62 protein-coding genes and 2 pseudogenes (2 of these 64 running past the window's edge) are annotated in these 57,429 nt (G+C 35.0%); 41 read left to right on the top strand and 23 right to left on the bottom strand.

Annotated elements, in window-relative coordinates:
* From AC0IXC_RS06870 to AC0IXC_RS06860, 3 genes are all read right to left on the bottom strand, one after another.
* A protein-coding gene (locus AC0IXC_RS06870; protein ID WP_000217328.1) for a DUF456 domain-containing protein crosses the window boundary here: on the bottom strand, positions 1-266 show its 5' portion. Its footprint begins 217 nt before the window's first position; only the first 266 of its 483 coding nucleotides appear in the window; the start codon lies at positions 264-266; its stop codon lies beyond the left edge, outside the window.
* Between the two features lies 1 nt (position 267).
* The gene (locus tag AC0IXC_RS06865; protein ID WP_002086044.1) at positions 268-1,575 is read right to left on the bottom strand and encodes a hemolysin family protein; all 1,308 of its coding nucleotides are present in this window, start codon (positions 1,573-1,575) and stop codon (positions 268-270) included.
* 209 nt (positions 1,576-1,784) lie between these two features.
* Positions 1,785-2,672 (bottom strand): hypothetical protein, encoded by an 888-nt coding sequence (locus AC0IXC_RS06860; protein ID WP_002189374.1) that lies wholly within the window; start codon positions 2,670-2,672, stop codon positions 1,785-1,787.
* 388 nt (positions 2,673-3,060) lie between these two features.
* Between AC0IXC_RS06860 and cbpA the strand changes: the two genes are divergently transcribed.
* The 4 genes from cbpA (at position 3,061) to AC0IXC_RS06840 (ending at position 6,430) form a co-directional block, all read left to right on the top strand.
* Complete coding sequence (gene cbpA, locus AC0IXC_RS06855; protein ID WP_002086040.1) at positions 3,061-3,708, top strand: cyclic di-AMP binding protein CbpA; 648 nt, start codon at positions 3,061-3,063, stop codon at positions 3,706-3,708.
* A gap of 441 nt (positions 3,709-4,149) precedes the next feature.
* Positions 4,150-5,487, top strand: a complete 1,338-nt coding sequence (gene brnQ4, locus AC0IXC_RS06850) for a branched-chain amino acid transport system II carrier protein BrnQ4 (protein ID WP_394818273.1) — start codon at positions 4,150-4,152, stop codon at positions 5,485-5,487.
* Positions 5,488-5,553: 66 nt separating this feature from the next.
* Positions 5,554-5,883 carry a chaperone CsaA gene (csaA, locus tag AC0IXC_RS06845; RefSeq protein WP_001263027.1) on the top strand — a complete coding sequence of 110 codons (330 nt, stop codon included), beginning with the start codon at positions 5,554-5,556 and terminating at the stop codon, positions 5,881-5,883.
* Complete coding sequence (locus tag AC0IXC_RS06840) at positions 5,864-6,430, top strand: DUF1572 domain-containing protein (RefSeq protein WP_471652740.1); 567 nt, start codon at positions 5,864-5,866, stop codon at positions 6,428-6,430. Before csaA ends, AC0IXC_RS06840 begins: the two co-directional genes overlap by 20 nt.
* Here the strand turns inward: AC0IXC_RS06840 and AC0IXC_RS06835 are convergent.
* The gene (locus AC0IXC_RS06835; RefSeq protein ID WP_080019332.1) at positions 6,403-6,708 is read right to left on the bottom strand and encodes a permease; all 306 of its coding nucleotides are present in this window, start codon (positions 6,706-6,708) and stop codon (positions 6,403-6,405) included. The two genes, AC0IXC_RS06840 and AC0IXC_RS06835, sit on opposite strands and share 28 nt — an antisense overlap.
* Positions 6,709-6,712: 4 nt before the next feature.
* Entirely contained in the window at positions 6,713-7,009 is a 297-nt protein-coding gene (locus AC0IXC_RS06830) for a hypothetical protein (protein ID WP_061675470.1), read from the bottom strand.
* A gap of 89 nt (positions 7,010-7,098) precedes the next feature.
* Here AC0IXC_RS06830 and spoIIP (AC0IXC_RS06825) point away from each other — a divergent pair, with 89 nt between their 5' ends.
* The 5 genes from spoIIP (AC0IXC_RS06825) to AC0IXC_RS06805 all read left to right on the top strand — a co-directional run bounded on the left by spoIIP (AC0IXC_RS06825) (position 7,099) and on the right by AC0IXC_RS06805 (position 11,902).
* Positions 7,099-8,253, top strand: coding sequence for a stage II sporulation protein SpoIIP (gene spoIIP / locus AC0IXC_RS06825; protein WP_002141409.1), 1,155 nt, complete (start codon positions 7,099-7,101; stop codon positions 8,251-8,253).
* A gap of 266 nt (positions 8,254-8,519) precedes the next feature.
* On the top strand, positions 8,520-9,017 hold the full coding sequence (locus tag AC0IXC_RS06820) for a GNAT family N-acetyltransferase (protein WP_471652739.1): 498 nt from the start codon (positions 8,520-8,522) through the stop codon (positions 9,015-9,017).
* A gap of 11 nt (positions 9,018-9,028) precedes the next feature.
* Positions 9,029-9,769: a M15 family metallopeptidase gene (locus AC0IXC_RS06815; RefSeq protein WP_002031537.1), complete on the top strand. Its 741-nt coding sequence runs from the start codon at positions 9,029-9,031 to the stop codon at positions 9,767-9,769.
* Between the two features lie 23 nt (positions 9,770-9,792).
* Positions 9,793-10,239: an NUDIX hydrolase gene (locus tag AC0IXC_RS06810; protein WP_002141412.1), complete on the top strand. Its 447-nt coding sequence runs from the start codon at positions 9,793-9,795 to the stop codon at positions 10,237-10,239.
* Between the two features lie 187 nt (positions 10,240-10,426).
* Positions 10,427-11,902, top strand: a complete 1,476-nt coding sequence (locus AC0IXC_RS06805; RefSeq protein WP_471652738.1) for an amidase family protein — start codon at positions 10,427-10,429, stop codon at positions 11,900-11,902.
* A 224-nt stretch (positions 11,903-12,126) separates the two neighbouring features.
* Here the strand turns inward: AC0IXC_RS06805 and AC0IXC_RS06800 are convergent.
* Positions 12,127-12,252 (bottom strand): annotated as a pseudogene (locus tag AC0IXC_RS06800) (MFS transporter); the annotation flags it as partial.
* 351 nt (positions 12,253-12,603) lie between these two features.
* On the opposite strand from AC0IXC_RS06800, the gene AC0IXC_RS06795 reads away from it, so the two are divergent.
* The 5 genes from AC0IXC_RS06795 (at position 12,604) to AC0IXC_RS06775 (ending at position 16,693) form a co-directional block, all read left to right on the top strand.
* Positions 12,604-13,032 (top strand): NfeD family protein, encoded by a 429-nt coding sequence (locus tag AC0IXC_RS06795; RefSeq protein ID WP_113734614.1) that lies wholly within the window; start codon positions 12,604-12,606, stop codon positions 13,030-13,032.
* 2 nt (positions 13,033-13,034) lie between these two features.
* Positions 13,035-14,003 (top strand): SPFH domain-containing protein, encoded by a 969-nt coding sequence (locus AC0IXC_RS06790; protein WP_471652737.1) that lies wholly within the window; start codon positions 13,035-13,037, stop codon positions 14,001-14,003.
* 91 nt (positions 14,004-14,094) lie between these two features.
* Positions 14,095-15,228 (top strand): stage II sporulation protein P, encoded by a 1,134-nt coding sequence (gene spoIIP, locus AC0IXC_RS06785; protein WP_471652736.1) that lies wholly within the window; start codon positions 14,095-14,097, stop codon positions 15,226-15,228.
* Positions 15,229-15,319: 91 nt separating this feature from the next.
* Positions 15,320-15,910: a histidine phosphatase family protein gene (locus AC0IXC_RS06780; protein WP_471652735.1), complete on the top strand. Its 591-nt coding sequence runs from the start codon at positions 15,320-15,322 to the stop codon at positions 15,908-15,910.
* A 6-nt stretch (positions 15,911-15,916) separates the two neighbouring features.
* The gene (locus AC0IXC_RS06775) at positions 15,917-16,693 is read left to right on the top strand and encodes a Cof-type HAD-IIB family hydrolase (RefSeq protein WP_471652734.1); all 777 of its coding nucleotides are present in this window, start codon (positions 15,917-15,919) and stop codon (positions 16,691-16,693) included.
* 7 nt (positions 16,694-16,700) lie between these two features.
* Here AC0IXC_RS06775 and AC0IXC_RS06770 read toward each other — a convergent pair whose 3' ends face one another.
* Positions 16,701-17,162 (bottom strand): DinB family protein, encoded by a 462-nt coding sequence (locus tag AC0IXC_RS06770; RefSeq protein WP_002086021.1) that lies wholly within the window; start codon positions 17,160-17,162, stop codon positions 16,701-16,703.
* A 171-nt stretch (positions 17,163-17,333) separates the two neighbouring features.
* Between AC0IXC_RS06770 and alr the strand changes: the two genes are divergently transcribed.
* Positions 17,334-18,509: an alanine racemase gene (gene alr / locus AC0IXC_RS06765; protein ID WP_471652733.1), complete on the top strand. Its 1,176-nt coding sequence runs from the start codon at positions 17,334-17,336 to the stop codon at positions 18,507-18,509.
* Between the two features lie 31 nt (positions 18,510-18,540).
* On the opposite strand, the gene AC0IXC_RS06760 is transcribed toward alr, so the two are convergent.
* Genes AC0IXC_RS06760 through AC0IXC_RS06750 form a run of 3 tightly spaced genes read right to left on the bottom strand, consistent with a single transcriptional unit; the run spans position 18,541 to position 21,036 of the window.
* Positions 18,541-19,254, bottom strand: coding sequence for a class I SAM-dependent methyltransferase (locus AC0IXC_RS06760; protein ID WP_242247474.1), 714 nt, complete (start codon positions 19,252-19,254; stop codon positions 18,541-18,543).
* Positions 19,247-20,134 carry a GNAT family N-acetyltransferase gene (locus AC0IXC_RS06755; protein ID WP_242247473.1) on the bottom strand — a complete coding sequence of 296 codons (888 nt, stop codon included), beginning with the start codon at positions 20,132-20,134 and terminating at the stop codon, positions 19,247-19,249. The genes AC0IXC_RS06760 and AC0IXC_RS06755 overlap by 8 nt, the downstream gene beginning before the upstream one ends.
* A gap of 23 nt (positions 20,135-20,157) precedes the next feature.
* The gene (locus AC0IXC_RS06750) at positions 20,158-21,036 is read right to left on the bottom strand and encodes a phosphotransferase (RefSeq protein ID WP_471652732.1); all 879 of its coding nucleotides are present in this window, start codon (positions 21,034-21,036) and stop codon (positions 20,158-20,160) included.
* A 383-nt stretch (positions 21,037-21,419) separates the two neighbouring features.
* Here AC0IXC_RS06750 and AC0IXC_RS06745 point away from each other — a divergent pair, with 383 nt between their 5' ends.
* Positions 21,420-22,628, top strand: coding sequence for a macrolide family glycosyltransferase (locus AC0IXC_RS06745; protein WP_471652731.1), 1,209 nt, complete (start codon positions 21,420-21,422; stop codon positions 22,626-22,628).
* A 169-nt stretch (positions 22,629-22,797) separates the two neighbouring features.
* Positions 22,798-23,655, top strand: a complete 858-nt coding sequence (locus AC0IXC_RS06740; protein ID WP_002189389.1) for a YitT family protein — start codon at positions 22,798-22,800, stop codon at positions 23,653-23,655.
* Between the two features lie 46 nt (positions 23,656-23,701).
* On the opposite strand, the gene pdxR is transcribed toward AC0IXC_RS06740, so the two are convergent.
* Positions 23,702-25,102, bottom strand: a complete 1,401-nt coding sequence (pdxR, locus tag AC0IXC_RS06735; RefSeq protein ID WP_326996492.1) for a MocR-like pyridoxine biosynthesis transcription factor PdxR — start codon at positions 25,100-25,102, stop codon at positions 23,702-23,704.
* Positions 25,103-25,233: 131 nt separating this feature from the next.
* Between pdxR and AC0IXC_RS06730 the strand changes: the two genes are divergently transcribed.
* The 7 genes from AC0IXC_RS06730 (at position 25,234) to AC0IXC_RS06700 (ending at position 29,593) form a co-directional block, all read left to right on the top strand.
* On the top strand, positions 25,234-25,656 hold the full coding sequence (locus AC0IXC_RS06730) for a GNAT family N-acetyltransferase (protein ID WP_088032670.1): 423 nt from the start codon (positions 25,234-25,236) through the stop codon (positions 25,654-25,656).
* 150 nt (positions 25,657-25,806) lie between these two features.
* Positions 25,807-26,934, top strand: a complete 1,128-nt coding sequence (locus AC0IXC_RS06725; protein WP_471652730.1) for a metallophosphoesterase — start codon at positions 25,807-25,809, stop codon at positions 26,932-26,934.
* Positions 26,935-27,166: 232 nt separating this feature from the next.
* On the top strand, positions 27,167-27,733 hold the full coding sequence (locus AC0IXC_RS06720; RefSeq protein WP_471652729.1) for a GNAT family N-acetyltransferase: 567 nt from the start codon (positions 27,167-27,169) through the stop codon (positions 27,731-27,733).
* 6 nt (positions 27,734-27,739) lie between these two features.
* Positions 27,740-28,300: a 2'-5' RNA ligase family protein gene (locus AC0IXC_RS06715; protein ID WP_326996495.1), complete on the top strand. Its 561-nt coding sequence runs from the start codon at positions 27,740-27,742 to the stop codon at positions 28,298-28,300.
* Positions 28,297-28,782: a GNAT family N-acetyltransferase gene (locus AC0IXC_RS06710; protein ID WP_002127033.1), complete on the top strand. Its 486-nt coding sequence runs from the start codon at positions 28,297-28,299 to the stop codon at positions 28,780-28,782. Before AC0IXC_RS06715 ends, AC0IXC_RS06710 begins: the two co-directional genes overlap by 4 nt.
* Before the next feature lie 12 nt (positions 28,783-28,794).
* Entirely contained in the window at positions 28,795-29,151 is a 357-nt protein-coding gene (locus AC0IXC_RS06705) for a cupin domain-containing protein (protein WP_107887955.1), read from the top strand.
* Between the two features lie 13 nt (positions 29,152-29,164).
* Positions 29,165-29,593, top strand: coding sequence for a GNAT family N-acetyltransferase (locus AC0IXC_RS06700; protein WP_002031496.1), 429 nt, complete (start codon positions 29,165-29,167; stop codon positions 29,591-29,593).
* A 64-nt stretch (positions 29,594-29,657) separates the two neighbouring features.
* On the opposite strand, the gene AC0IXC_RS06695 is transcribed toward AC0IXC_RS06700, so the two are convergent.
* Entirely contained in the window at positions 29,658-30,443 is a 786-nt protein-coding gene (locus AC0IXC_RS06695) for a GNAT family N-acetyltransferase (protein WP_326996497.1), read from the bottom strand.
* A gap of 131 nt (positions 30,444-30,574) precedes the next feature.
* Between AC0IXC_RS06695 and ytfJ the strand changes: the two genes are divergently transcribed.
* The 4 genes from ytfJ (at position 30,575) to AC0IXC_RS06675 (ending at position 32,591) form a co-directional block, all read left to right on the top strand.
* Positions 30,575-31,000 (top strand): GerW family sporulation protein, encoded by a 426-nt coding sequence (gene ytfJ, locus AC0IXC_RS06690; protein WP_002127061.1) that lies wholly within the window; start codon positions 30,575-30,577, stop codon positions 30,998-31,000.
* A gap of 160 nt (positions 31,001-31,160) precedes the next feature.
* On the top strand, positions 31,161-31,937 hold the full coding sequence (locus AC0IXC_RS06685; RefSeq protein WP_002085994.1) for a hypothetical protein: 777 nt from the start codon (positions 31,161-31,163) through the stop codon (positions 31,935-31,937).
* A 51-nt stretch (positions 31,938-31,988) separates the two neighbouring features.
* Positions 31,989-32,309 carry a hypothetical protein gene (locus AC0IXC_RS06680; RefSeq protein ID WP_002118741.1) on the top strand — a complete coding sequence of 107 codons (321 nt, stop codon included), beginning with the start codon at positions 31,989-31,991 and terminating at the stop codon, positions 32,307-32,309.
* A gap of 69 nt (positions 32,310-32,378) precedes the next feature.
* The gene (locus AC0IXC_RS06675) at positions 32,379-32,591 is read left to right on the top strand and encodes a hypothetical protein (protein WP_002012518.1); all 213 of its coding nucleotides are present in this window, start codon (positions 32,379-32,381) and stop codon (positions 32,589-32,591) included.
* 30 nt (positions 32,592-32,621) lie between these two features.
* On the opposite strand, the gene AC0IXC_RS06670 is transcribed toward AC0IXC_RS06675, so the two are convergent.
* Complete coding sequence (locus tag AC0IXC_RS06670; protein WP_001253195.1) at positions 32,622-32,960, bottom strand: hypothetical protein; 339 nt, start codon at positions 32,958-32,960, stop codon at positions 32,622-32,624.
* A 358-nt stretch (positions 32,961-33,318) separates the two neighbouring features.
* Here AC0IXC_RS06670 and AC0IXC_RS06665 point away from each other — a divergent pair, with 358 nt between their 5' ends.
* The 5 genes and pseudogenes from AC0IXC_RS06665 to AC0IXC_RS06645 form a co-directional block, all read left to right on the top strand.
* Positions 33,319-33,999: a class I SAM-dependent methyltransferase gene (locus tag AC0IXC_RS06665; protein ID WP_002085991.1), complete on the top strand. Its 681-nt coding sequence runs from the start codon at positions 33,319-33,321 to the stop codon at positions 33,997-33,999.
* 93 nt (positions 34,000-34,092) lie between these two features.
* Complete coding sequence (locus AC0IXC_RS06660; RefSeq protein WP_002031556.1) at positions 34,093-35,781, top strand: formate--tetrahydrofolate ligase; 1,689 nt, start codon at positions 34,093-34,095, stop codon at positions 35,779-35,781.
* A 90-nt stretch (positions 35,782-35,871) separates the two neighbouring features.
* Entirely contained in the window at positions 35,872-36,399 is a 528-nt protein-coding gene (locus tag AC0IXC_RS06655) for a hypothetical protein (protein WP_002065080.1), read from the top strand.
* A gap of 19 nt (positions 36,400-36,418) precedes the next feature.
* The gene (locus AC0IXC_RS06650; protein WP_002012513.1) at positions 36,419-37,588 is read left to right on the top strand and encodes a DEAD/DEAH box helicase; all 1,170 of its coding nucleotides are present in this window, start codon (positions 36,419-36,421) and stop codon (positions 37,586-37,588) included.
* An 8-nt stretch (positions 37,589-37,596) separates the two neighbouring features.
* Positions 37,597-37,683 (top strand): annotated as a pseudogene (locus AC0IXC_RS06645) (VOC family protein); the annotation flags it as partial.
* Between the two features lie 44 nt (positions 37,684-37,727).
* Here AC0IXC_RS06645 and AC0IXC_RS06640 read toward each other — a convergent pair.
* A complete protein-coding gene (locus AC0IXC_RS06640) occupies positions 37,728-38,366 on the bottom strand; it encodes a zinc dependent phospholipase C family protein (protein WP_002135913.1) in 639 nt (212 codons plus the stop codon).
* 29 nt (positions 38,367-38,395) lie between these two features.
* The gene (locus AC0IXC_RS06635; protein ID WP_471652728.1) at positions 38,396-39,382 is read right to left on the bottom strand and encodes a quinone oxidoreductase family protein; all 987 of its coding nucleotides are present in this window, start codon (positions 39,380-39,382) and stop codon (positions 38,396-38,398) included.
* Positions 39,383-39,588: 206 nt separating this feature from the next.
* On the opposite strand from AC0IXC_RS06635, the gene AC0IXC_RS06630 reads away from it, so the two are divergent.
* Together AC0IXC_RS06630 and AC0IXC_RS06625 are read left to right on the top strand one after the other, a co-directional pair.
* Positions 39,589-40,167, top strand: a complete 579-nt coding sequence (locus AC0IXC_RS06630; protein WP_002031567.1) for a sigma-70 family RNA polymerase sigma factor — start codon at positions 39,589-39,591, stop codon at positions 40,165-40,167.
* Entirely contained in the window at positions 40,164-40,853 is a 690-nt protein-coding gene (locus tag AC0IXC_RS06625) for a DUF3600 domain-containing protein (protein ID WP_002141441.1), read from the top strand. Before AC0IXC_RS06630 ends, AC0IXC_RS06625 begins: the two co-directional genes overlap by 4 nt.
* A 12-nt stretch (positions 40,854-40,865) precedes the next feature.
* Here the strand turns inward: AC0IXC_RS06625 and AC0IXC_RS06620 are convergent, their stop codons facing one another.
* From AC0IXC_RS06620 to AC0IXC_RS06605, 4 genes are all read right to left on the bottom strand, one after another.
* Positions 40,866-41,108 (bottom strand): hypothetical protein, encoded by a 243-nt coding sequence (locus AC0IXC_RS06620; protein ID WP_002135917.1) that lies wholly within the window; start codon positions 41,106-41,108, stop codon positions 40,866-40,868.
* 311 nt (positions 41,109-41,419) lie between these two features.
* Positions 41,420-41,854 (bottom strand): hypothetical protein, encoded by a 435-nt coding sequence (locus AC0IXC_RS06615; protein WP_002135918.1) that lies wholly within the window; start codon positions 41,852-41,854, stop codon positions 41,420-41,422.
* A gap of 85 nt (positions 41,855-41,939) precedes the next feature.
* Complete coding sequence (locus AC0IXC_RS06610) at positions 41,940-42,905, bottom strand: MBL fold metallo-hydrolase (RefSeq protein ID WP_002141446.1); 966 nt, start codon at positions 42,903-42,905, stop codon at positions 41,940-41,942.
* A 96-nt stretch (positions 42,906-43,001) separates the two neighbouring features.
* A complete protein-coding gene (locus tag AC0IXC_RS06605) occupies positions 43,002-43,211 on the bottom strand; it encodes a DUF3925 family protein (protein WP_002127081.1) in 210 nt (69 codons plus the stop codon).
* A gap of 225 nt (positions 43,212-43,436) precedes the next feature.
* Here AC0IXC_RS06605 and bsaA point away from each other — a divergent pair, with 225 nt between their 5' ends.
* Positions 43,437-43,919: a glutathione peroxidase gene (gene bsaA / locus AC0IXC_RS06600; protein WP_016102133.1), complete on the top strand. Its 483-nt coding sequence runs from the start codon at positions 43,437-43,439 to the stop codon at positions 43,917-43,919.
* 83 nt (positions 43,920-44,002) lie between these two features.
* On the opposite strand, the gene AC0IXC_RS06595 is transcribed toward bsaA, so the two are convergent.
* From AC0IXC_RS06595 to AC0IXC_RS06585, 3 genes are read right to left on the bottom strand one after another with little or no spacing between them, the layout of a single operon-like run.
* The gene (locus tag AC0IXC_RS06595; RefSeq protein WP_471652727.1) at positions 44,003-46,231 is read right to left on the bottom strand and encodes a transglutaminase TgpA family protein; all 2,229 of its coding nucleotides are present in this window, start codon (positions 46,229-46,231) and stop codon (positions 44,003-44,005) included.
* Entirely contained in the window at positions 46,228-47,442 is a 1,215-nt protein-coding gene (locus AC0IXC_RS06590) for a DUF58 domain-containing protein (RefSeq protein WP_471652726.1), read from the bottom strand. The genes AC0IXC_RS06595 and AC0IXC_RS06590 overlap by 4 nt, the downstream gene beginning before the upstream one ends.
* A complete protein-coding gene (locus tag AC0IXC_RS06585; RefSeq protein ID WP_471652725.1) occupies positions 47,442-48,404 on the bottom strand; it encodes an AAA family ATPase in 963 nt (320 codons plus the stop codon). The genes AC0IXC_RS06590 and AC0IXC_RS06585 overlap by 1 nt, the downstream gene beginning before the upstream one ends.
* A gap of 710 nt (positions 48,405-49,114) precedes the next feature.
* Between AC0IXC_RS06585 and AC0IXC_RS06580 the strand changes: the two genes are divergently transcribed.
* The 4 genes from AC0IXC_RS06580 to narI are packed head-to-tail and all read left to right on the top strand — an operon-like array spanning position 49,115 to position 55,520.
* A complete protein-coding gene (locus tag AC0IXC_RS06580) occupies positions 49,115-52,798 on the top strand; it encodes a nitrate reductase subunit alpha (RefSeq protein WP_471652724.1) in 3,684 nt (1,227 codons plus the stop codon).
* The gene (narH, locus tag AC0IXC_RS06575; protein WP_002141456.1) at positions 52,788-54,263 is read left to right on the top strand and encodes a nitrate reductase subunit beta; all 1,476 of its coding nucleotides are present in this window, start codon (positions 52,788-52,790) and stop codon (positions 54,261-54,263) included. Before AC0IXC_RS06580 ends, narH begins: the two co-directional genes overlap by 11 nt.
* 19 nt (positions 54,264-54,282) lie before the next feature.
* A complete protein-coding gene (narJ, locus tag AC0IXC_RS06570) occupies positions 54,283-54,813 on the top strand; it encodes a nitrate reductase molybdenum cofactor assembly chaperone (RefSeq protein WP_002031591.1) in 531 nt (176 codons plus the stop codon).
* Positions 54,814-54,830: 17 nt separating this feature from the next.
* Positions 54,831-55,520, top strand: coding sequence for a respiratory nitrate reductase subunit gamma (gene narI / locus AC0IXC_RS06565; RefSeq protein WP_002031592.1), 690 nt, complete (start codon positions 54,831-54,833; stop codon positions 55,518-55,520).
* 118 nt (positions 55,521-55,638) lie between these two features.
* On the opposite strand, the gene AC0IXC_RS06560 is transcribed toward narI, so the two are convergent.
* A complete protein-coding gene (locus AC0IXC_RS06560; protein ID WP_002189419.1) occupies positions 55,639-56,331 on the bottom strand; it encodes a Crp/Fnr family transcriptional regulator in 693 nt (230 codons plus the stop codon).
* A gap of 376 nt (positions 56,332-56,707) precedes the next feature.
* Here AC0IXC_RS06560 and moaA point away from each other — a divergent pair, with 376 nt between their 5' ends.
* Positions 56,708-57,429: the 5' portion of a GTP 3',8-cyclase MoaA gene (gene moaA / locus AC0IXC_RS06555; protein WP_341112435.1), read on the top strand. Its footprint extends 292 nt past the window's final position; 722 of the gene's 1,014 nt are visible here — the first part of the coding sequence; it begins with the start codon at positions 56,708-56,710; its stop codon lies beyond the right edge, outside the window.

Below are 57,429 nucleotides of genomic sequence, written 5' to 3'. Positions count from 1 at the left end.
ACCATACCAACACGTTCGCCCGATTTTGTACTTCCGTATTTTTTTAGGAAGTATCCATTTGCAATAAAGTCAGCAACGAAAATGAAGAGTGTAAAAATGACTTGAATAATCCAAAAAGATGTCGTTAACTCTCCGCCGTTTATTCCAAAATGATAAATGAAATAGCCAGCCCATACGGCAAGGATGCCAGGGATAATGGGGTATATAAAGGCAAGAAATGAAACAATGAAACAAGCAATGATACAAATTGTTAGTAAAACAGTCACTTTATAACTCCTTTGTAGTATCTAATTTATGTACAGCAATCTTTTTAATTTGATGCCCATCAAGTTCTAATGCTTTAAATTGAAAACCATCATATTCAACTGAATAGCCAGCCTCAATATTTAAATCAATTGATTGAGAGAGAAGCCAACCACCAATTGTATCTAAATCACTTTCATCGATATGTAGGCCAAACATATCATTTACTTCAGAAATGAGTACTTTCCCATCTAAAACAGTAAGCCTAGGAGTACGCTTTTCAATCATTGGTGATTCGTCTGCGTCAAATTCATCTTGAATTTCTCCGATAATTTCTTCAAGAATATCCTCCATCGTTAAAAGGCCAGCAGTTCCGCCGTATTCATCCATAACAATCGCCATTTGTACGCGGTTCTTTTGGAGGTGTATTAACGTTTTACGAATGGGAACTGTTTCAAATACAGTTAAAACAGGATGTATGTAGGCATCAAGTGGTTTGTAAATGCCTTTTGTTTGATTATGAAAAATCTCTTTCGTATTTATCATTCCGATAATATCATCTTTATCCTTTTCAATAATAGGATAACGTGTATACTTTTCAGTTGCAACGATTTTCATATTTTCTTCTAACGTATTTTCAGTAGATAAACAAACCATTTCAGTTCTAGGTACCATAATTTCTTTAGCAACACGATCATCAAATTCAAAAATATTATTTACATATTTATATTCGGTTTGATTAATTTCGCCGCTTTTATAGCTTTCACCTAAAATGAGTCGTAGTTCTTCTTCGGAATGGGCAAGTTCATTTTCTTTAGCAGGCTCTAAACCGAGTAATTTTGTGAAAAATATAGCTGCACTATTGAGAAGCCAAATGAACGGATACATAATTTTATCAAATAAAATAAGTGGTTTTGCAAATTTTAATGTGATTGCTTCAGCTTTTTGGATTGCGAAAGACTTAGGAACTAACTCGCCTAATACAACATGGAAAAAAGTAATCACACTAAAAGCAATAATAAAGGATAACGTGTTAGCCATTGTTCCAGTAATATTGATTTTTTCAAATAGTGGTCGCAGTAAATGTTCCACAGTTGGTTCACCAAGCCAACCAAGTCCTAAAGAGGTGATAGTAATGCCAAGCTGACAAGCGGATAAATAAACGTCTAAGTTAGATAAAACGCTTCTTGCAGCTAATGCTTGTTTATTACCTTCATTAGCAAGCTGGTCAATTCGACTTTTTCGTACTTTTACGACAGCGAATTCTGAAGCAACGAAAAAGCCAGAAATAAGGATAAGTATAAAGATGAGAAAAATATTTAATATGTCCAAGTGTGTTCTTTATTCCTAATTTGGAATAAAGATGTCACCTCCTGTAATTATGTTATACTTTTATAATAAATCCAAATGAAAAGATTAGTCAAAGAAAATGGGTAAATAATGGTAGGTTTCTATAGTAGTTTTTTAATTTGCTGTTATTTTGTCCTCTATATAATAGGAATAACCGTCTACTTTTAATTTAAGTAGACGGTTATTCTATGTTATGGTTTCGAAATACTTCTAGTTAAAGTATACGTGTTTTGTTTAGAGTGGTTTGTTGTCCATAAAGCTTGGAGAAACGATAAGATGCTATATGGAATATAAAGTAGTAATAAACCAATTGTGACAACTATAGGTGCATTTCTACCAAATTGGACGATAAATTGTAATAGTCCGTTTGTATGAAAAATACATTCCATAAAAACGAATGAAAGAATAATGGAACTCAAAATAGATTTATGATTGGAAGTAAGCGCAATAAATAACGTATCAACAAGGAAAGATGAATTTTTTATTTCGTATTCATTAGTAGTATTTAAGAACGGTAGCCATTTTTTAATTGCTTGCATAACGATTATCATAGAAGTGCTACATACGATGATAAAAGAAGAGAAGAAAGGAAACTTTATGAATTTAGATATGTAGAGAAGTGATAATAGGACTGAACATTGTAATATCACAGTGCCAAAAGAATACGGTATCCAGCGAAATAAAGAACTACACTTTTTTAATGAGTTTGGTGCTTTTAAAAATAGATGGCCAATTCCTAGACTTATAAAGAAACCGATTACAAGAGTGAATGTGAAACGAACGATTGATAAAAAATATATTTCCCATATGTAGGGGAACAGTGGTGACGAATGGTTAGAGATATGTAGTATATTTTGTGTATGTACAAGCTGATTTGCTGAGAAAAGGATAGGCTCATGCATCCAATCAATTGTTGGAATTGAAATGGAAGAAGGCTGTGCTAAATTATGAAAAATGCTTACAAATCCAGTTAAGTAGGAGTAATTATGTGTAATGAATAATGCTGGAAGGGGACTTATGACAAAAATAATCAAAACACCGGCTATAAATTTACATATATGTGAGCGCAATAAGGACATACAATCACCTACTCTTTGAATATTCAGAAAATTCTTATTCTTATTTTAGCTTTTTTCGGATAAAGTTACAACATATTTTTCTCGAAGTAAGTTAGAGAGATTATCCCGCTTTAACGGGCAGTAAGACTCTACCTCAAAATGCGGCGAATGCGTAGAAGTTAGGTGGGGAGATCGACTGCCAGTAAAAGTCCGATTGGTGAAGGCTAATAATAAGTGGGGGGAAATCCCCACTTATTAAAGTTTCAATTTAAATAAGTGTATGATTAATGAATAAATTATGACGGAAAAATGAATAATTTTCAGAAAAATAAAATAATATATTTATTTTTTTCTGAAAATATAATATAGTTATGGCACAGAAAGTATTTTAGCATAAGGAGGCTTTTTTATGAGGATTAAAGGGAATTATGTACCAAAGAGGGAAGTTTTGTTTTGCTCAAGTTCAATTACGATAAGGGAAACGCTGGAACATTTAAATAAAACGGGGTATCGTTGTGTACCAGTTTTAGATGAAAAAAAAGAGAAGTTTTTAGGGAATGTATATAAAGTAGATATTTTAGAATATAAAGGTTCACTTGAAGATAATGTATTACAATTATTGAACGATAAAAATGGGTACGTGAGAGAAGACTCTTCCTTCTTTAAAGTATTTTTTACAATTAAAAAACTACCGTATTTATCAGTAGTTGATGAAAAAGGGGTCTTCCTTGGTATTTTAACTCATAAAAAAGTTTTTGAACTATTAGAAGATGCATGGGGAGTCCATTCTAGTAAATATTCTGTCATGATTGGAACACAAGATTATAATGGGGCCATTCAAAAATTATCGACAGTGCTAAAGAAATACACTGGTATTCAAAGCTTAATGACTTTTGATAATGATGCTTTATTAGTACGTAGAATAATGTTTACATTGGGAGAAGAGTTTGAAGATAGTGAATTAGAAACATTGCTAAAGGATTTAGAAGATCATGGATTTAGAGTTGTGTATGTTGAAGAGATGAAAAATCCACGTGAAGTTGAAACGATAGACTAACAAGTAAAGCCATCTTATTTTTGATGGCTTTTACTTTCTTTCACATAAAGATATCTAAATATAATAAAATATATGAATCGTAAATTTTAAAAAATATTTGTGTAATAGAATGAATAAAGGAAGTATATGTAGATAATTTTGATTTTCAAAAAAATCAAATTGAAAATATGTTTTTATTTTTCAACTAAATATGTTACTATATGTGTGATAAAAACAAAGAGGTCTGACAACTAAACTCCACGTTATACCACTCTAATGAGTTAAATTTTCGAAAAAATCAAAAATTAATAATTAGAGTAAGAATAAGGGGAATGGAGAAATTATGGAGAAAGACACTGCTTTGTAAGGGGCATATTTTATCATCTTGAGCAGAGAGGAGGATGCATAGCATATTGTGAAAAGAGATATAAACAATGAAAAAGTGCTATGCAAATGAAAAGCATGAAGGGACGTTTAAGGCCAGGTGATACGGTAGCGATTGGTTTAATGTTATTTGCACTATTTTTAGGAGCAGGAAATTTAATTTTCCCGCCAGTTTTAGGTCAACAAGCAGGAGAAAATGTTTGGATTGCTACAATTGGATTCCTTGTAACGGGAGTCGGATTACCCCTATTAGCTGTAACAGCTGTCGCGTTTGTAGAGGGGGACTTGAAAGCGCTATCTTCTAGAGTTCACCCTATATTTGCGTTTATTTTCCCATTGATTAGTTATTTAGCGATTGGACCATTTTTTGCGATTCCGCGTACTGGAGCTGTTTCATTTGAAATGGGTATGAAGCCATTTCTATCAGAGACAATGGTTTCTGAGTGGTACATGCTATTTCTTTTCACTATAGTTTTCTTCGGAATAACGTGGTATTTATCATTAAATCCATCTAAATTAGTGGATTGGTTCGGGAAATTTCTTACACCATTGTTAGTATTGATTGTTGCTGTTATTGTCGGAAAAGCAATTATTGATCCAATTGGAGAACCGGCTGCACCTTTAGCTGCTTATAAAGAGAATGCTTTCTTTGGTGGATTTATTCAAGGATATTTAACGATGGATGCGATTAGTGCACTTGTGTTTGGGATTGTTGTTGTACAAGTTATTCGCTCAAAAGGGATAAAAGAGAGCGGACAAATCGCAAAAATAACAGTTGTATCAGGGGTTATTGCTGTATTAGGCTTAACGTTAATATATTTATCACTTGCATATCTCGGATCTACAAGTACATCACTTGGTGTGTCGGAGAACGGTGGTCTTATTTTAACGAATGTTGTAAATGAGTTATATGGAACAAGTGGCAAAATTTTATTAGGACTTGTAATTATACTCGCTTGTTTAACAACTTCTGTTGGATTAACATCTGCGTGTGCTGGCTTCTTTACAAACTTATTCCCAAAACTTTCGCATAAAACGATTGTAACTATGGTATGTGTATTTAGTTTAATTGTATCTAACCTAGGGTTAACACAATTAATCACAGTAACATTACCAGTGTTAATGATCATTTATCCAGTTGCAATTGTATTAATCGTTCTTTCATATTTCCATAAATGGATAGGGAAGCGTAATACAATATATATTGGAGCTATTTTAGGTGCGTTGTTAATTAGTTTCTTTAACGGTTTAGAAAGTGCGAACATTAAAATTGATGCGATTTCTAATGTGCTACAAATGTTACCATTATATAAAGAAGGAATAGGATGGCTAATCCCATCATGTATTGGCGGGATTCTCGGTTTCTTCTTCTATAAATCAAATGAATTAAGTGAATTACAAAAGAAAGGTGCTTAGGCGCCTTTCTTTTTTTAAAGGGGATTTTTGTATTTTGTCTAAGTAATAATTGGGAGGAATGATAAAATGGCTAATTTTGAAGATTTTTTAACTTTTGATGTAAGAATTGGAACAGTAACACAGGCAGAGGAATTTAAAGAAGCGAGAGTGCCAGCGATTAAACTAGAAATTGATTTTGGGGAGCTTGGGGTCAAGCAGTCAAGTGCTCAAATTACGAAGAGATATAATCCAGAAGACTTAATCGGTCAGCAAATTGTTGCTGTTGTAAATTTTCCGCCAAAGCGTGTGGCAGGATTTAAATCGGAAGTGCTTGTATTGGGTGGTGTTCCTGAAGCTGGTGATGTTGTGTTGCTTCAGCCTAATATGGAATTGCCAAATGGAACGAAAATTAGTTAGTGTGAAGGTAGGGGTAAACATGGATATCGGACGAGAATATTTACAATGTGCCATTTCGAATTTCAAGGCAACACAAAAACAAGGAGAACGTGTACTTTCTCAATTATCTTATGAACAGATAATGTGGTCAGCTCAGGAAGAGACAAATAGTATCGCGATTATTATTAAACATTTACATGGTAATATGCGTTCAAGATGGACGGAATTTTTAAAGTCTGATGGCGAAAAAATAGATCGTAACCGAGATGGTGAATTTGAAGGTGGCTACAATTCAAAACAAGAAGCGCTTGCTGCGTGGCAAGAAGGGTGGGAGTATGTCTTTAAAACGATGGATACTTTAACAGCAGAACAGATTTTGCAGAAAGTATACATTCGCGGAGAAGAACACACTGTCATGCAAGCGATCGAAAGGCAAATTTCTCATTATGCTTTACATATTGGACAAATCATTTACATTGGTAAAATGTTAAAAGAAAATGAATGGGAGTGTTTAAGTATTCCTAGAGGTCAATCTACTAGTTATTTACAGAAAAAACGTTCAACGTAATAATATGAAAGAAACCGATATAAAATAGGAAGTAAAAAAATAAGCCAATTGATAGAGGGCTCCGTGAACATTAGAATGCTGCCAGCAATAAGCCCATATGTAATAAGAAAGAAACCAAAGAGTGTATTTATAGGAATAAAGCGTGAGACAAATAATTGCTGATTTTTGAAACAAGTGTTGTGAAACAAATAAAAGCGGAAATACCGTGTAGAGGTAATAAGATCTTTCTTTCTCGTTATTCTTTTTTTACATTTATGACAGATGAATGGTGGCTGCATTTCATTACGCTCCATTTTTTATATTTGTAATAATGTAAGACAAAAGTAAGTATAAAGTGTATGTTCCTATATACGCTCCTGCAATAAGGAAAAATGGATTCAGTAAAATTCCATGAATGCTCGTCATGAAAACTAAATCTTGTATTAAAACATCGTATATATTAATGGAAATAACTGTACCGAGTACATACAGTGCCAAGTACGCAGAAATATGTAGCACAATAGAGACTTTTGGATGTTTAGCGGACAAATAAAAAATAAATGATAAGACGATTGGTAATGTTCCTATTAGTAGCTTCAATTCATTTCACCTCATTAACAATATAGCCGGAATTTAAGCGGTCTATTCTCTAGAGCTTGTACATAACTTGAAATAGAGAGGGTGATAGTATGAATCGAGGCTTTTTTTACGTGAAGTTCACAAGTGTACGTAAGTTAGTTTTATTTATTATTACTACAGTACTGGCGACTTTTTTTCTTATTAGTATGATGGTAACCTCTATGAAAGAGACAAAGTCAACGTATTTATATAATTGGTTAAATGAGTTATCGATGAATGGCTACATGTACGTTATTGGGAAAGAGAATCATTATTTTACACAGGAGTACCGGAATTTGAATCAAGACTTTTCTATTTCTTCATTCCTCTTTTCGATGGCTACGAATATTCGTTTTGATGATGTACGTAGTTTTGTCGGGAAAGAGCTTCCTGGCTTTGGTAAGTACGATACAGAAATCGTTATCGCAGGTGAGGGAACAAATTATTCTAACTTACCGATAGAGTCGAGTGTTCCTCTTGAAGAAGTAGTGAAAGAACGGACTGGAGAAGGTGGACAAGCGCCAAAGCCTGATACGAATAAAGAGAAAAAACAACCAGCTCAAACGACTGGAAAAAGACAAGTTGCATTTATATATCATTCACATAGCTGGGAATCTTATTTGCCGTTACTTAACTTAACAAATGATCCTAATCCAAATAAAGCAACGAGTTCTGTAACGAATATTTCAATAGTTGGAGATCGCTTTCGTGAACAACTGGCAAGTGAAGGGATAGGTGCTACTAACGATAAGACTAATGTCGGTCAAAAGTTAATAAGTAAAGGATTGAATGATACTAGTTCTTATAAAATGTCACGGGAAATTGTACAAGAAGCGATGGCTGGTAATAAAGAATTACAATACTTCTTCGATTTACACCGTGATAGTGCACGGAAAAATGTAACAACAAAAACAATTGGAGATAAATCATATGCTAAGCTTGCTTTTGTAATTGGGAAAGGTAACAAAAACTATGAAAAAAACTTACAATTAGCAACTGCGTTACATGAGACGATTAGTAAGAAATATCCGGGAATGAGCCGTGGTGTAATTCAAAAAGGATTCCAAACAGGAAATGGAGTCTACAATCAAGACCTATCAGGACAAGCGATATTAATTGAAGTTGGCGGGGTAGATAATACAGAGGAAGAATTAAATCGATCAATTGATGCACTTGCTAAAGCATTTGGTGAATATTTTTGGCAAGCAGAAAAAGTGAATGGATAAAGTGAAATTTGAATTAGTGGTAGGCATTGCCGATGGTTATCAGCCTACATCAATTGGGGGAAAACGTAAGTGTACAGCTTACGTTTTTTGTTTGTCATGAAATGAGGATGATAAGATGTCACATTATAGACATAATTTGTAATTGCTATAGTAATATCGAAATTTGTCTATTTATAATAGGAGAATTAGAAAGGGATTTTCGCAAAAATAGAGAAAATCTTTTTACAAGGAAAATTTTTAACTAACAGAATGGGTAGGGGATCAAGGTGATACGAGAGATTAGAGTAGAAGATGCAACATCGTTTTTGCAATTAAATAAGCAATTGGACGAAGAAACGAAATTTATGTTATACGAACTAGGAGAAAGAAAAACTACAGTAGAGCAACAAGAAAAGATGGTCCACCGTTTTATTGAAAATGAATATGTGACAATATTTGTAGCAGTTGAAGAAGAGAGAATAGTAGGGTTTATTTTAGTTAATGGAAATAATATTCAAAGAAAGAGACATGTGGCAGGCATTGTAATTGGTATTTTGCAAGAGTATAGTGGCCGAGGTATTGGAACGAGTTTGTTTAAAGAAGTGGAGAAGTGGGCAAGATTACATGATGTATGGCGTTTAGAATTAACGGTAATGGCCCACAATACAAGAGCTCAGGCACTATATAGCAAAATTGGATTTGAACAAGAAGGTGTCAAAAAATCTGCTCTTATCATCGATGGAAAAGGTATCGATGAGTATGAAATGGCCAAATTATTAAAATAAGAGGTCGTTATATGAAAAAAAGATGGGCACTACTTGGTATCGTAGCAATGATACTGATCATTGGAGTAGCAGGAATAAATTATAAGATGTACAAGGAGCAAGAGGCGAAGGAAGTAAATGTAAACAATATATTTCCGAAAGCTAAAGAAACGATTGCTAATATGGATGGGGATATCGCAGTCATTAGTAATCCAAGTTCGATGCTTGTACTTGTGAATAAAAATAGGCGTTTACCAGATGGGTATAGACCGCCAGATTTAGTTGTTCCGAAAGTACGTTACTCTAGTGAAGGTGATCAAGAGAAGAAAAAGATGAGGAAAGAGGCAGCGGTGGCACTTGAGGAAATGTTTCAGCAAGCCAATAATGAGCGGATTTTCCTTTTTGCAGTCTCTGGATTTAGATCTTTTGATCGACAAAAAGCATTAAATACAATGTATAAAAGACAAGATGGAGAAGCAAAGACAGCGATGTCTAGTGCAGTTCCTGGTACGAGTGAACATCAAACAGGACTAGCTATGGATATTACATCTCAATCTGCTAAATTTCAGCTAGAAACTGTTTTTGGGGAGACGAAAGAAGGAAAGTGGCTTTCTGAAAATGCCCATAAGTTTGGTTTTGTTATTCGATATACGAAAGAGAAAGAAGGGATTACCGGTTATCGTTATGAACCGTGGCATGTACGGTATGTTGGGAATCCGCAAGCTACATATTTATATGAAAACCAACTGACGATTGAAGAAGTAACGCAGTAATGAATTGAGGGGAGAGGGCTAAGATGACGATGTTATATAAGAAAAAGGTACATGCATATATTACGAGAGAAAAAGAAGGGGCTATGCAACTACTCGTTTTTAAACATCGTGATATACGAGAGGCTGGTATCCAAGTTCCAGGCGGGACGGTAGATGAAGGCGAAACGTTAGAGGCAGCAATTTTACGTGAAGTACAAGAAGAGTCAGGACTACGCCATTTTTGTATCGAGCGCTTCCTTTCTGATTACATTATTTATATGAAAGAAAAAAAGGAATATCAAAAACGTCATTTTTTCCACATTTCATTATTAACAGATGTGAAAGATACGTGGGAACATATAGTAAGTGCTGGTGAGGAAGACAAAGGTTTAGTATTTTGTTATGAATGGATTGATATTAACAAATGCCCTGAATTAGCAGGTAAACAAGGTGAGTTTTTACATTTGTTAGAAGAGGTATATGTAAAATAATAAAAAGAGTCTGAGGCGATATTGTATTCGTTTCAGACTCTTTTTATTTCTCTGGAAATTAAAGGTTTTTAAACTGGTGAGTTGAATTTCTTTAAAGGGATTGTAGCTGTTTATGCGAGGAGCGGAGAAAATGAAAAAGTAATAGATACACGTCATATATATAAGGGCTTATAAAAGGAGAATGAAAATGGAAATTCAGTTTAATACATTATTGCAAAAAGAATTAACAATTCATGATATTCAAAAGGAAATGGAAGCTGGGAAGTTAACTTCAAAAGAACTAGTCATGTATTATCTTCATAGAATCGCAAAGTATGACCAAGATGGTCCGAAAATCAATTCTATTTTAGAAATCAATCCGGATGCTATCTTTATTGCAGAAGCGCTAGATCATGAAAGAAAGACAAAAGGTGTAAGAGGTCCATTACATGGTATACCTGTTTTACTTAAGGATAATATTGAAACGAATGACTCGATGCATACAAGTGCTGGTACGATTGCCCTGGAACAAAATATAAGTAGTGAAGATGCATTTCTTGTTAAAAAGCTCCGAGAAGCAGGTGCGATTATACTAGGGAAAGCAAATATGACAGAGTTAGCAAACGGAATGTCTTTTGAAATGTGGGCTGGATATAGCGCTAGAGGCGGTCAAACGATTAATCCTTACGGTACAGGAAAGGATGATATGTTTGTTGGTGGATCGAGTACAGGATCTGCCGTTGCAGTTGCTGCTAACTTTACTGTATTATCCGTTGGAACAGAGACAGATGCTTCTATTTTGAGCCCAGCTGTTCAAAACTCTGTAGTAGGTATTAAACCGACAGTTGGTTTAATTAGCCGTAGAGGAATTATTCCGTTCACATATTCTCAAGATACAGCCGGTCCGTTTGCTAGAACGGTAACAGATGCTGCTATTTTACTAGGGAGTCTAACTGGGGTGGATGAAAAAGATGTAGCTACTCATAAAAGTGAAGGCATGGCATATCAAGATTATACATCTTATCTTGATGCTAATGGTTTAAAGGGAGCGAAGATTGGTGTTTATAGCAATGCGCCAAAAGATTATTATGAATCTGGAGAATACGATGAAAAATTGTTTAAGGAAACGATTCAAGTTTTACGTAGTAAGGGAGCGACAATAGTAGAAGATATTGATATTCCGTCTTTTCATAGAGAATGGAGCTGGGGGGTTCCACTTTATGAGCTGAAGCATAGCTTAGATAACTATCTTTCTAAATTACCTTCTACTATTCCAGTACATTCTATTTCGGAGTTAATGGAGTTTAATAAAAACATAGCAGAAAGAGCTTTGAAATATGGACAAACTAAGTTAGAAAGAAGAAAAGATTTTCCTAATACGTTAAGAAATCCAGAATATTTAAACGCAAGATTAGAAGATATATATTTTTCGCAAAAACAAGGTATTGATTTTGCGTTGGAAAAATATAATCTGGATGCGATACTGTTCCCTTCTTATATAGGATCTACTATATGTGCGAAAGCAGGTTATCCATCTATAGCAATGCCTGCGGGATATATGGATAATGGGAGGCCTTTTGGAATTACTCTTGCAAGTGCTGCTTTTAGTGAAGGGGCATTAATTAAACTAGCATATGCTTTTGAACAAGCGACAAAACATAGAAAAATGCCAAACTTATCGTAAATAGAAACGAGAGAAGGTTGCCTGAAATGGATTTATGGAGGCCAGCCTTCTCTTATTAATAGCTAAAAGTATTGTCGATTTCTTTTGATGAATCGATATCTCATATCGAATCGTTGATATATTGTAAGTTGTAATAGATATAATTGAAAAATCGTTGATATAAATTCATTGGACTATTTAGTTGGAAGTCTTATATAAGAAATAAATCACTTAGATACAATATGTTAAATAGAAATCTCTTTCTTTTGCAATCTCTGATGCTTTAATAAACGAAAAGACAAACAAGTAGAACATAAAATAAGAAAAGAAGCGATAATATAAATAGTACGAACACCGAAAATATCGGTAATTGTAGCTGATTTAGTTGTATACAATGTCAGCGAGGATAATACACATTTTGGAGCCTAAATAGTAAGCTAGTGAACGTTTCTGCAATAAGAAGCCCACCTTCAAATCAATAATATTTTTCAAATTATAATCAGAAAAATATATTTTTGAAAGAATTAAATTTTTTGTCATTTTTTGAAAGGGGTTTTCGTGTATAATGAAGAATATATTAATATAGCATTATATTAATGCTTGTTGTAACAGCGAATACATATAATAGCTTGTAGCAAACGCCCCCTCTATGAGAAAGGGCGGATAAACCATTCTTTTCTTCATATACATATAGAAAATGAGAAAGAAAGTGAGGGTTGCATATGGCTGGATGGGTGATTTGGTTTATAATAGCGGGTATTTTATTTATTGCGGAAATGTTGTCGATTACGTTTTACATGCTTTGGCTTGGAATTGGAGCTGTTGTCGGAGGTCTTATTGCTTTGTTTGCTCCTGATGCACTGTTTTTACAATTGGTTGTCGGGGCAATTGTAAGTTTAACATTGACCTTCTTTACGAAAAGAATTTCAAAAAACTTTCGAGAAGCAAGAGGTTTTACTGATACAGTAGATAAACTTGTTGGTAAAAAAGGGATTGTCATGCAAGCGATTACAAGTGAAGTGAACGGTATTGTGAAAGTGGATGGAGATACTTGGACAGCTATTTCAGATGTTTCTATTGATGCCGGAGAAAAAGTCGTTGTTATAAAGAGGCATAGTACTGTGTTACAAGTGAAAAAGGAGAGTGAATAAATATGGTAGCATTAACATTAACGATTATTTTTGCTTTAATTGTCGTTGTATTTATTGCGTTAACAATTAAAATTATTCCACAGCAAAAGGTTGGGGTTGTTGAGAGATTTGGTAAATTCCAACGTATTATGCACCCAGGATTAAATATTTTAATTCCAATTGTAGACCGCGTACGTGTATATCACGATCTACGTATTCAACAAACGAATGTACCACCGCAAAAGGTAATTACGAAAGATAATGTGCAAGTAGAAATTGATACAATTATTTTCTATCAAATTGTTGAGCCAGAACTTGCGACATATGGTATTTCAAACTATGAATATGGTGTTCGTAATATTACATCTGCAACGATGCGTCAAATTATTGGTAACATGGAACTTGATGAAACATTATCAGGTCGTGAAAAAATTTCAATGGAAATCCGTTTAGCGCTTGACGAAGCGACGGAAAAATGGGGCGTTCGTATTGAGCGTGTCGAAATAGTTGATATTAACCCGCCGAAAGATGTGCAAGTATCGATGGAAAAACAAATGAAAGCAGAGCGTAATAAACGTGCGATTATTTTAGAAGCAGAAGCTGCGAAACAAGATAAAGTCCTTCGTGCTGAGGGGGAAAAACAAAGTAAGATTTTAATGGCCGAAGGGGATAAAGAAGCTCGTATCCGCGAGGCTGAAGGTATAAAAGAAGCAAAAGAATTAGAAGCGCAAGGGGAAGCAAGAGCGATTGTGGAAATCGCAAAAGCAGAACAAAGTCGAATTGAATTACTACGAGCAGCAGATTTAGATGAGCGCGTACTTGCTTATAAATCATTTGAATCATTGATTGAGGTTGCAAAAGGCCCAGCGAATAAAGTGTTTATTCCATCTAATGCAATTGAAACACTTGGTACTCTTGGGGCAATTGGGGAAATCTTTAAAGAGAAACAAACGAAGAAATTACCTTCGTCAGATACAGAAAAAGAACAATAAGAGTGAGGAAGAGAAATGGGATGCCATTTCTCTTTTTTTTGCGTATATTACGAAAGGCTTGTACATATCCATGTATAAAGAAGGTGATACAGTGAAAAAGTATGCAACCCGTATACATGGGAAGAAACTAATCTCGTTACTCTTTCTATATGCACTAGTCACAATTATTATTGCGTCGATTTTGACGTCGCTTTTACATACAATGAAATCGAATTACGCGAATCAATGGTTTGGAAAAGTATCGATGCAAGGTTTTGTTCAAATGATAGAAAGTGAGAATCGCTATTACGGATTTGATTATTTTAAGCAGAATAAAAGGGAGTCATTTGGAAATTTAATGTTCTCGATGGCGACGGATTTGAAAATTAAAGATTTAAGAACGTTTGTCGGTAAAGAAGTGCCTGGTATGTCAAAGTATTACTCTAACATTATCGTAGCTGGGGAAGGGACAAACTTTACGAATATCCCAAATGAATCTAGTGTACCGATTGAAGAAGTAACGAAAGAGCGAGAAGTAGCAAAAGATAAAGTTACAGAAGCTGAAAAGAATAATCCGGTTCAGAAAAAGAACGGAGCGAAAAAAGGTGAAAGTGCAGTATATATTTATCATACACATAGCTGGGAATCTTTCTTTCCGTTATTACCAGGGGCTACCGATCCATCAAGTCCAGATGTAAATGTGTCCTTACTAGGGAAACGTATGAAAGAACAACTTGAAGGACAAGGAATTCCGGTAGTTCATGATAAAACGAATATGGGGGATTTATTAGCGAGTAAAAAATGGAAATGGCCGCAATCATATAAAGCGTCTCATGAATATGTAAAAGAAACATTAGCACAAAATAATAAAATTGCGTTTCCGATTGATATACACCGTGATGATCAGCGGAAGAAGGTAACAACAAAAGTAATTAACGGGAAATCGTATGCAAGATTATATTTTATAATTGGGATGGAAAATGAAGGGCGTGCTGAAAATGAAAAAATTGCAAGAGCAATCAATAGTTATTTAGATGAAAACTATTACGGATTAAGCAGAGGAATCTTTCCAAAGTATAAAAAAGATGGAAATGGCGTTTATAATCAAGATTTATCTAAAAATGCGATGTTAATTGAAGTTGGTGGTGTTGATAATACATTAGATGAATTATATAACACAATTGATGTGTTGACGGAAGCGTTTAGTAAATATTATTGGAACAATGCGGAGAAAGTGAATGGGTGAGGAACGGGAAACCGTTCCTTTTTTGTTATATAAAGGTAAGAATATGATATAATGGAATCTTGTGAATATTAAATGAGGAAGTAGGGGAAATATGCAAATAATATTAATACGCCACGGTGAATCAGAAGCTGATATTTTAAATGTACATGAAGGGCGAGCTGACTTTGAATTAACAGAAAAGGGAAGACAGCAAGTGCAAAGACTTGTACAGAAAGTGAAAGCAGATTTCCCGCCAGATTTCATTTGGGCAAGCACATTAAAACGTGCTCGCGAAACTGGTGAAACATTAGCAGAAGGAACTGGGTGCCCAATTCAACTAGAAGAAGAATTAATGGAGTTTAATAATGGGGTACAAGCAGGGTTATCATTTGAAGAAGCGAAAAAATATCCAGAGCCAAAGTTTCTTCATGACCGGTTTGAAAACGGGGAATCATTTATTGAATTTAGAATGAGAATAGAAGGAATTTTTTCTAAAATCGTGACAGAGAATACAGATGACCGAATTGCAATTGTTGCACACGGTGGTGTAATAAATAGTATTTTACGAGCGTTTTTCCAAATGCCAATTAGCATGGACTATTATTTTAAAATGGGAGATACGGGAATTAGTTTGATTGAACTTACGGATAAACAGAAAACTATTCATTTTATAAATGATACAAATCATTTAGAGGGAATGTAAGAGGATATGTACAAAGTTGTATTTTTCGATGTGGATGGTACTCTTTTAAGTGAGATTGATAGAAGTATGCATGAAAGCACAAAAGAAGCGATACAAAGGTTAATAGATAAAGAAATTCACGTAGTTGTTACAACCGGGAGACCATATAGCTTATGTTCACAATTTAAAGAGCTGGGCATAAACACGTTTATTTCTGCAAATGGTGCACATATAAAATGTAGGGAAGAAGTTATACATAAATCGGTACTTTCAAGTGGAATTGTTCATGATATTTCAAATTTCGCTGAATTACATGGTCATAGTGTTTCTTATTTTACAGAAGAATTTGCTATGAATGGTGTTGCCTCGAAAGATGAACGTGTAATACGAGCACTAAACGAAACGTTAAATTTAGAGCAGTATCCTGACAAAGTCAGAAACTTGTTAGAAGAGGTTTATTGTGTATGTCTGTATGCTGATGAATCAGAAACTCAAAAATTTTTGAAAAGATATCCAATGCTTACGTTTGAACGTTTTCATGGTTACGTTATGAATGTGTTGGAAGATAATAAAGTATCGAAACTAACTGCAATTCAAAAGGTATTGGAACATCTGAAAATTTGTAAATCAGAAGCAATTGCTTTTGGTGACGGTGGAAATGATATTGAGATGTTACAGTATGTAGGACTAGGAATTGCGATGGAGAATGGCGGAGAAGAGTTAAAAACAAGAGCAGATTTCGTTACAAAGAAGGCGAGTGAAGGTGGTATTTTATTTGCCTTAAAAAAGTTTAATGTCGTCTAACATACCTTTATTGAAATAAAGGTATGTTAGGATCTTTAACGTGCTCACATAATAAAATATGAATTTGCCCGCGATGATGATAAAAATGTGCAACGATTTCAAGCAACCATTCGAATCGAGAGTAAGAAATACCCCAATAAGCAGTCATAATTTCCGCTAATTCTTCATTGGAATAGGATAAAAAAGTTTTCGAAAGTAAATCGTATCCTTGTATCATCGTTTGCTGTATTTGAGTAATTGTTTCTGGTGTTTGTTCTATATAAAAGGTATGTAAGTCTTTTTCCGTAATACCATTTAATATGAGTAAATCAGCATGGAAAATAAGGGAAAGATGTGTGCACATTTCAAATAATGACCGCTTTGATTCAATAGGCTTTATTTTCAAATCACTTTCAGTATATTGGTTCAGTATTTGAATGGAAGTATCGATAGCAATTTTAACTTGATTCAATGCAGATGGAACAAACATTGTAATTATTCTCACCTCCGTATATAATAGTTTCTTAAGGGTATTATATCATACTCAAAATTCCGAAAATTCTAGTAGTTTGACTAGCATAGTGAAAAGTATTATATTGTAAAAGGTCATATGAAACGTGAAATAGAATGGAATGTAATTATTGAGTTAGGAGTTAGACCAATGAGCTTGAAATATGGAAGAGATACAATTGTTGAAGTTGACTTAAATGCGGTAAAACATAATGTAAAAGAATTTAAAAAACGTGTGAATGATGAAAATATTGCAATGATGGCTGCTGTAAAAGCGAATGGGTATGGTCATGGGGCAGTTGAAGTTGCGAAATCGGCTATTGAAGCAGGAATAAACCAACTTGCAGTTGCATTTGTAGATGAAGCAATTGAATTAAGAGAAGCTGGAATCACTGTACCTATTTTAATTTTAGGATATACACCAGTAGCAGCTGTAGAAGATGTAATTCAATATGACGTTATGATGACTGTTTATAGAGTAGAAGATTTACAAGGTATAGATGAAGTTGCAAACCATCTTCAAAAGAAAGTGCGAATTCATGTGAAAATTGATACAGGAATGAGCCGTATTGGTTTACAGGAAGAAGAAGTTAAACCGTTTTTTGAAGAGTTAAAACGTATGCGATATGTAGAAGTAGTAGGGATGTTTACACATTACTCTACCGCTGATGAAATAGATAAAACTTATACAAATATGCAAACAAGTTTGTTTGAGAAAGCTGTAAATACAGCGGAAGAATTAGGAATTCATTTTCCATATATTCATAGTTCAAACAGTGCAGGATCAATGGAACTTAGTAACACATTTCAAAATATGGTTCGTGTCGGTATTGGAATTTACGGTATGTATCCTTCAAGAGAAGTGGATCATACAGTTGCTTCCTTACAGCCAGCGTTGTCTTTAAAATCAAAAGTAGCTCATGTTAAACATGCGAAGAAAAATCGTGGTGTTAGCTATGGGAATACTTATGTAACAACGGGCGAAGAATGGATTGCAACTGTACCGATTGGTTATGCTGATGGTTATAATCGTCAGCTATCTAATAAAGGGTATGCACTAATAAACGGAGTACGAGTACCTGTAATTGGCCGTGTTTGTATGGATCAGCTTATGCTAGATGTTACAAATGCAATGCCAGTACAAGTAGGAGACGAAGTTGTATTCTACGGCAAACAAGGTGAAGAAGAGATTGCGGTGGAAGAAATAGCAGATATGTTAGGTACAATTAATTATGAAGTTACATGCATGTTGGATAGAAGAATTCCACGTGTTTATAAAAAAAATGATGAAACGACTGCGGTTGTAAATATATTAAGAAAAAAATAAGAAAAAACTGAATCAATATGATTCAGTTTTTTTATTTTTGACAAATGAAAAATGTTCTATTTGTACCATGTAGTTGAATGTTTTTAAATCCTACAGATTCCAACGAAGAAATTATTTCTTCATTGGAGTAACAAGCTTCCTCAAAAGAAAAGTCACTTCTTTTCCAATTATCATTTATGTCATGTTTAAATAGAATGAAATTCATCTCTGCTCTGTGACTTTCATTATCATAAGTGGAATCGATGGTACAAACATATTCGCGTTCTGAAATATGAAAGGAAGCACTCCAATTTTCAAAAAAGCCTTTTTCCATATTCATATCAAATGCGAATGAGCCGCCATCATATAACGCAGAGTAAACGTTGTGAAAAGTATTTTTTAGTTCATCTAATTTCATAATGTGGTTTAAGCTATCGCCGGCTGAGATGACATAGTGGAATTGCTCATCTACTTTGAAATAGCGCGCATCATCAACAATGAAGGTTGCTTCTGATGCATTTTTACGTGCATGTGCAATCATTTGAGCTGAACCATCTATACCAGTTACAATGAAATTGTTATCGATTAATATTTTAGAAAGATGACCGGTTCCGCAGCAAAGATCTAATATGCGGGAGTGGGAACTGGCGTATTGTAAAATAAATTTATGATAGGCTGGATAGGAGTGTTCAGCAAAATGCCCCCAATACTTATTATAAATAGATGCGAAGATATCATAGTCCGAATAAATGATTTTATTAGACATAATAAGTCTCCTCATTTTCCAGCAATCCATAATAATCATACTTCGTCATAATTTCAAAACCACATTGTGTATATAGTTTTAAAGCATTGTTATTTTTCGTTTCGACGTCTAGTTGAATTGTTGAAACTCCTTCTGTAATAAGTGTATGTACCATATAACTAAGAATATCTTTACCATATCCTTTACCTTGATAAGAAGGATGAACTGCAAATCCTGATAGTGTAGTAGATTGCTCTTGCTCAGTAACTGTAATCGTTCCAATTGCTTTTTCATTAATAAGAGCAATGTAAACTTGATGAGAAGGTGAATTCATCATTTTCTGTAACCATGTAGCGGTATTCTCTACAGAATCTCCAAAGGCTTTACTGGAAATTTCAATAAGATTAAGAAGTGATTCTGAAGATGCAAGAGTGAGCTGTATAGTATTCTTTGTTGTTTTTTGCACTTCTTTTGCTTTGAACTCCATACTATATTCACTATATAAATAAGGTAACTTCATTTGTTTTGCAAATTCTTTCCCAGAAGCAGAATCCCCATTCAAAATAAGAAGAGCTTCATCTGCCTCTCTTATTCGTATTTCTTTCATTGCGGTTTGTAAAAGAGTGGTGCCTATATGTTGTTTCCTATAGTTTGGATGAACAAACCCTATTAACTCCAGTTTTGTCGGTCTTTCAAAGTCATACATACTTAATGCACCAATTAATTGAGTACCATCATAAAATATAAAATCATTTATCCTTTCTTTATTACGGGCAGTTAAAAAGTTGACATGTAAATCTGACGAATAATCAATTTGATCGTGTTGTCCGCAAATATGAGCTAAATCTTTCATTTGCTGAATTTCGTTTGCTGTTAAAGATTTCTTTTTTTCAATATTCATTTCATAATCCCTCTCATTCGTATTTAAAAATAGGATGGATGACTTAGCCACTTTTCTAACTCCACATTGCCCTGAACAGATAATAACCGGTACAAATATCGATAGGGGTGTCTACATTCTTCAAGACGAGGAATGGGCATAATGGTTTCGTAACCTTGTTTAAAAGCATGAGCCTCTTTTTCTGTAAGTACATATTCTAATCCAATAAAATCAAACTCTCGTGGAGAAATTGCATAAGCCTCTGTATCTACTAAACCAGTAATAGATTCTCCATCTGATAAAAACTGAGTAGGATCCATATCAATTAAAACAAGTGTAGATTCCTTCGGTGACGGCAAGGAAGAGAGCTGTGACTCAAAAGTATGAAATGCGTTTTGGATGCTCGCGTTATCGGAATAGAACTTATTTACAAGATCTTTACTGACTTTTAATATGTGAGACTTAAATTCTTCTAGTGGAATGTGGAAATTATTTGATGGGTTTCCTATAAACTCTGCTTGAAACGAATGAATTTCTGCTAGTCCTTTTCCAAGGCTGAATAAAATAGAATCAGGTTGTCCGATAAATGATTGCAGCGTATTTCCGGTTAGTTTTTCGACGATTACATACTCTCGCTCATTTAAAACATGTTTTTGCAAAATAGTCGGGATGGGTAAGGTAGTATGCTTTTTCAATAATGCGTGTATTGTTTCTAAATGATGTACATGCCTTGGATCAATTCCAAAAAGATTTTTACATCCCCACCAAAAATCATTGTCGGGCTCTTCAGTCATTTTTGAGGAACGAACAATAACTTCTTCAGCTTCTGTTTTAACAAGAAACACGTCGCTTGCATGGTCTACATAGCCTGGATGCAAAGTTTGAACAGATAAAATGGGTGAAGTGAACAATTGTTGTAGCATGAAAGAGCTCCTTTTTCTGTAAATTCTATAAATTCATTATATAACAGAATATGTACCAAGTGGATAATGATGGGGACAACATAGAACTTAAATAAATTTATGGTGAGAAATCAGTGTGAAAATTATATTTTTCTAGTTTTGTATGAATTATCAAAATAATGTTTCTGATGATAAATCTGTAAAAATGCCTGAATGTAAATCCCGTATTTTTCAATAAATGAAAGGTTAAGCCTACTTTTATAAGAGTTATAATGTAGGTTATGAAAAATATTTCTCAATTATAAAATGAAGAGAAAAATATGAAGAAGTAGAATAGATTACTTAATAGTTTTAAATTAATTAATATGATTAACTATTAATTATATTAGATAGGAGAGAATATTATGGCAAATGTACTCGTAATAAATTTCCCTGGAGAAGGTCATATAAATCCGACTTTAGCTATTGTAAGTGAGTTAATTCGGCGAGGGGAAACAGTTGTTTCGTATTGTATTGAAGATTATAGAAAGAAGATTGAAGCAACAGGTGCAGAATTCCGAGTGTTTGAGAATTTTCTCTCTCAAATTAATATTATGGAACGAGTAAATGAAGGTGGGAGTCCTTTGACGATGCTATCTCATATGATTGAAGCATCAGAGCGTATTGTTACTCAAATTGTAGAAGAAACAAAAGGGGAAAAGTACGATTACTTGATATACGATAATCATTTTCCAGTAGGACGTATTATAGCGAATGTTTTAAAATTACCTAGCGTTTCTTCTTGTACAACGTTTGCTTTTAATCAGTACATTACTTTTAATGATGAACAAGAATCGAGACAAGTAGATGAAACTAATCCATTATATCAATCTTGTTTAGCGGGAATGGAAAAATGGAATAGGCAGTATGGAATGAAATGTATTAATATGTATGATATTATGAATCATCCTGGTGATATTACTATTGTATATACTTCAAAGGAATATCAGCCCCGTTCAGATGTATTCGATGAATCGTATAAGTTTGTCGGTCCATCAATTGCTACTCGAAAAGAAGTAGATAGCTTTCCTATGGAAGGTTTAAAAGATAAACAATTGATTTTCATTTCTATGGGAACAGTTTTTAATGAACAACCTGAGTTATATGAAAAATGTTTTGAAGCGTTTAAAGATGTAGAAGCGACAGTCCTATTAGTTGTTGGTAAGAAGATAAATATAAGTCAATTTGAAAACATTCCGAATAACTTTAAGTTGTATAATTATGTGCCGCAATTAGAAGTATTACAGTACGCTGATGTATTCGTGACACATGGTGGTATGAATAGTTCGAGTGAAGCACTATATTACGGTGTCCCGTTAGTTGTAATTCCGGTAACAGGAGATCAGCCTTTAGTTGCGAAACGAGTGAGTGAAGTAGGAGCTGGAATAAGGCTTAATCGTAAAGAATTAACTTCTGAATTGTTACGTGAGACTGTAAAGAAAGTAATGTATGATGTAACGTTTAAGGAAAATAGTCGTAAAGTTGGAGAGTCACTTCGAAATGCTGGTGGGTATAATAGAGCAGTTGATGAAATATTTAAAATGAAAGTGAATTCATACTTAAAACTTAAATAAATGTTTGGAGCACACTTACTGAAATACGTAAGTGTGTTTTTATAAATAAATTACATAAAAAATCACTATAAAGGTGAAACTTTTGTGTATATAAACTGATATCTTTGAATTAGTAGTAAAATTACGTTAAAATAATACTAAGAAAATATATAAGTTTTGGGGGTAATGAATGAAAAAATTATTCGAATACGTATTATTAACAATTGGATCCATTATTGTAGCGGGCTCACTAGAGCTTATTTTAGCGCCTAATGGCCTAGTAGACGGTGGGGTAACTGCGATTGCTATTATGGCAAATAAAGTTGCAGGATTACCGCTTTACGGAGTGTTTTTAGGACTTAATATTCCTATTTTGTTATTTACTGCAAAAGTAATGGGAAAGAAGTTCTTCATCCGTACATCCTATGCAAATGTTGTTACAACACTTGGATTGATTTATTTAAAGCCATTTCCAGCAATTACGACTTCGGAATTATTAATTGTACTTTATGGAGGAGTTCTATTTGGTGTTGGTGTTGGGATTGTTGTAAAAATGGGCGGAGCAATTGATGGATCAGAAATGTTAGCTGTTTGGATGAACAAGCATTTTAAAGTACCAATTAGTACATTTTTACTTGCTGTAAATGCGGTTATTTTCATTTTTGTTGCCATTTTATTTTCAATCGAACAAGCGATGTTCTCATTAGCTATTTTCTATATTGTTACGAAAATGATTGATTTCATATTAGATGGTATTAATCAAGGAAAGAGCGTTATGATTATTTCTGGGAAAAATAAAGAAATAGGCGATTTGCTTATGAAAGAATTGCAATTATCCGTTACGTATCTACATGGAGAAGGTGGTTTTTTAGGAGAGCACAAGAAAATCATTTATTGTATTACAAACCGTTTCATTTATCCAAAAATGAAAGATCTCGTTCTCTCTGTAGATCCAACCGCTATAATTGAAGCTTCTTATTCAACAGAAACAACTGGTGTTAAGCGTCCAGGAAGGACAGCGAGATCAGGGCAAGTATCAGAAAAATAGTGACTAAAAATAACTCCACGTAAGTATAACTTACGTGGAGTTATTTTTAGTTAGGGAACCAGACTTTTTTCAGTAATTTGACAACCGTTTCGATACTATCTTCGGGAATACTGCCGAAACCGAGTAATACATATGACGCCTCTCTTAAATTATGTACAGAATCATATGTGGAGAGAGGATACAACTTGATTCGCTGTTTTGCAGCAGCATGAATAAGTTCTTGTTCGTTCATCCCATTATGAACATGAAGTACGATATGAAGCCCTGATTGTTCACCGAGTATATGAACGTTATTGCCCATTTCATTTGTAATAGATTTAACTAAAGAAATATGTTTTCTTTTATATAACGTACGACTACGGTTCAAATGGCGCTCCCAATCACCATTGTGAATAAAGGTTGCAAAAGCGAGTTGCTGTATTGTGGAAACAGTTTGTTTAAACTTACCTTCAAGCTCTGTATAGATTTTTAATAGATGAGGTGGTAAAACGATATACCCCATTCGCAAAGAAGGTAAAAAGGATTTCGAGAAAGTTCCCATATAAATAACGCGTTCATTTGAATCTAGTCCCTGTAAAGAGGGGATAGGTTTTCCTACATAACGAAATTCCCCGTCATAATCATCTTCAATAATATATCCTTCGCAATCATTGGCCCATCTTAATAATTCGAGCCTTCTAGATAATGGCATAATCATTCCAAGAGGAAATTGGTGAGATGGAGTGACGTATGCTACATTAGCACTTGATTCACGTAAAGCTGAAATATGAAGCCCTTTATCATCTAGAGGTATAGGGTGAACAGGAAGAGCAGAGCTTTGAATCATAGCAGTTATACGGTGAAATCCAGGGTTTTCGATTCCATATTCTTTTTTTGAACCAAGCAGTTGAAGTAGTAGCCAAAGAAGAGGCTGCGTACCGGCTCCGATAATAATTTGATCAGGTGAAGAATGTACCCCGCGGGCATGGTATAAATATTTTGAAATATGCTCTCGTAAAACGAACTCACCTTGAGGATCTTCTCTAGCAAATAATTCATTTTCATACTGGAATAAAGTTTCTTGTAATGCTCTTTTCCAGTTTGTAATTGGAAAAGCTTTTTGATCAATAAGGCCTTGGCTACAATCATAGTCATATTGTTCATTTTTAATATTGTTAACGCTGTTTGACGCAACGTGTTGTTTATTTTGAATGACATCAATATCAACTTCCACAACAAAAATCCCGCGCTTCGGTTTACTTTCTACATAACCTTCAGCTAGTAATTGTTGATAAGCAGATTCAACAGTAATACGGCTAACATTAAGTTGTATCGCTAAATTTCTGTGAGAAGGAAGGCGTGTACCGGCAGGCAGTGATCCCTGAGAGATTTCTCGTTTCATATATTCGTAAATTTGTAAATAAATTGGTGTTTTACTTTCTAATTGTAATGGGATAGTAAGATCCATTCTAAGAATTCTCCTTTAAAAACTGGCCATATAAAAAATAATCGAACTGTCACTTAAGTTAAGGGCAGTTACTTTTTATAATGATGATACAACATTTAGAAAATTTAATAAATAAAAAGAGGAGAATCAAAATGAATATTAGAGAAATAGTAACAGAAGCTGATTTACATGATGTATTCCCTGTATTACAGCAATTACGAACAAAAATTTCAAGAGAAGAAGCAAGTTCTTTATTTCAAAAAATGAAAAAAGAAAATTATAAACTACTCTCGTTACAGAATGAAGATGACGAAGTTGTTAGTCTAGCTGGTGTAGCGATTTGTACGAATTTTTATAATGAGAAACATGTTTTCGTATATGATCTTGTAACTGCAGAAGCTCACAGATCAAAAGGATATGGTAAGGTTCTGCTGTCATATGTAGAAAAGTGGGGGGAAGAAAAAGGGTGCAGTTCTATCGTTCTTACATCAGCGTTTCCAAGAGCTGATGCACATCGTTTTTATGAAAGAGAAGGCTATGATAAGGTAAGTTATTCTTTTTATAAAGAGTTATAATATTAAGTAGGTTCTATGTGAGGTAACATATAGAACCTACTTTTATTTAGAAGTTTAAGATGAAGAGGGTTAATTGCTTATTTTGTCGAATAGTTTCTTTATAATTGAGACGATAATATTGAATGTAAAGAAGGTTAGGGGAGTTCATACTTGGAAAAAATTCAGAAACTATTAATCCCAAAAGGTGTAAGAGTTATCGTAATATCTGATATTCATGGCGAATTAAATCTTTTAAAGGAATTATTACATAAAGTTAATTTTAAAGATGAAGATTATTTAATTATTAATGGTGATCTTTGTGAGAAAGGAAGAAATAGCATTGGCGTCGTAAACTATGTGATGGATCTAGTAGTTAGCAAGCCAAATGTTTATGTAATTGAAGGGAATTGTGAAGCTGTAGTTGAAGCGCTTGTAAATGAAAATCCTGCGCTAATAAATTATTTATGTACGAGAAAGAATACAATTTTTAATGAATGGTTAGCGAAATTGAACGTTACCGTTAATGAAGAAAGTGATATTTGTGAAGTGAAAAAAATATTGATGAGCCATTTTTCAAAAGAAATAAAGTGGCTAACAGAATTGCCAACTGCTATTGAAACTGATGATTATATCTTTGTACATGCTGGCCTTGAAGATAGAGAGAATTGGAGACAAACAGACAGGAAAAATGCAATTGCAATGCCGGAGTTTTTTAATAAGTCACATAGAGCGGATAAGTACGTAATTGTTGGACATTGGCCTGTTGTGAACTATTCCGAGGAGGCGCCGTCTAACAATCCAGTTATTGATAAGGAGAAAAAAATTATTGCGATTGATGGTGGTAATGCGATTAAAGAAGCAGGGCAATTAAATGCATTTATTATTCAGAGGACAACTTCAGGTGATACGTTTTCTTATACATATGTAGATCATTTTCCGCAGTATGAAGTATTGGCCGATTTTAATGCGAATTCAGTAATGCAGGGCGAGGTTACATATCCGCATTATTATATAGAGCCTGTGGAGAGAATGAAAGGTTTTACCGTATGTAAACAACTAGGAACAAATGAATTACTTCATGTGAAAAACGAGTATATAAAGCAACTTGAATCAGGTGAGTATACAGTGAAAACGGATATTTCTTGTGCACAATTAAGCGTTAGAAACGGGGATGTTGTTTCTCTCATTGATGGTAGTTGTGTCGGATATGATTTAATTAAAAAAGATGGTGTAGAAGGCTGGATAGAGAAAGGAATTCTACTTGAGATAGAAAAGAAGAGGAATACAATATTTAGCTAAAATGGGAGGGATATAACCTCCTATTTTTTATTAACTATGTTACGAGTTCGTACTTCATCTGATTTTTTCCGAAGTTCCGTTTCTAAATTAAACTCGAAAAAATAGGCTAATTTACATAAATAATTCGTATTTTATAACAAAATTATACAATATAATAAATGATATTTGTTTTGATTTTTCTGAAAAAATATTATAATTGTATATGAAATAAAGAGGAATGTAGGAGGGAATTATGCAAAACGTTATATTAAAGGGGAACAAAGTTACAATTCGTACAATTGAAGAATCAGATATAAAAACATTATGGAGCTTCATATATAAAGAAGAAAATCCAGAGTGGAAAAAATGGGATGCACCGTATTTTCCGTTCTCAATGCAAGAATATTCGTCCTATAAAGAGAAGATGCAAACTCGTTTACAAGAAGAACCGCTATCAAATTTAATAATAGAAAATAACGGTCAAATTATAGGGACAGTCGGATTTTATTGGGAACATAAACCGACGCGTTGGTTAGAAATGGGAATCGTAATTTATGACCCAGCATACTGGAATGGTGGATATGGTACAGAAGCATTAAAACTATATAGAGATTTGCTATTTGAAAATATGGAGATTGGTAGAGTAGGACTTACGACTTGGTCTGGTAATGAACGAATGATGAAAGTAGCGGAGAAAATAAGAATGCGATTAGAAGGTAGAATGCGAAAATGCCGTTATTATAACGGGACATACTATGACTCTATTCGAATGGGAATGATTCGTGAAGAGTGGGAAGCGCTATGTGTAACGAAGGGGTGAGGAAGCATGTACGCAATTATTGCTACATTGGATAGTGTGTTTACTAATAAAATTAAAGAATTGCAAAATGAATTAACAAATATAATTGGAATAAATCAACTAGCTGGAGTAGAACCACATATTACATTGGCTGATTATAATGAGTTAGATGTTAATTTATATACGAAGAAATTAGAGGAGTTTGTAGTTTTTCAAGAGAACATCTCCGCTGTAACTTTTCCTTCAGTTGGAACTTTTCCTACTAACGGAACGATCTTTCTAGCACCAACCATTACTGATGAATTATTAAGACTTCATCATTCTTATCATGATTATTTCAAAACTTTTCATGATAATCCACAGTCCTATTACGTTCCAGGAAAATGGATTCCGCATTGCACGATTGCTAATGGGTTAAATTCAAATCAATTTTTAAGTGTAATGGAATATATATATGAAAAATTTAATGTTACACTAGCTTCGATTGAGAAGTTAAAATTAATTAAGGTAAATTATGAAGATGGTTCTGCCGTTTCTTCTAGTATTTTAGCAGAGTGTAATTTAAAGAGAATGGAGACATCGAGATGACATATGTAATTAGAGAAATGAAGCAAGAAGATATTCATGCTGTACAAAACGTAGCGAAAATAGCTTGGCATGATACTTACGAAGGAATTATTCCGGGAGAGATTCAAGACAACTTTTTAAATGAAGCGTATTCCGATGAAAAAATGAAATATCGTCTTGAAAATACACATTTATTTGTTGCGGAAGAAGAGGGAGAAGTAATTGGCTTTGCAAATTTTTCACCAATTAGACTGCAAAACGAAGCAGAATTAGGTGCAATTTATTTGTTGCCAGATCAGCAAGGGAAAGGGATAGGGACAGCTTTGTTACAAAAAGGGATCACGACGTTAAAAGGGATTCGAAAAATGTACATTCATGTAGAAGCGGAAAATGAAAAAGGAAAACGATTTTATGAAGCAAAAGGTTTTGCGGCTTTAGAGCAATTTGAAGAAGATTTCGAAGGACATATGCTGCAAACAGTGAGAATGGTTTTATACATATAAGGAGGATCAGAAATGAAAATTTTTGATTTCAGTGAAAAAGTGGGAGAGCATATATCAGCATTTCAATCTAACTTTATAATGTCAAAAATATTAAAACATCAAGGGAATATACATATCGGTGCCATGCATTTACAAGAGAATGGAATTATCGGATATCATGAAGCAGTTGTATCTCAACTGCTTCTTATTGTGGATGGTGAAGGATATGTATGCGGGGCAGATAAAGAAAAAGTGAAGGTGGAAGCTGGACAAGCTGTGTTTTGGGAGAAGGGTGAGTTTCATGAGACGAGTACGGAAAAGGGCTTGATGGCAATTGTAATTGAGTCGGAGGGACTTGAAAATGGTATTTCAATGATGATTAGAGGGTAGGAGGGAGAAAGGAATGATTACAAAAGCGAATGAGAAAGAAACGGAAAAAATATTACATTATGCAGCTCAATCACTTTTCGAAGGAACGAGAGGGAATTGTCAGTTAAGTAAAGAAAAAGCGATTGAAATTACAAAGCCAATAATAGAAAAAGGGGCATATTATTTAGTCATTAAAGAAGAAAATAAAGTAATGGGATGGATATTAATAGGGGAAAATACAGACTATTTTTCTCGTGAAAAACTTGGATTTATATATGAGCTGTATGTGTTTTCAGAATATCGCGGGAGAGGATTATCGCGAGAATTGATGGAGGCTGGCATTAAGGAATTGAAGGAGAAGTATTCCGAAATTCGTTTGAACGTATTTGCTGGAAATTTTGCAAAAGAGATGTACGAAGAATTTGGGTTCATTGAAAGACAAGTAATTATGACTTTGAAGTGAGAAAATATTTCAAGCTGGAATAGCAAAATATAAAATAAAAGAAGCCGATGAATAAATCGGCTTTTTAACGATACATCGTCCACATTCCAATATCTTTAAACCCTAAACTTTTATAAATTCGTCCAGCAGCTGGATTGTTATAAAATAAGCAAAGCGTTCGGCCTTCTTTCGTAAAGTCTTGAATCATTTTTTGTAATATGAGTGAAGCATATCCATTTCCGCGGTAATTCGGGTGTGTACATACACCAACTACCATAGCGGATAATGAATTTTCAGCGGAAGTTGAGGAGGATGCGATGATTGCGCCGTCTTTTTCAATATAATATGTACGTCCTGTATTTGTTTCGATAGCTTGCCTTAACATTTTTTCTGATTCATTAGCAGCCGGGAATTCAGCGATGTCACTTCGTAATTTCATAATTCGTTCTATATCATCGAGTGAGGCAAGTTTAATTGTTTCATGAATTGGTGTGCTAGGTAAGTTGCTGTCATTTAGACATTCGCAAAAATACATTTCATTTTTGGCGCCTAGTTGTACACTTGGAGCAGTTTCAAATCTTTCTACAATAGTTGACTTGCCAGAGAGTTTAAGCGGCTTATATGCGGAAAGAAGTGCCTCATAGTCAGCGACTATAAACTCTCCTTTACTATACGGTATAAATGTTTCATGGAAGCGTAGCAAAATTGATTTTAATGTTCCGTTCTCTTTGAATGCGCCCCATAATTCTTGAAAATCTGTATCATAACCGAAAGCTTCAATATCTCCAATGATAAACAAGTTAAGGGCTGCTTCTTCTTTTAGGTAAGCGAATACTTGTTCATGATCTTTCTTTGTTAATTTTCTCATCATAAAAAATCGACCTCTTTTTTATTTTTCTAAATATTATAACTTAAGTTTTTTGAAATCAATATAAAATTTTATGTTTAGTTCACAAACTTTCGGAAAAACTAGGAAAGATATGACAAAGGAGGTTATGAACGGTGGATCATCCAATTCAAGGATTAATGAAAGCAGCAATGGAAAATTTGAAGGAAATGGTCGATGTAAATACGATTGTTGGAGAGCCTGTTCAAACGGCTGACGGTGGTGTAGTGTTAACGGTTTCTAAAGTAGCGTTCGGTTTTGGAGCAGGAGGTTCTGATTTCCAGACGAATGATGGACAAAGAGCGAACGGTAACCCTGCATTTGGTGGCGGTAGTGCGGGTGGTGTTTCTATTACACCAGTAGCATTTCTTGTAGTGAATAAAGATGGAGTAAATATTCTACATCTACAAAATGCGACACATTTAGCAGAAAAAATAATTGAATTAGCTCCACAAACAATTGATAAAATTCAATCGATGTTCCAAACAGATGAAAAGAAAGAGGGAAATCATCACCCTCAAAACCCAGATGAAATCCTTTAAAAACGCCTGCTCATAAGCAGGCGTTTTTTCTTGTAATCAGTATGTAATAAAACACATGAAATTGTAAATAGTTTTTGAAGTTTTTTCTATGTTTCTAAAATTTTTCATGTTAAAATATGCTATAGAATTGAAACATATAAAACGAAGGTGGCTAGGTGCTTTGTCTGGAGGATCTGACCAAGTAAACAATATGATATATATTAATGGTAATCGTCGGGGTCATTGTTTTATTACATCTGGAATTACGTTTAAAGAGTTTGCAAGTAACATCCCTTCACCGCTTCATCAAGTATTGCTTTTAAAGCATAATTTTGAGTGGACAGATTTTCATTATCATACTTTATTTGAATATGTTGAGGAAGAAAACATACATAAACTCATTCAAGCAGAGATTGATGAATTTGATGAATTTTGTTGGGTAGATTTCGATGATGCAAGCGATTTAGATGAGTTAGAGCCAAAAGAAATTGCAGAATTATTATATTTGGCTCACAAAAAAGAACCACTTGGAAGAACGTTCTTCCCATTGTTGAAGAATAGATTCGTTTATTTTTCACATGATGACGGTTGGTACAACAAAGTGTATTACCGTAGAATCGGTGATTTTGTAGGAATGCTAAGTAAAGTCATTCCATATAAACTCGGTTCGTTTGGAAAGAAACGTTTTACTTTCTTCCAAAAATCAAAAATTTTCCCAGCAATTTCAAAGGAAGTTATCCTTGGGCTTATGCCGTTAATGGAAGATGGATTATACATTGATTTAGCGGGGAAAATTGAGTCGAGAAGAGGTCTTGAAATTCCGGTATATGTAGTAGGATCATTCGAAAGTACGGATGAGGTACTAGATAATATCGATGAATTGAAAGCGGAAGCAACAGAAACGGGTTGGCTCATTTTTGATAAGAAAGAACAAGAGTGGCAATGGGTTGTAGACTAAGAAAACTTGGCGCATGAAGTCAAGTTTTCTTGTTTTTTGAAAGGAGAACAAATGAAGAAATATTATACAATTGTGGGTATTGTAAGTATTATTCTCGTGGCAATATTACTTATAACTTGTCCGAAAGAATCAGATTTTAAATTGTATTTAGAGGATAAGTATGCATTGAAATGTGACGAGAGTAGCTTTGAATGCACGCAAAATGTAGATGAAAAAAAAGAGAAATTACAGTTTGAAAGTATTGATGCACGAAATGGTGTTTTCTTTATGACTGTAAAGCAAACGTATAAAACAGAAGCTGGTGTTACGAAAGAATATAGCGGAGTAGGTATATTCGGTACATTTCTTTTTGTTTCAGAGAAGACTTTCTAGTAATAGAAGGTCTTTTTTTTATGCTTATGTTCATATAGATGAAGTAAGACAAGCATAGGAGGGGTATTGATGAAGAAGGGATGTATCGTTTGTGGTGGTGAGGAGTTTTTTTCTTCAACATTATATGCACGTACGAAACAAGATTGGGCATATGCGCCAAACATGTACCGATTTGAAAAGGTGTTTATTGAGCATAGAGATGAAGAAAATTATCCAGTTTTTCAAGAAATTACAGCGAAGCATTGTTGTGGATGCGGTCATATCATGTTGTATCATGAATGAACACACCAAGTATAACTTGGTGTGTTTTTTTTAAAACGCTGACAAAGCAAGCGGATAGAGTAAAGTAAATAAAACAGAAAAACTACCAAAACCAATTGCGGTATATCCAAGTGTTCTCGCTCCAAAATTGACAGCTAATAAGCCAACTAAAATAGCAAGGGAGCCGAGTGTAACAGGATAAAAAGCAATGGAGAATAACGAAAGAAATAATGCGACATAGCCGATCATTGCACCGGTATTTGTACCTTCTATTTCATTTGCAATTTCTTTGCGCTCATGTCTAATCGGAATACCAGCCGGAGATATTTCAGCTGCATACTCTTCGTTTTTTTCACCACTTTTAAAATGATGATTTCTCTTTCTTCGCATGTACATCCCTCTCTTTCAATTGGGTGTATCTATAGTATCTTTCATAAGGAGCAGAACATGAGTATGAGTTAAACCCAAGTAAAGCAAAAATTGGAGAAAATAGATTCCGTTGTTATCCTGTTTATCCCGCTATTTGCCATGCAGTAAGACCCCCGCCTCAAAATTCGGCTGGAGCAAAGAAGTTAGATGGGAGTCGAGCTGCCAGTGAAAGCCCGATTGCTCAAATAATAATCAGTGGGGGACGAACAAACACTCCCACTGATTAAAGTTTCACTTTATCTCCTTATGAAGATAAACAGGGATTTTGGAACATGATGTAGAATGAAATGAATGATAATACGTGAAGGTAGGGGAATGTATGGCGAAGTTTAATTGGCATGAATCGGCAGAGAAAAAATGGGATAACAATGCAGAGTTTTGGAATCAAAATAGTCAAGAAATGTGGGATAGCGGGAGCAGGAGTACAATCATTCCATTTTTTGAGCAGTACGTGGAAAAGGAAGTACAAGTGTTAGATGTTGGCTGTGGTGATGGGTATGGTACATATAAATTAAGTCTTACTGGCTACAAAGCGGTTGGGGTGGACTTATCGGAAGTTATGATTCAAAAGGGTAAGGAGCGCGGAGAAGACCCAAACTTATCTTTTATAAAAGGTGATCTTTCTTCATTACCATTTGAAAATGAGAAATTTGAAGCAATTATGGCAATTAATTCTTTAGAATGGACCGAGGAGCCGTTGCGAGCATTAAATGAAATAAAGCGTGTTTTAAAGAAAGATGGATACGCATGTATTGCAATTTTAGGACCGACAGCAAAACCGAGAGAGAACAGTTATCCGCGCCTATATGGCAAAGACGTTGTTTGCAATACGATGATGCCTTGGGAATTTGAACAGTTAGCAAAAGAACAAGGATTTGAAGTTGTAGATGGTACCGGCGTATATAAGCGCGGAGTAAATGAGAAGATGTTAGGTCAGCTACCTACAGAGTTACAACAAGCGTTAACATTTTTATGGGTATTTATGTTAAAAAACGTATAACAAAATTGAAGGGTTTTAGGAGGTAAATAAGTGCAGAAAATACAAAAAACTGATACAATATCATCAGAATCAATTAAAGGGGGACTAGGGTATATGACAACTACTACAACAGTTAAATCTGATATTGAAATCGCACAAGAAGCAAGTATGAAGAAGATTCAAGAAATTGCAGCTAATTTAAATATTTTAGAAGAAGAACTAGAGCCATACGGACATTATAAAGGCAAGTTATCTCTTGATATTTTTAAGCGTTTACAAGATGAGAAAGACGGTAAAGTTGTTTTAGTAACAGCGATTAACCCAACTCCAGCAGGAGAAGGTAAATCAACAGTAACAGTTGGTTTAGGTCAAGCTTTTAATAAAATTGGTAAGAAAACAGTAATTGCACTTCGCGAACCATCTCTTGGACCAACAATGGGATTAAAAGGCGGAGCAGCAGGTGGTGGTTATTCTCAAGTAGTACCAATGGAAGATATTAACCTTCACTTTACTGGAGATATTCATGCGATTACAACTGCCAATAACGCATTAGCGGCGTTCATTGATAATCATATCCAACAAGGAAACACACTTGGAATTGATACGCGTAAAATCGTTTGGAAACGCTGTGTTGACTTAAATGATCGTGCCCTTCGTAATGTAGTAATTGGCCTTGGTGGACCGGTTCAAGGTGTACCACGTGAAGATGGTTTTGATATTACAGTAGCATCTGAAATTATGGCCGTATTCTGCCTTGCAACAGATATTCAAGATTTAAAATCACGTCTATCTCGCATTGTTGTCGCTTATAATTTTTCAAATCAACCTGTAACAGTTAAAGATTTAGGAGTAGAAGGAGCGTTAACACTTCTATTAAAAGATGCATTAAAACCGAACTTAGTACAAACATTAGAAAATACACCAGCTATCATTCATGGCGGACCATTTGCGAATATCGCTCACGGTTGTAACAGTGTTATCGCTACGACAATGGCAGCAAAATTAGGTGATTATGTTATTACAGAAGCTGGATTCGGTGCAGATTTAGGTGCCGAGAAGTTTTTAGATATTAAAGCACGTGCAGCTGGTATTAAACCAGAAGCGGTAGTTATTGTTGCGACTATTCGTGCGCTTAAAATGCACGGTGGTGTGGCGAGAGATCAATTAAAAGAAGAAAATGTAGATGCGTTAGCAAAAGGTATGGAGAACTTACAGAAGCATGTTGAAACAATTCAAAGCTTCGGTGTTCCTTTCGTAATTGCCATTAACAAATTCATTACTGATACAGATGCAGAAGTTGCATACTTACAAGAATGGTGCAATGAGCGTGGCTATGCAGTATCCTTAACAGAAGTTTGGGAGAAAGGTGGCCAAGGCGGAGTTGACCTTGCTGAGAAAGTGTTAAAAGAAATTGAAAAAGGTGAAAACAACTACGCACCACTTTATGAATTAGAATTACCATTAGAAGAAAAAATTCGTACAATTGCTCAAAAAGTGTACGGCGCAAAAGATATTGAATTTGCTCCGAAAGCACGTAAGCAATTAGCTCAATATGAGGGAGAAGGTTGGAGTAACCTACCGATTTGTATGGCGAAAACACAATACTCTCTTTCAGATGATGCAACAAAATTAGGTCGCCCATCTGACTTTATCGTTACAATTCGTGAATTAAAACCATCTATCGGTGCAGGGTTTATCGTTGCGTTAACAGGAACAATGTTAACAATGCCAGGCCTTCCAAAACAGCCAGCTGCGCTGCAAATGGATGTAAATGAAGATGGAAAAGCAGTAGGTTTATTCTAAAAGGTTGTAATTCATCTCGTTTATCTGTAAACTATATATACATCAAGTGGCGCCTTTCCATCGAAAGGCGCCTGTTTTTTGGAGGAAATTATGTTTGATCCAACTGCTTTTGAAAATTTAAAGGTAATTGTGGAAGGAGCTGTCTATGATTTCGATTTACACGGTGATATTCTCGTAACGGATCGAAAAGATGTGATGGACCTTGCTTCATTAAGTCGTATGTATAGTATTTCATTTCAACTAACAGAAACATTTAAAACGATGGTAGAGGCGACATTTTCACTATCTGTTGATGCAAAGAATTTATCAGGTGAAATATTAGAAGTACCTCAGTTTATACCAGGTTGTGAAATGAAGCTGGAATTCTCGTTCGAAATGGAGCAACCAGAGATAGGATGCGAAGAAATTGAAACTTTATTGCATTCTATATGGGGAAAAGAGCGAATGATTACGCAAAAAATTTCATACGAATATAATAAGCAAGCGATTTCATATCATAATAAGGTAGAGGTTCTATTTCAAAAATCGATTACAGAAGACCATGTTGATGATTTAATAGCTGTTATTTCACACATGATAGAAACGGTGCGAACAATACAACATTTTCTTCAAAAATAGAGATAAAGGAGAAAAACAAATGATAAAAGATATGCAACCATTTTTACAACAAGCTTGGGAAAAGGCTGGTTTTAAAGAATTTACTGAAATTCAAAAACAAGCGATTCCAACTATTTTAGAAGGACAAGACGTTATTGCTGAATCTCCAACTGGAACAGGAAAAACATTAGCGTACTTATTACCACTTTTACATAAAATTAATCCTGAAGTTAAACAACCTCAAGTTGTAATTTTAGCGCCAACTCGTGAACTTGTTATGCAAATTCATGAAGAGGTTCAAAAGTTTACAGCAGGAACGGATATTTCAGGTGCGTCTTTAATTGGTGGTGCGGATATTAAGCGCCAAGTTGAAAAATTAAAGAAACATCCGAGAGTTATTGTCGGTTCACCAGGACGTATTTTAGAGTTGATTCGCATGAAAAAATTAAAGATGCATGAAGTGAAAACGATTGTATTTGATGAGTTTGATCAAATTGTAAAACAAAAGATGATGGGTGCTGTACTTGATGTAATTAAATCAACGATGCGCGATCGTCAATTAGTGTTCTGCTCGGCGACAATAACAAAAGCTGCAGAAGATGCGGCACGTGATTTGACAGTTGAACCACAATTAGTACGTGTAACACGTTCAGAGGCACAGAGCCTAGTTGAACATACGTATATCGTTTGTGAGCGTCGTGAAAAAAATGATTATATTAGAAGAGTTATGCATATGGGAAATGTAAAAGCAGTTGCCTTCTTAAATGATCCATTCCGTTTAGATGAAATTACTCAAAAACTGAAGTTCCGTAAAATGAAAGCAGCAGCACTTCATGCAGAGGCAAGCAAACAAGAGCGTGAAGTAACGATGCGCGCGTTCCGTAGCGGGAAATTAGAAATATTACTTGCTACTGATATTGCAGCACGTGGATTAGATATCGATGATTTAACACACGTAATCCACTTAGAGTTACCAGACACAGTAGACCAATATATTCACCGCTCAGGACGTACTGGACGTATGGGCAAAGAAGGAACAGTTGTTTCTCTTGTAACAGAACAAGAAGAGCGTAAATTACTTCAATTTGCGAAAAAATTAGGTATCGTGTTTACGAAACAAGAAATGTTCAAAGGAACATTTGTAGAATCGAAACCACCAGCACCAAAGAAAAAGAAACCAGCTTTTACTGGTAAGAAAAAGCCTAGATAAATAATTGGGAAGACGTAACTATGCCTTCTGGTAAAGTGTTTAACTTTGCTGATAGTGAAGGGAATTACTTTGCAGTAATGGGAAAAAATAAATAATTATATAGTTATGTGAAAATCCCCCTCGTAAATAATGAGGGGGATTAAATATTTGAAGTCAATTTTTTATTAACGAGTTGTTCTATAAAAAATGTTCCTTTTTCAATTGCAGTCTCAATATAACCAACGATTTGATCAAATGAAAACACTTGTAAGTTTTCGTGCAAGTGTTGCTCAGGATATAGCATATCTTCAAAAATATATTGCCGAAAAGCTAAAACATTCTTTCTAGAAATCTCCTCTATATTCACAATGTTAGCCTCTTGATTAAGTAGGGCGAAGAGCTGCTGTTCTTTATCGTAATGATGCAACAATTGTGCGTTCAATAATTTAAAATCGTTATAGTACATAGGTGCGATAGTTTCGTCGTTTTCTATTCTGTTTTTAAGCCAAGGTAGAAAAAAGCCGCTTAGCCAATTATCATCGGCAATGAGGTGGGTATAATAACCTAAAATATAAGGGGAATCCAGATGATCTTCGTATTTATGAATAAATGAATCATAATCTATTCTTCTCGTATAGTTCTTCGTTGTACCAGCGTAAAAATGTGAAGTTCCTTTTTCTTTTTTTGAATGAACAGCATCAGGAGCTACACCACCAAGTAAGAAAGAAGTTTTATCTTGAATAGAAAGTTTCTCAGCAATACCGCTCGCGATAATGATATGCATAATTCGTGATCCCATGAATAACACCTCTATTTCATGTATTCATTTTAGGGAGCTGTCTGAACGTGTAGTATTACTTTCCCTGTACTTTGTCTACTTTCGACCCATTCATGTGCTTTCCCTGCATCTTGAAGAGGAAAAGATTTCGTAGCTTTAATTTGTAAACTTCCATCGCGTAAATAATGGAAAACTTGATTCGCAGTTTCTTGAAGCAATTCAGGACGTTTTTTCCGTGTAGTGCCAAAGCTGAAACCGAGTATAGAACGGCAACTTGCGTGTAAATCTTTCGTTTGAAAACTACCAACTTCTCCGCTAGCATTGCCGAAATGGACGAGACGACCGTAATAAGCAAGGCAGTCTAAACTTCTTTCGGACACAGTACCAGAAATAGAATCTAAAACAATATTAACGCCTTCTCCGTTTGTAAGCTGATCTACCCTCTCTACAAAATCTTCATCTTGATGACAAATAACATAATCAGCGCCAGCATCTAAAGCAATTTTTCTTTTTACTTCACTTCCGACAGTCCCGATTACTTTTTTAGCCCCTAATAATTTTGCGAGTTGAATCGCGGTAGTACCAATTCCTCCAGCAGCGGCATGAATTAGAACAGATTCACCTTGCTGAAGTCTTGCAACATTTGCAAGTAAATTGTAGCTTGTAAAAGATACGATAGGGCAGGCAACTGCAGTTTGGAAATCAACTTCATCAGGTAATACAAAAGTAAGATTTTCGTTCGCGACAACATATTCAGCGTAAGAGCCATTTTGAGGAAAAGTAATGACACGCTGGCCAGGGTAAATATTTTTCACATGAGAACCTACGTGTTCTACAATACCAGCTGCATCTATCCCTGGAATAAAAGGTAAGGCTTTGTTTCCTTTTTTGCCATAACGTGATTTAATATCGGCGAAATTAACACTAGTAGCGACAACACGAATTAAAACTTGATTATCTGAAATTGTAGGAATATCCATGTCCGTATATTTCAACACTTCAGGACCACCGAATGAAGTTACAACGATAGCTTTCATATACATCCTCCTAAATTTGACTATATATATTATTTTAAATCTTCATTAGGAATTGGAAAATTATATAATTGTTATGCAGGGTTATAAGTGAAGCTTATGAAGTTATTGCATCATTATATTAATTTATTTGAAAAATCTTTGAAAGAAATCGAACGAAATATCGTTTGCTTGCCAATATATAGTGTAAGACAAAGGAGGGATGGTACATGAAAGATGAAACAGTGTATACAGATTTAATCCAATTAACTTTATCAGGCAATAAAGAAGCGTATAGCGAATTGTATGATAAAACGATTCAAGAAGTATATAAGACAGCACATTTTTTAATAGAGGATAAAGCAGATATAGATGATGTCGTTCAGGAAATATACATACAGCTATATGAATCGCTTCGTAAATATGATAGTGAGAAGCCATTTCGTCCATGGTTAATTGGACTTGCGATTAAACAAATCCATTCTTATAGAAGAAAGAGGTGGATGCGACTGCGAATTGTAAAAAAAGCAGAAGAGCAAAGAAAACCAGTAGAAATTGATTTTTCTAGCGATGTTGTAAGTAAAATATCAAACCAAAAATTAATTGAACTCATTCATAAATTACCATATAAATTGAAACAAGTTATTATCTTAAGATACTTACATGATTACTCACAAGAAGAAGTAGCACAAATATTACATATTCCAATCGGTACCGTGAAATCTAGAATTCATGCGGCCTTAAAGAAACTACGTCAAAAAGAGCAAGTAGAAGAAATCTTTTTAGGAGAGGTAGGGAATGTGAAATGAGCTTAGATTGTAGAGTTAGAGAATCTATACAAGAAGAAGCGAAGGGGATTATTGCCCCGCCGGAGTTAAAAGAAAAAGTAATTGTTCAAATAAAAATGAAGAGCGGGGGAAGTAAAAGGAAGAAGCGCCTTATCGCAGGAGTGCTTGCAGCCGCATTTTTAATCCCAACGACTGGTTTTGCTTACCAATCTATTATGGCGGATGGTATATACGGATCTTTTGAGAACTTAAAAAAACATGCCGGAGCTATAACATTAGAAGGATACATGCGTTTTAATGCAAAGTTATCACAAGCGAAAGACGAAATGGGTGCGAAGGAATATGAAGAGTTTACAAAAGAACTAAAGAAATTAACGAATGCAAAGCTTGAGTACGGGGATTCGAACGGTAATATTGATTATGATCAATTATCACCAGCTAAAAAAGAGGAAATGAAAAAGGTAGAAATGGAACTTCAGCCGTATTTTGATAAATTAAATGGCCATAAATCTAGTAAAGAAGTATTAACTTCAGAAGAGTATGAACAATATATGGAAGCGTTAATGTCATATCAAACTGTATTAGTAAAAGCGAAATCGAGTGGTGGGATAACAGTAGAAGAAGTACCTGAAGCTTATAAAGAAAGATTTATTAAAGCAGAACAGTTTATGGAGTATGTAGATGAAAAGGTGAGCTTTTCTTATTGAAACGTAAATATATTAACCACCTATTCCTTTTGCTAGCAATAAGAAATATACAAATATTAGTATGACTCCATTTAATGTCGTACCAACTATTTTAAATAGCCAATTCTTTGATGCGATCGCAAAAATAATACCGAGTAATGAAAGAATACTTAGAAGCACAATAATTAATGTTAAATTTGAATTAGGTCCTCTTAAAATAAAGAAAGAACATATACTTGTGATAAACGTTAGAAACGAGAAAGTCCCTAATTTCATAATAAGTCTCCCTTGTTTGAAATGTATTTTGATTTAGTGCGCGACTTTCTTTAGTTTAACATAAATTTCCTATTACCAATTAAATATATGAACAATAAAAAACGAGTATAAAATCTATGCGATTTCATACTCGTTTTGTTATTACTTAAATTTCCTTACCACATGTATAGCAACTCTTACAAGGAGTATTGCACTTATAAATAACCCAGCATAACCAACGGCACTTAAAAATTGAACATTAGGTTCTTTTGCATACAAGTCAGGGGCAGAATTACCTTGACTTGCTTAATAAAGTGAAAGTGGGAAATCACTTAGTTATATTCCTTACTATTCTCCTTGTCTTTTTGTATCAAACAATCTAAAAGTGAGTAACCAGCTATTAAACTAATAATGGTAATGAAAGTTGTATTCACAAGAATAATATTAGTTAAATAAGGTAGGTATTTACCAACTGGTGAAAAGAGTAGAGCTGGAGAAAAGGCAATGAATAGTGTTGGCAACGTAATAGCGATAAACTTATCCGGCTGAAAGTTCCAGTTTTGTTTACTCGTTTCGCGATTAATTGATTGTAGGAATCGTAATAAAATGCCGACCAAAAGAGGGAAGAGTGTAAAGTAGAATAATCTTGGATAGACGTTAAAGTTCACTTGCGCGTCTGTATCTAAATAAAATTGAATTTTAACACCTACAACTAATAATAAGATGATAAATAATGTAAAGCAGAGGTATAGTATCACTTTTTGCATTCCATTCCACCATCCTTTATTAAAAAATATATTCAAGGAGCGAAGATATATACGATAATGGCGTTGTATATATCTTCGTTTTCTATTAGTTAATTGTGGATTTTGTTTGCTTCGTTAAGTAATCAATAATTCCCATCGCGCTAATTTCTAAATCAAGATGTAAAATGTTATAAACAGAATGATTGGATGGAACATTTAGCTTTGTAAGATGAGTGGAGACTTTCTCCAGTAGTAAAGATTGTAATGCCTTAGTAGCCTCATCAAAATCAGTATGTTTTTGAAAAATTTCATTTCCAGTATTAACGAAAATAGGTAACCAATGTTCAAGTTGGTTATATACTTCTGTAACATTGGATGATGCGCCGTAATGACCGAAATAAATAGTATCTACATTCATACTTTGAATATGATTTTTAGAAGCAATCATCGCATCTGGCTGGAATTGTGAAGGAGACGTTGATGGTAGATATAGTTCTACATCAAGGTCTGCGAGTTCTCTATAATAAATTCCTATTGTATCACCAGTAAAAATGCCGTTTGTTAATGAATCGTGAATGCTAATATGGTGCTTCGCATGTCCCGGTGTATCATAAAATGTGAGTGTACGGTCTTCTGCAATTTTTAATGTATCACCATTTTGTACAATATGAACACGTTCTTCTTCAATTGGAAGAATTGGATCAAAAAGTTTATCAAAATCTTCTTTGTACACAGCTTTTGCGCCAAGAATTAGTTTTGTTGGATCAATCATATGACGAGCCCCGCGCGGATGCACAAATAGAGTAGCATTTGGGCACTTTTCCATCATTAACCCTGCTGCGCCTGCGTGATCTAAATGAACATGTGTAACGATAATGTTTTTTACATCATTTAAATTAATATGTAATTGCTGTAAGCCGTCTAAAATATAGGGAAGAGAAGGGGCCGCACAAGTTTCAATTAAAGTAATATCGTCACCTAATAAAACGTATGTACCTGTGCGTTCATCATGTTGTAAGTCATAATCATCAATAAGATATAGATGAGAAGATAGTTGTTCTACTTTTTTCATACTTACCACTCCTTATATACGGTATGTATCTATTATACGCTAAAAACAGAAAAAGACAGAAAACGAAAGCTCGTCTTCTGCCCTTTTGTAATGTAGTTATTTCGTTTGTTCTTTATTGATAGACATAACGAACAGTCCAACAATGCCACCAACGATCGGAAGCATAATTTCTCCTGCTAAATTAAAGTAGGAGCTTAAAAATAAACCATTTACATCGATTACCCAGCCAATAACATACAATAACATCATATATAGTACGAAATAAAACTCGCGATTTGAAATCGTTTCATGTTGTGCAGTTTTCATAATGAACACCATCCTTTTCTATTATAATGGAAATATAAACTGTCACATTTTGTTCACAAATTAATTGTAAAACTTTCCATCATAAAAGTCTAGTATATTGTGTCGAATTTTCGAACGAAAATAAAGCGCTATCATTACGGTATGTGAATACGTAATAAGAGCTGTATATTCACGAATGTAGTATAGTATAAACATAGAATGATAGTGAAGAGAGGGGTATGAACAATGACAGTTTATGATTTTTCAGCTAAAACAATAACAGGAGAAGAAAAATCGTTAAAAGATTACGAAGGAAAAGCACTTCTTATTGTAAATGTAGCTAGTAAATGTGGATTTACACCACAATATAAAGGGTTACAGGAAGTATATGATAAATATAAAGACCAAGGACTAGAAATACTCGGTTTCCCTTGTAATCAATTTGGGGGACAAGAACCAGGCACAGAAGCTGATATTACTAGTTTTTGTGAATTGAACTACGGTGTGAACTTCCCAATGTTTGCAAAGATTGATGTAAAAGGTGACAAGGCTCATCCTCTCTATACATACATGACAGAACAAGCGCCAGGTTTACTCGGTATGAAAGCAGTGAAATGGAACTTTACTAAGTTTTTAATTGGAAAAGACGGGAAAGTAGTAGGGCGTTTTGCACCGCAGACGAAGCCGGTGGATTTAGAGGTTGAGATTGAGAAGGTACTTGGGGAATAATTAGGAGTTTCACTTTATTAACAAACGCCTCAAAGAACAATGTAGTTCTTTGAGGTGTTTTCTTTAAACTCACATTATCAAGATTAAATCACTCTATCGTAGTCGTTTGATTTAGGCAGAGAAGCTGCTTTTTTCATAAGCACTTCCCATAAGTGTACGGATGTCTTCCATTCGGCTGCGGCCTGTTCCTTTTGATACATAGCGTTCTCATAACTGAAAGTAAGTTGTTGCATATCGGCCGAATTGTAAAGTGTATCGATGTGGAGAGCGTATTCTCGGAATGTTTGACTTTCACCCCGTGGTATGCCAATTCTCGCAAATTGGTTTAAAAGTGCACCGTAAGCTTTTTGATAAACAGCATCATCTTTTCGGTATTTATAGAAAAGAATAATAAAAAATGTAATCCATTTCATTCTAGTGGTGAAGAGAATGTATCCGATGATACTAATCGGTATCGTAGAGAGGAATACGTACCACCAAGAAAAATCATTTTTGGAATTTGTGATCTTTTTAGTAGAGGCTTCTTCTGTATTTTCTATTAAACTTTTGAGCTTTGCTTCATTGTTCCGTTGGTGTATTGGCTCGTTATTAGAATTATTTACTTCGTTATTTTGTGAAGTAGAAGCAGGAGTATTATTTGTGAAATTATAGGGATTAGTAAATCCTTTTGTTGGTTCGAATGGAATCCATCCGTATCCTGGGAAATATACTTCGACCCAAGAGTGTGCGTTATCGTTCGCGATTTTATAAACATCCTCACCTTCTGCAGAGGCAAGTGTATTATCAAGAGTTCCTTCTGTATAACCTTTTACCCAGCGAGCAGGAATCCCGGCAGAACGAAGTAACACGATCATAGACGTCGAGAAATTATTACAGTAGCCGCTTTTTGTATCGAAAAGGAATTGATCTACATAATCTTGGTTTTTGGAAGGGAACAAAACATTCATTGTTTCATATACAAAAGAATGGTCGGTAAAGTAGTTTTCAATAGCTAATACTTTATCATATCGGTTGTCTTTATCATTTGTTAGATTTACAGCTAAGTCTTTTACTCGCTGTGGTAATGATTCGGGAAGTTGCGTGTACTTTGTCATGAAATAAGGATTTGATTCTTGACCTTCATTTGTTTTTACAGCTTTCAAGTTTTCTATGGAAAACTCTGGGACCCCATATGTTACTTTATATGAATTTAAAATAGTAGAAGAATCTCCGTCCATCGTATAGATTTTTTCTGAAAAGGGGTCAACGCTGTATGATACATTAGAAGAAGCCTCAACTGATATTAATCCTGCTGGATAGGTAAGGTGTGGATAACTTTTTTTCATGGTGATTGTCGCCTCAGTGGCCTCCGTTTTTGTATTTTGTTCGTACCAGCTCACGACGTCGTTTTTATTTTTAAAAGAAATCTTTTTTGGATTTTCAGAAACTTCCCAGCCTTTTCCTGTATAAAAATCTTTCGTTTCGACTCTCCAATATTGTTTGTTTTGCGTTTGTGCTGTGAAAACAATTGTAGGATCTGCCTTAAAAGGACCGCCTAATCGCGAGTCATCTAAACCATATCCAATTTTAGAAAATTCTTGTTTTTTACTTGCTTCGGATGTGTTGAATTTTAAAAAATCCATTGGGTTTGGCCATTGAGGGCCAAATTTTGGAGCAAAGTATGCGATAGTTGCTGACAATACAATAAATATTGTAAGAGGTCTAAGTAATTTTGAGATTTCTCTAGCAAAATTTTGTAAGTGTTCCATCTCTCTTATTCGTTCTATGCGAAGAAGACTAAGCATAAAAAAGCCGATGGCAATAGTACGAATAATAGCGTAGTTTGCATTGTATAAATGTAAGTTATGAAAAATGGTGATATAAATAATAGTCAATATAAGAAATAACAACCCACGTTTTTTATGAATCATCCAAAAAGAGATGAAAGCACTCAAAAACCAAAAGGATAAAAAAAATAAAAGTGTTGGAAAAACGGGAGAAATATCTAGCAAATTCCCCTGGAAAAACAGAGAGGAATTTCGAGAAATATCAGCAAAAAATTTCGTTAGCCAAGATGGATTTATAAAAGCATTTTTATAATACAGGAAATGAATGATGAATAAGATCGTGACGATCTTTATTGGAATCTGCCACCTTGTTTGAAAAAAAGAGAGAGTGAAGCAAATTCCTATAAATATTACAAAAATATCTAATCTACCTACGTTTGTAATACCTATAAGGGGTCTTAGCCATTCTAGTAAAAGTAGAAATGCACATACATGCATGAAGAATCTGCTCATATCCCATTTGTATTTTTTTCGTAATGTTATCATTTGCTCACCTCAAAAAACACGTTTGTATACCGGTTCCCATAAACCACATTTACAAATATTTTTCGTTTTTGTAGAGTTTCTAGAATACTTAGTTCTCGATGTGAGAGTTGATTTGCTTTTTCTTTCACGACAAACACCATTAATTTTCTGTTTTTTATAGCAGCAAAGTCAGCCGCCTTTTGAATATCGGGAGAAAGATCGCTTGTTACGAGTATAATCGTTACGGGATCATAAATTTTTCTTAATTCCATTTCTACACTCCGGGAGAGCGGGAATACACTGTCTGCTTGTACTTTCGCTAAATGACAAAAGATTTGTTGTAACTGACTATCTCCATTGTCTAAAGGGAAAAAAGTTCGTTCTTTTCCGACAGACACGAATGACGCTGGTGAATTTTGCTTCAAGACAGCCCTTACAATAGAGGCGGAAAATGTTACGACTGATTCGAATAGAGGGGACTCAGTTCTGTCCATGAATATCATGATATTATGGCTGCGCTGTTGTTCAAACTCTTTCGTCATAATATTGTTTGTTCGGGCAGTTGCTTTCCAATCAATCCATGAAAAGCGGTCACCAGGTTTATAGTCTCTGACACCGACAGAGATTGTAGAGTCTTTTGCTAAATTTATATTTGCTGAAAGCGCTCCTTGTTCGAAATGATTTTCCAATTGTCGATACGTTATATCTACGTACTGGGGATAGATTAAAAATGTATCTGGAACTGAAAAAGTTACTTCCTTCTCCATCATACCGAATAGATCACCAGTTTTGACACGTACGCTTGAAAAAGTGTGCTCTCCTCTAGGGATTGTGTCAATAACATATTGAAACGAAATATTCCGTTTGAATCCTGGAAAGAGTATTACCTTATTCACCTTCGTTTGTCTACAATTTGTAAATTGTGCTGGCAGTTCATCTTCTATAATTAAATAAAGTAAGGGAAAAGGAAATCTTCTTTTTATTGTAATGGTGCTTAAAAATTGTTCTCCTGCTGCATATTCATTTTGGTTTGTTATTCGTTTTACTTCAGCGTCTCGTAAAGCGTAGAAGGGAAGTAGTAGTGAATAAAGACCAATAGGAATCGTACTGTAAAACAAAAACCAACTTACAAATCCTCCTTGAAGCATAGCGTACACAAATGTTAAGACTAGGCATAAAGGGATTAGCAATAACTTCGTAACGTGATATAGTGCTCGTAGTATTCGTTTCATCAAAGGTTTTTCGTCCTTTGAGTCGGCACGGTAGTTCGTGCAACGATTTTGGCGATAACTTGTTCTCCTGTTATTCCTTCAAATCTTGCTTCCATTTTTAGAATGAGTCTGTGAGCTAAAACGTAAGGAGTTAAAAATTTAACATCGTCTGGAATAACATAATTTCTGCCATGGATGAATGCATAAGCTTGTGAAGCTTTCATTAAAGCGATTGAGCCGCGTGGACTTGCACCTAGCTGTATAGAACTATAAGAACGCGTCTGAGTAACAAGTTTTACAATGTAATGCTTGATTGCTTTGTCCATGCTTACTTCCCGTACGCTTTGTTGTAAATAAAGTAATTCTTTTATTGTAGTAATAGCTTGTAAATGAGAGAGTGGATTTGTTTTTTCCATCCGGTTTAAAATTTCAAATTCTTCTTCTGGTGTAGGATATCCCATTCTTAGCTTCAACAAGAAACGATCGAGCTGAGCCTCTGGTAAAGGATATGTTCCCTCATATTCGACCGGATTTTGTGTAGCCATTACAAAGAAAGGTTTTGGTAACGATCTTGTAATGCCATCTATTGTGATAGTGCCTTCTTCCATACTTTCAAGTAAGGCAGATTGTGTCTTTGGAGATGTACGATTAATTTCATCAGCAAGTACAAAATTCCCCATAATCGGTCCAGGCTTGAACTCAAATTGGAGCTCTTTCGGATTATAAATAGAAACACCTGTTACATCTGACGGCAGTAAATCAGGTGTGAATTGAATACGCTTGTAATCGGCATCAATGGATTTAGAAAGAGCACGTACTAGCATTGTTTTCCCAACGCCAGGAACATCTTCTAATAGTACATGACCTTCAGCTAAGAGAGCTGTCAAAGCTAAGATCGTTTCTTTTCGTTTTCCGACCATTAATTTTTCAATATTGTTGATTATTCTTTCTACTATGGGATGTAATGAATCAAGCTGGGGCATCGTAATCCTCCTAATTTTATTATCTTTTCTAATTCATTTTTATGTTAAAGAAAAGGAGTTCCTTCATTTTAATGCAGTATAATAGTAATCTAAGAGGTAAGTAGGAATGGTTTATATAAGTTCATATTGAGAACTTATATAAATAGGAAAAACTTAAATGTTAAAAAATCATGGTGATATACTTTATAATTTATATGTCCCAAAAGGAAATCCTACTCATAATTTTATGAATATTCAGATTATATATGTAGATAACATCTAGTATAATTGTTTCCGTAATTAAGGGCAATACAGTAAATAATGATTTGTAGTTTTATCCCTCTATTTGCGGGCTGATTAAAGTTTCACTTTATATAAAATATGTCTTGATAATAGTATCGTTGCAGAAAAGTAAATTCCTTATAGCGTTATTGAAGTAGTATCAAAACTCTTTTTAATATATTTATATAAAAACGTAGGAATTTCTCCTGCGTTTTTTCTTATGCAAAAAAAGGTGAATCCTCCAAATACTATTCTCCTAATAAGCCCACCGCTGGCCGAAATCTTCACAACAAAACAAAGTAATCTTTACTTATAAATGTTTCCCCTTAAACCGATTTCCAAATGAATTTATGACAATCTCTTGAACTGTGCGAAATGTCACATCTGTATTTTACAACCTCTCTTATAGTAAGGGTATGTAAGAGAGACGTATTAAAGGAGTGAACAGTATGAAGAAGAAACCTTCAGCATTAATGAGACGTTTAAAATATTTTTCACCAATAGATCGTTATAACGATAATCATACACAAGAAACATATGAAGATCGTGAATGGGAAAATGTGTACAGAAAGCGTTGGCAGCATGATAAAGTAATCCGTTCTACACACGGTGTGAACTGTACTGGTTCTTGTAGCTGGAACATTTATGTGAAAGATGGAATTGTAACATGGGAGGGTCAAGAGCTTAACTATCCAACAACAGGTCCTGATATGCCTGATTTTGAACCACGAGGATGTCCGCGTGGAGCGAGCTTTTCTTGGTACATTTACAGTCCGCTTCGTGTGAAATATCCGTATGTACGTGGTGTGCTTTGGGAAATGTGGCAAGAGGAACTACAAAATAACGAGTCACCACTAGACGCTTGGAAAAGCATTGTGGAAAACCCTGAAAAAGCACGTACGTATAAGCAGGCGCGTGGTAAAGGGGGATTCATTCGTGCGAATTGGGATGAAGTATTACAACTCGTTTCTGCTTCATTACTATACACAGTAATTAAATACGGTCCAGACCGAAATGTTGGTTTTTCACCAATTCCAGCAATGTCGATGTTAAGTCATGCAGCTGGTAGCCGCTTTATGCAACTTATGGGTGGACCAATGCTTAGTTTCTATGATTGGTACGCAGATTTACCACCAGCTTCTCCGCAAATTTGGGGTGATCAAACTGATGTACCAGAAAGTAGTGACTGGTATAACTCTGGTTACATTATGACATGGGGTTCAAACGTACCGATGACGAGAACGCCAGATGCACACTTTTTAGCCGAAGTTCGATATAAAGGAACGAAAGTCGTTTCTGTAAGTCCTGACTTTGCCGAGTCTACAAAGTTTGCAGATGATTGGATTAGTGTGAAACAAGGTACAGACGGTGCGCTTGCGATGGCAATGGGGCATGTGATCTTACAAGAATTTTACGTAGATAATCAAGTGGAATACTTCACAAAGTATGCGAAGCAATATACTGATTTTCCTTTCTTTGTCACATTGAAAGAAAAAGGAGATCAATTCGTTGCTGATCGTTTCTTAAATGCTTCTGATATTGGACGCGAAACGAAGTTAGGGGAATGGAAACCTGTAATTTGGAACGAGAATACGAATGATTTTGCAACACCTCACGGCACAATGGGATCACGTTGGGATAACGAGAAGAAATGGAACTTGCGTTTAGAAGATGAACAGACAGGTGAAACGATTGATCCGCGTCTTTCTTTACTTGGAATGGAAGATAGTGTTGAAACAGTGCAAATTCCGTACTTCTCTGATGATGGAAATACAATATTAGAACGTACAATTCCAGTGAAAAAAGTTATGACAGAAGCAGGCGAAGTGTGCGTTACAACTGTATATGACTTAACGTTAGCAAATTACGGTGTGAACCGAGGTCTTGGCGGGCAAGAACCGAAAGATTTCAATGATGATGTACCGTTTACACCTGCATGGCAAGAGAAAATGACCGGAGTAAAGCGAGAGCTTATTATTCAAATTGCTCGTGAGTTCGCGCAAAATGCAGTTGATACGAATGGCCGCTCGATGATTATTATGGGAGCTGGTATTAACCATTGGTTTAACTCTGATACGATTTATCGCGCAGTTTTAAATCTTGTTCTTCTCGTTGGGGCACAAGGTGTAAACGGCGGCGGTTGGGCACATTATGTTGGTCAAGAAAAATTAAGACCAGCAGAAGGATGGCAAACAATCGCGATGGCGAAAGATTGGCAAGGGCCACCGAAATTACAAAACGGTACATCTTTCTTCTATTTCGTAACAGATCAATGGCGTTATGAAGATACACCTGTTGGACATTTAGCATCACCAGTTGAGGGCAACTCTCGTTATCAACATCACGGTGATTACAACGTATTAGCAGCACGACTTGGCTGGTTACCTTCTTATCCAACATTCGAGAAGAATGGGATTGAATTATATAAAGAAGCTGTTGCTGCTGGTGCAACAACACAAGAAGAAATCGGAAAATACGTTGCACAAAAACTAAAAGAAAAAGAACTGAAATTTGCGATTGAAGACCCAGATAATAAAAACAACTTCCCGCGTAACTTATTCGTATGGCGTGCAAACTTAATTTCAAGTTCCGGTAAAGGACACGAATATTTCTTAAAACATTTATTAGGTACAACAAACGGATTAATGAATGACGATAGTGACTCATTAAGACCAGAAGAAATTAAGTGGCATGAAGATGCACCTGAAGGGAAGTTAGATTTACTCATTAATTTAGATTTCCGTATGGCTGGAACGGCGCTTTATTCTGATATCGTCTTACCTGCTTCAACTTGGTATGAAAAGCATGATTTAAGCAGTACGGATATGCATCCATTTGTGCATCCATTTAATCCAGCAATCGGTTCACCGTGGGAAGCACGCTCTGACTGGGATATTTTCACCTCTCTTTCTAAAGCTGTGTCAGATTTAGCGAAGAAAATCGATCTTGAACCAATGAAAGAAGTTGTTGCAACACCACTTCTTCACGATACACCGCAAGAATTAGCACAACCACTTGGTAAGATTAAAGACTGGAGCAAAGGTGAGTGTGAACCGATCCCAGGTAAAACAATGCCGCAAATTCATGTTGTCGAAAGGGATTATAAAACGATTTATGACAAGATGACAGCGCTTGGACCAAATACCGGAAAACAACCGATTGGTACGAAAGGGATTTCTTGGTCGGCAGAAAAAGAATATGAGCAATTAAAGAGTCGATTAGGAGTTGTTCGAACGGATTCTATTGCGAAAGGATGCCCAGACATAAAAGAAGCAATTAATGCTGCTGAGGCGGTATTAACACTTTCTTCTACAACAAACGGTCATATGGCGGTAAAAGCATGGGAAGCGCTTGAAAAACAAACCGATTTAAAACTACGTGACTTAGCAGAAGAACGTGAAGAAGAATGCTTCACATTTGAACAAATTACAGCGCAGCCTAAAACAGTAATTACTTCTCCGGCCTTTACGGGTTCTGAAAAAGGTGGACGCCGTTACTCACCATTTACAACAAATGTTGAACGTCTCATCCCTTGGAGAACGATAACTGGTCGACAATCTTTCTACTTAGATCACGACATGATGAAAGAATTTGGCGAAACGATGGCAACATTTAAACCAATACTGCAACATAAACCATTCCGTAAATCACGCCCTGAAGTAGAAGGGAAAGAAATTACACTAAACTATTTAACACCGCATAATAAGTGGTCGATTCATAGTATGTACTTCGATTCATTGCCAATGTTAACGCTGTTTAGAGGTGGTCCAACTGTTTGGATGAATAAAGATGATGCGAATGAAGCTGGTGTTGCTGATAATGATTGGATTGAATGCTTTAACCGTAACGGCGTAGTCGTAGCACGTGCTGTTGTAACACACCGTATACCGAGGGGGATGGCATTTATGCACCATGCGCAAGATCGTCACATTAACGTGCCTGGTACGAAATTAACAAGCACCCGCGGGGGAACACATAATAGTCCAACCCGTATTCACGTTAAACCAACACATATGATTGGTGGATATGGCCAATTAAGCTATGGATTTAACTATTATGGTCCGACTGGGAACCAGCGTGACTTAAACGTTGTAATCCGTAAACTGAAGGAGGTAGATTGGCTTGAAGATTAAAGCGCAAGTCGGAATGGTAATGAACTTAGATAAATGCATCGGCTGCCACACTTGTAGCGTAACATGCAAAAACACCTGGACGAATCGTCCAGGTGCTGAATATATGTACTTCAATAACGTAGAAACGAAACCTGGAATTGGTTATCCGAAACAATGGGAAAATCAGGAGAAATACAAAGGCGGCTGGGAATTGAAAAATGGTGAAATTCAGCTGAAATCCGGTTCGAAAATGAAGCGTCTTATGAATATTTTCCACAATCCAGATCAGCCAACAATTGATGATTACTTTGAACCTTGGAATTATGATTATGAAACATTAACAAATAGCCCACAGCGTAAGCATCAACCAGTTGCTCGTCCGAAATCAGCAATTACGGGTGAATTTATCGACAAAATTGAATGGGGTCCAAACTGGGAAGATGATTTAGCAGGCGGACATATAACAGGGTTACAAGATCCGAACGTCAAGAAAATGGAAGAAGGAATTAAAACGGATTTTGAAAATGTCTTTATGATGTATTTACCACGTATTTGCGAACATTGTATGAATCCATCTTGCGTTTCTTCTTGTCCATCGGGTGCGATGTATAAACGTGAGGAAGATGGGATTGTTCTTGTGGATCAAAATGCATGTCGTGCATGGAGATTTTGTGTATCGTCTTGTCCGTATAAAAAAGTATATTTTAACTGGCAAACAAATAAAGCTGAAAAATGTACAATGTGTTTCCCTCGTATTGAAGCTGGTATGCCAACAATTTGTTCTGAAACATGTGTAGGACGTATTCGATATATTGGGGTAATGCTATATGACGCTGACAAAGTAAAAGAAGCGGCTTCTGTTGAAAATGAAAAAGATTTATATGAATCTCAGCTTACTGTTTTCCTAGATCCAAATGATCCAGAAGTAGCAGCTGAAGCGAAAAAACAAGGGATTCCTGAAGAATGGATTAAAGCGGCACAACAGTCGCCAATCTATAAAATGATTATCGATTGGAAAATCGCTCTACCTCTTCATCCAGAGTATCGTACAATGCCAATGGTTTGGTATATCCCGCCGCTTAGCCCAATTATGAACATGGTGGAGGGGAAAGGTAGTAACTGGCAAGCAGAAGAGATTTTCCCTGCTATTGATAATATGCGTATTCCAATTCAATATTTAGCGAATTTACTCACTGCAGGAGATGAATCACATATTCGTCTTACATTGAAAAAATTGGCTGTCATGCGAACACATATGAGAGCATTGCAAATTAATAAAGAACCAAATGAAGCTGTATTAAAAGAACTCGGTTTAACGAAAGAAGATGTAGAAGATATGTATCGTCTTCTTGCTATTGCGAAATATAAAGATCGCTTTGTTATCCCGACGTCTCACCGCGAACAAGTTGCAGATTTATATAGCGAGCAAGGAAGTTGTGGTTTATCTTTCGCAGGTGGGCCAGGCTCTTGTACGACAATTTCTTAAAAAAAGGGGGCAGAAAACTATGAAACAAAGTTTACAAACAGCTTTTTCTTGTTCTTCTTTTCTTCTCTCCTATCCTGAACTAGGTTGGAGGGAAGCTTTACTAGAATTACAGGAAGAGATTCAAGAAATTGAACAGGAAGAAATCAGAGCATCACTTACAACATTTATAAAAGAAGCGCTAAATAAAACAGACAATCAACTTATTGATTCTTACGTCTATACATTCGACTTTGGAAAGAAGACAAATATGTATCTTACCTACATGAAAACAGGTGAACAAAGAGAGCGTGGAATTGAATTATTAGAGTTAAAACAGCATTATCAAAAATCTGGTTTTAACGTAACAGATAAAGAACTACCTGATTATTTACCGCTTCTACTTGAGTTTCTTGCAAACGCGAATGAAAAAGATAGCGAACCAATTATGAGTAAATACACGGAAAATATACAAGCGTTGCACGGGCAATTAAAAGAAGCAAACTGTATGTATGAACCAATTCTCGCCGCTGTTCTACTCGCTATCAATACATGGGGTGTACAGGCAAATTAGAAAGGAGAGTTGTCAAAATGATGGATCAATTTCTATGGGTATTGTTTCCCTATATCATTTTTGCAATCTTTATCGGTGGACATATTTTCAGATACAACTATGATCAATTTGGATGGACGTCAAAATCTAGTGAACTATTAGAAAAGAAAATGCTCCGAATCGGAAGTCTATTATTCCACTTTGGGATCATGTTCGTCATTGGTGGTCATGTTATGGGGATTTTAATTCCAGAGTCTGTATACCGTTCAATAGGTATTTCTGAGCATATGTATCATATAATGGCAATTAGTTTCGGGCTTCCGGCAGGTGTTGCTTCTATCATCGGTTTAATTATATTAACGTACCGCCGTGTAACAGTAAAACGCATCATTGCAACGAGTACAAGGGGAGATTATATTGCGCTTATTTTATTACTAATCGTAATGCTAGCGGGACTTTCTTCAACCTTTTTAAATATCGACTCAAAAGGGTTTGATTATCGTACAACAATCGGTCCGTGGTTCCGAAGTCTCTTTATTTTCCAACCGAAAGTTGAATATATGATGGAAGTACCAGTATGGTTTAAAATTCATATAATTGCAGGTATGGGTCTATTCGCAGTATGGCCATTTACTAGACTTGTTCATGTATTTAGTGCCCCAATTAAATACTTAAGCCGTAGTTATGTGATTTACAGAAGACGTATTCCTAATGAATTGAAAAAATAATGCCACAGTAAACGAATAGAAGTTAGCAACTAACATGAAACGAGGTCTAATGGAAGGCCTCGTCTTTTTTAGGAAATAACTGTATGCAAGAGAAAAAGAGTAGCATCTAAATAAGATGCTACTCTATGCTACAAACAGAGGCAGAGCAATCTTCACAAGCAATTTCACATTTTAAAAATTGTAAATCATGGATTGTAATCTTTCCTTTATGAATAGAAATCGTACCTTTTTTTTTCAAATCATTTAACATTCGATTTACGCTTTCACGCGAAGTTGCACAGAAGTTTGCAAGTTCTTGATTCGTTAATGGTAAATCGATGAGAATCCCATTTTCTTTTAACACACCATAACTATTTGTCATTCGAATGAGAGTAGAATATAGGGCACCTTTTTTGCCGTGTAATACTAGATCTCGGAACTTCGTTTGCATTCTTCTTAAATGTTCACTAATCCATTTCATAAATTCAAATACAAGAGCGGGTTTTTGGAGTAATGCTTTTTCTAAGGCTTCACGCTTTATAACGCCTACTTCAACATCTTCAAGGCATTTTGAATTTAATAAATACCTTGCATCCTCCGTGAACAATGTTAATTCCCCAATAATATCATTTTGTGAACAAATGCGAAGTGTTAATTCTTGTCCGTCAGCACTAAGTTTACTGATTTGCACTTTTCCAGAGTGAATGATATAAATCTCTGTTGCTTCCATACCTTCTTGAAAAATAAAACTCCCCTTATTGATTTGCATTTTATATTCAACAGATGAAAGTAACTCCTTTAAATCTTTGGATAATGCCGTACTGTTTGCCACAGCAATCACCTTTCTTCTTATAAGCAGTATATTTCTTATTTTGGATGTAATCATGATGAAATTGCAAGAGATATTTTTGAAAATAAAGTAAAATTTCAATGACCGTAAGGAATAACGACCTTAAATGTCTAAAAAGCTACTTATAGTAAGGGTTTATATTATACGAATATAAGTTTTTTAGTTTAAGAAATTTTAGTATGTAAAGAGAATGGGACTAGAGATGTGAACAAAATTCGAACGGATTTGTGAAGAATTTTTGAATGGGGAAAGTAATGTGAGAAAAGTCACATTGAATATGTAGCTTCTTTTTTATAATGAAGGCAAATAAAAAATTTGAAAGCTTACTAATGATTGCAGTAGAAAAGAAGGGATATAGATGCACGAGAAGATGAAAGATTCTTTAGAGCGGCCACTTCAAGATTTACGTATTTCAGTTATTGACCGTTGTAATTTTAGGTGCACGTACTGTATGCCAGCTGAAGTGTTCGGACCTGATTATGCTTTTTTACAGGAAGAGTTTTTATTAACGTTCGATGAAATAGAAAGGTTAGCGAGATTATTTATAAGTAGGGGTGTTAATAAAATTAGACTTACTGGCGGCGAACCGTTATTGCGTAAAGATTTACCGAAGTTAATTGCAAGGCTTGCAAAGCTAGAAGGCTTAAAGGATATTGGACTCACAACAAACGGTATTCATTTAGCAAAACAGGCAAGGGCATTAAAAGAAGCGGGATTAAAACGTGTAAACATTAGTTTAGATGCGATAGAAGATCATGTCTTCCGAAAAATTAATGGACGAAATGTAAGTACAAAACCTGTATTGAAAGGAATTGAAGCAGCAAAAGCAGCTGGATTAGAAGTAAAAGTAAATATGGTCGTAAAAAAAGGGATGAATGATAGTCAAATTCTTCTTATGGCTCGTTATTTTAAAGAACAAGAAATTCAGCTTCGTTTTATCGAATTTATGGATGTGGGCAGTACGAACGGATGGAACTTTGAACAAGTTATTACGAAGGAACAATTAATAGAGAAAATTAATCGTGTATATCCGATTGAGCCTGTTAAACCTCGTTACTTTGGAGAAGTTGCGAAATTGTA

The organism is Bacillus sp. AC266 (genome assembly GCF_979253805.1).
The sequence above is the reverse complement of the archived record's forward strand: the minus strand, read 5'-3'. Positions and strand labels throughout refer to the sequence as shown.

Bases quoted from the DNA above. Each gene is read 5' to 3' on its own strand.
- AC0IXC_RS06860 (WP_002189374.1), bottom strand. From the start codon at position 2,672: ATGTCCTTATTGCGCTCACATATATGTAAATTTATAGCCGGTGTTTTG.
- cbpA (WP_002086040.1), top strand. From the start codon at position 3,061: ATGAGGATTAAAGGGAATTATGTACCAAAGAGGGAAGTTTTGTTTTGC.
- brnQ4 (WP_394818273.1), top strand. From the start codon at position 4,150: ATGAAGGGACGTTTAAGGCCAGGTGATACGGTAGCGATTGGTTTAATG.
- csaA (WP_001263027.1), top strand. From the start codon at position 5,554: ATGGCTAATTTTGAAGATTTTTTAACTTTTGATGTAAGAATTGGAACA.
- AC0IXC_RS06840 (WP_471652740.1), top strand. From the start codon at position 5,864: ATGGAACGAAAATTAGTTAGTGTGAAGGTAGGGGTAAACATGGATATC.
- AC0IXC_RS06835 (WP_080019332.1), bottom strand. From the start codon at position 6,708: ATGCAGCCACCATTCATCTGTCATAAATGTAAAAAAAGAATAACGAGA.
- spoIIP (WP_002141409.1), top strand. From the start codon at position 7,099: ATGAATCGAGGCTTTTTTTACGTGAAGTTCACAAGTGTACGTAAGTTA.
- AC0IXC_RS06815 (WP_002031537.1), top strand. From the start codon at position 9,029: ATGAAAAAAAGATGGGCACTACTTGGTATCGTAGCAATGATACTGATC.
- AC0IXC_RS06810 (WP_002141412.1), top strand. From the start codon at position 9,793: ATGACGATGTTATATAAGAAAAAGGTACATGCATATATTACGAGAGAA.
- AC0IXC_RS06805 (WP_471652738.1), top strand. From the start codon at position 10,427: ATGGAAATTCAGTTTAATACATTATTGCAAAAAGAATTAACAATTCAT.
- AC0IXC_RS06795 (WP_113734614.1), top strand. From the start codon at position 12,604: ATGGCTGGATGGGTGATTTGGTTTATAATAGCGGGTATTTTATTTATT.
- AC0IXC_RS06790 (WP_471652737.1), top strand. From the start codon at position 13,035: ATGGTAGCATTAACATTAACGATTATTTTTGCTTTAATTGTCGTTGTA.
- AC0IXC_RS06780 (WP_471652735.1), top strand. From the start codon at position 15,320: ATGCAAATAATATTAATACGCCACGGTGAATCAGAAGCTGATATTTTA.
- AC0IXC_RS06775 (WP_471652734.1), top strand. From the start codon at position 15,917: ATGTACAAAGTTGTATTTTTCGATGTGGATGGTACTCTTTTAAGTGAG.
- AC0IXC_RS06770 (WP_002086021.1), bottom strand. From the start codon at position 17,162: ATGTTTGTTCCATCTGCATTGAATCAAGTTAAAATTGCTATCGATACT.
- alr (WP_471652733.1), top strand. From the start codon at position 17,334: ATGAGCTTGAAATATGGAAGAGATACAATTGTTGAAGTTGACTTAAAT.
- AC0IXC_RS06760 (WP_242247474.1), bottom strand. From the start codon at position 19,254: ATGTCTAATAAAATCATTTATTCGGACTATGATATCTTCGCATCTATT.
- AC0IXC_RS06755 (WP_242247473.1), bottom strand. From the start codon at position 20,134: ATGAATATTGAAAAAAAGAAATCTTTAACAGCAAACGAAATTCAGCAA.
- AC0IXC_RS06750 (WP_471652732.1), bottom strand. From the start codon at position 21,036: ATGCTACAACAATTGTTCACTTCACCCATTTTATCTGTTCAAACTTTG.
- AC0IXC_RS06745 (WP_471652731.1), top strand. From the start codon at position 21,420: ATGGCAAATGTACTCGTAATAAATTTCCCTGGAGAAGGTCATATAAAT.
- AC0IXC_RS06740 (WP_002189389.1), top strand. From the start codon at position 22,798: ATGAAAAAATTATTCGAATACGTATTATTAACAATTGGATCCATTATT.
- pdxR (WP_326996492.1), bottom strand. From the start codon at position 25,102: ATGGATCTTACTATCCCATTACAATTAGAAAGTAAAACACCAATTTAT.
- AC0IXC_RS06730 (WP_088032670.1), top strand. From the start codon at position 25,234: ATGAATATTAGAGAAATAGTAACAGAAGCTGATTTACATGATGTATTC.
- AC0IXC_RS06720 (WP_471652729.1), top strand. From the start codon at position 27,167: ATGCAAAACGTTATATTAAAGGGGAACAAAGTTACAATTCGTACAATT.
- AC0IXC_RS06715 (WP_326996495.1), top strand. From the start codon at position 27,740: ATGTACGCAATTATTGCTACATTGGATAGTGTGTTTACTAATAAAATT.
- AC0IXC_RS06710 (WP_002127033.1), top strand. From the start codon at position 28,297: ATGACATATGTAATTAGAGAAATGAAGCAAGAAGATATTCATGCTGTA.
- AC0IXC_RS06705 (WP_107887955.1), top strand. From the start codon at position 28,795: ATGAAAATTTTTGATTTCAGTGAAAAAGTGGGAGAGCATATATCAGCA.
- AC0IXC_RS06700 (WP_002031496.1), top strand. From the start codon at position 29,165: ATGATTACAAAAGCGAATGAGAAAGAAACGGAAAAAATATTACATTAT.
- AC0IXC_RS06695 (WP_326996497.1), bottom strand. From the start codon at position 30,443: ATGATGAGAAAATTAACAAAGAAAGATCATGAACAAGTATTCGCTTAC.
- AC0IXC_RS06680 (WP_002118741.1), top strand. From the start codon at position 31,989: ATGAAGAAATATTATACAATTGTGGGTATTGTAAGTATTATTCTCGTG.
- AC0IXC_RS06675 (WP_002012518.1), top strand. From the start codon at position 32,379: ATGAAGAAGGGATGTATCGTTTGTGGTGGTGAGGAGTTTTTTTCTTCA.
- AC0IXC_RS06670 (WP_001253195.1), bottom strand. From the start codon at position 32,960: ATGCGAAGAAAGAGAAATCATCATTTTAAAAGTGGTGAAAAAAACGAA.
- AC0IXC_RS06665 (WP_002085991.1), top strand. From the start codon at position 33,319: ATGGCGAAGTTTAATTGGCATGAATCGGCAGAGAAAAAATGGGATAAC.
- AC0IXC_RS06660 (WP_002031556.1), top strand. From the start codon at position 34,093: ATGACAACTACTACAACAGTTAAATCTGATATTGAAATCGCACAAGAA.
- AC0IXC_RS06655 (WP_002065080.1), top strand. From the start codon at position 35,872: ATGTTTGATCCAACTGCTTTTGAAAATTTAAAGGTAATTGTGGAAGGA.
- AC0IXC_RS06650 (WP_002012513.1), top strand. From the start codon at position 36,419: ATGATAAAAGATATGCAACCATTTTTACAACAAGCTTGGGAAAAGGCT.
- AC0IXC_RS06640 (WP_002135913.1), bottom strand. From the start codon at position 38,366: ATGGGATCACGAATTATGCATATCATTATCGCGAGCGGTATTGCTGAG.
- AC0IXC_RS06635 (WP_471652728.1), bottom strand. From the start codon at position 39,382: ATGAAAGCTATCGTTGTAACTTCATTCGGTGGTCCTGAAGTGTTGAAA.
- AC0IXC_RS06630 (WP_002031567.1), top strand. From the start codon at position 39,589: ATGAAAGATGAAACAGTGTATACAGATTTAATCCAATTAACTTTATCA.
- AC0IXC_RS06625 (WP_002141441.1), top strand. From the start codon at position 40,164: ATGAGCTTAGATTGTAGAGTTAGAGAATCTATACAAGAAGAAGCGAAG.
- AC0IXC_RS06620 (WP_002135917.1), bottom strand. From the start codon at position 41,108: ATGAAATTAGGGACTTTCTCGTTTCTAACGTTTATCACAAGTATATGT.
- AC0IXC_RS06615 (WP_002135918.1), bottom strand. From the start codon at position 41,854: ATGCAAAAAGTGATACTATACCTCTGCTTTACATTATTTATCATCTTA.
- AC0IXC_RS06610 (WP_002141446.1), bottom strand. From the start codon at position 42,905: ATGAAAAAAGTAGAACAACTATCTTCTCATCTATATCTTATTGATGAT.
- AC0IXC_RS06605 (WP_002127081.1), bottom strand. From the start codon at position 43,211: ATGAAAACTGCACAACATGAAACGATTTCAAATCGCGAGTTTTATTTC.
- bsaA (WP_016102133.1), top strand. From the start codon at position 43,437: ATGACAGTTTATGATTTTTCAGCTAAAACAATAACAGGAGAAGAAAAA.
- AC0IXC_RS06595 (WP_471652727.1), bottom strand. From the start codon at position 46,231: ATGATAACATTACGAAAAAAATACAAATGGGATATGAGCAGATTCTTC.
- AC0IXC_RS06590 (WP_471652726.1), bottom strand. From the start codon at position 47,442: ATGAAACGAATACTACGAGCACTATATCACGTTACGAAGTTATTGCTA.
- AC0IXC_RS06585 (WP_471652725.1), bottom strand. From the start codon at position 48,404: ATGCCCCAGCTTGATTCATTACATCCCATAGTAGAAAGAATAATCAAC.
- AC0IXC_RS06580 (WP_471652724.1), top strand. From the start codon at position 49,115: ATGAAGAAGAAACCTTCAGCATTAATGAGACGTTTAAAATATTTTTCA.
- narJ (WP_002031591.1), top strand. From the start codon at position 54,283: ATGAAACAAAGTTTACAAACAGCTTTTTCTTGTTCTTCTTTTCTTCTC.
- narI (WP_002031592.1), top strand. From the start codon at position 54,831: ATGATGGATCAATTTCTATGGGTATTGTTTCCCTATATCATTTTTGCA.